45 protein-coding genes (1 of these 45 only partly in view) are annotated in these 57,671 nt (G+C 58.6%); 25 read left to right on the plus strand and 20 right to left on the minus strand.

The features are described 5' to 3' along the window. Positions 1 to 65, minus strand: the 5' end (the start) of a protein-coding gene (locus tag B7Y89_RS00530) for an OB-fold domain-containing protein (protein WP_292934732.1). It extends 313 nt beyond the left edge of the window; only the first 65 of its 378 coding nucleotides appear in the window; the start codon lies at positions 63 to 65; its stop codon lies off the left edge, out of view. Positions 66 to 215: 150 nt separating this feature from the next. On the opposite strand from B7Y89_RS00530, the gene gntA reads away from it, so the two are divergent. Beyond that, complete coding sequence (gene gntA / locus B7Y89_RS00535; protein WP_292934733.1) at positions 216 to 902, plus strand: guanitoxin biosynthesis heme-dependent pre-guanitoxin N-hydroxylase GntA; 687 nt, start codon at positions 216 to 218, stop codon at positions 900 to 902. Next, positions 899 to 1,486, plus strand: a complete 588-nt coding sequence (locus tag B7Y89_RS00540; RefSeq protein ID WP_292934735.1) for an urea carboxylase-associated family protein — start codon at positions 899 to 901, stop codon at positions 1,484 to 1,486. Before gntA ends, B7Y89_RS00540 begins: the two co-directional genes overlap by 4 nt. Here B7Y89_RS00540 and B7Y89_RS00545 read toward each other — a convergent pair whose 3' ends face one another. Both B7Y89_RS00545 and B7Y89_RS00550 read right to left on the minus strand, forming a co-directional pair. Further along, positions 1,487 to 1,867: a response regulator gene (locus B7Y89_RS00545; RefSeq protein WP_292934737.1), complete on the minus strand. Its 381-nt coding sequence runs from the start codon at positions 1,865 to 1,867 to the stop codon at positions 1,487 to 1,489. Between the two features lie 14 nt (positions 1,868 to 1,881). Beyond that, the gene (locus tag B7Y89_RS00550) at positions 1,882 to 3,009 is read right to left on the minus strand and encodes an ATP-binding protein (protein WP_292934739.1); all 1,128 of its coding nucleotides are present in this window, start codon (positions 3,007 to 3,009) and stop codon (positions 1,882 to 1,884) included. A 224-nt stretch (positions 3,010 to 3,233) separates the two neighbouring features. Here B7Y89_RS00550 and B7Y89_RS00555 point away from each other — a divergent pair, with 224 nt between their 5' ends. The 4 genes from B7Y89_RS00555 to B7Y89_RS00570 all read left to right on the plus strand — a co-directional run bounded on the left by B7Y89_RS00555 (position 3,234) and on the right by B7Y89_RS00570 (position 15,032). After that, on the plus strand, positions 3,234 to 3,509 hold the full coding sequence (locus tag B7Y89_RS00555) for a hypothetical protein (protein ID WP_292934741.1): 276 nt from the start codon (positions 3,234 to 3,236) through the stop codon (positions 3,507 to 3,509). A gap of 161 nt (positions 3,510 to 3,670) precedes the next feature. Then, entirely contained in the window at positions 3,671 to 5,437 is a 1,767-nt protein-coding gene (locus B7Y89_RS00560) for a ShlB/FhaC/HecB family hemolysin secretion/activation protein (protein WP_292934743.1), read from the plus strand. Continuing rightward, positions 5,437 to 11,925 carry a hypothetical protein gene (locus B7Y89_RS00565; RefSeq protein WP_292934745.1) on the plus strand — a complete coding sequence of 2,163 codons (6,489 nt, stop codon included), beginning with the start codon at positions 5,437 to 5,439 and terminating at the stop codon, positions 11,923 to 11,925. Before B7Y89_RS00560 ends, B7Y89_RS00565 begins: the two co-directional genes overlap by 1 nt. Then, positions 11,922 to 15,032 (plus strand): CHAT domain-containing tetratricopeptide repeat protein, encoded by a 3,111-nt coding sequence (locus B7Y89_RS00570; protein ID WP_292934746.1) that lies wholly within the window; start codon positions 11,922 to 11,924, stop codon positions 15,030 to 15,032. Before B7Y89_RS00565 ends, B7Y89_RS00570 begins: the two co-directional genes overlap by 4 nt. A gap of 23 nt (positions 15,033 to 15,055) precedes the next feature. On the opposite strand, the gene B7Y89_RS00575 is transcribed toward B7Y89_RS00570, so the two are convergent. Together B7Y89_RS00575 and B7Y89_RS00580 are read right to left on the minus strand one after the other, a co-directional pair. Then, positions 15,056 to 15,691: a spermidine synthase gene (locus B7Y89_RS00575; RefSeq protein WP_292934747.1), complete on the minus strand. Its 636-nt coding sequence runs from the start codon at positions 15,689 to 15,691 to the stop codon at positions 15,056 to 15,058. Between the two features lie 86 nt (positions 15,692 to 15,777). Then, complete coding sequence (locus tag B7Y89_RS00580) at positions 15,778 to 16,155, minus strand: DUF6481 family protein (protein ID WP_366415385.1); 378 nt, start codon at positions 16,153 to 16,155, stop codon at positions 15,778 to 15,780. A gap of 216 nt (positions 16,156 to 16,371) precedes the next feature. Between B7Y89_RS00580 and B7Y89_RS00585 the strand changes: the two genes are divergently transcribed. Then, complete coding sequence (locus tag B7Y89_RS00585) at positions 16,372 to 16,578, plus strand: hypothetical protein (protein ID WP_292934749.1); 207 nt, start codon at positions 16,372 to 16,374, stop codon at positions 16,576 to 16,578. A 94-nt stretch (positions 16,579 to 16,672) separates the two neighbouring features. On the opposite strand, the gene B7Y89_RS00590 is transcribed toward B7Y89_RS00585, so the two are convergent. Beyond that, positions 16,673 to 17,047, minus strand: coding sequence for a hypothetical protein (locus B7Y89_RS00590; protein WP_292934751.1), 375 nt, complete (start codon positions 17,045 to 17,047; stop codon positions 16,673 to 16,675). Between the two features lie 262 nt (positions 17,048 to 17,309). Here B7Y89_RS00590 and B7Y89_RS00595 point away from each other — a divergent pair, with 262 nt between their 5' ends. Both B7Y89_RS00595 and B7Y89_RS00600 read left to right on the plus strand, forming a co-directional pair. After that, positions 17,310 to 18,887, plus strand: a complete 1,578-nt coding sequence (locus tag B7Y89_RS00595; RefSeq protein ID WP_292934753.1) for a hypothetical protein — start codon at positions 17,310 to 17,312, stop codon at positions 18,885 to 18,887. Between the two features lie 95 nt (positions 18,888 to 18,982). Beyond that, the gene (locus B7Y89_RS00600; protein ID WP_292934755.1) at positions 18,983 to 21,646 is read left to right on the plus strand and encodes a TonB-dependent receptor; all 2,664 of its coding nucleotides are present in this window, start codon (positions 18,983 to 18,985) and stop codon (positions 21,644 to 21,646) included. A gap of 131 nt (positions 21,647 to 21,777) precedes the next feature. Here B7Y89_RS00600 and B7Y89_RS00605 read toward each other — a convergent pair whose 3' ends face one another. Continuing rightward, positions 21,778 to 22,452, minus strand: a complete 675-nt coding sequence (locus B7Y89_RS00605) for a response regulator transcription factor (RefSeq protein WP_292934756.1) — start codon at positions 22,450 to 22,452, stop codon at positions 21,778 to 21,780. Between the two features lie 112 nt (positions 22,453 to 22,564). Next, positions 22,565 to 23,734 (minus strand): 4-hydroxybenzoate 3-monooxygenase, encoded by a 1,170-nt coding sequence (gene pobA, locus B7Y89_RS00610; protein WP_292934758.1) that lies wholly within the window; start codon positions 23,732 to 23,734, stop codon positions 22,565 to 22,567. Between the two features lie 111 nt (positions 23,735 to 23,845). Here pobA and B7Y89_RS00615 point away from each other — a divergent pair, with 111 nt between their 5' ends. Together B7Y89_RS00615 and B7Y89_RS00620 are read left to right on the plus strand one after the other, a co-directional pair. Then, complete coding sequence (locus tag B7Y89_RS00615; RefSeq protein ID WP_292934760.1) at positions 23,846 to 24,691, plus strand: helix-turn-helix domain-containing protein; 846 nt, start codon at positions 23,846 to 23,848, stop codon at positions 24,689 to 24,691. Between the two features lie 176 nt (positions 24,692 to 24,867). Beyond that, positions 24,868 to 26,889, plus strand: a complete 2,022-nt coding sequence (locus B7Y89_RS00620) for an EAL domain-containing protein (RefSeq protein WP_292934762.1) — start codon at positions 24,868 to 24,870, stop codon at positions 26,887 to 26,889. Here the strand turns inward: B7Y89_RS00620 and B7Y89_RS00625 are convergent. Further along, positions 26,881 to 27,429: an rRNA large subunit pseudouridine synthase E gene (locus B7Y89_RS00625; protein WP_292934764.1), complete on the minus strand. Its 549-nt coding sequence runs from the start codon at positions 27,427 to 27,429 to the stop codon at positions 26,881 to 26,883. The genes B7Y89_RS00620 and B7Y89_RS00625 overlap by 9 nt on opposite strands. Positions 27,430 to 27,518: 89 nt before the next feature. Continuing rightward, positions 27,519 to 28,331, minus strand: a complete 813-nt coding sequence (locus tag B7Y89_RS00630) for a DUF6454 family protein (RefSeq protein WP_292934766.1) — start codon at positions 28,329 to 28,331, stop codon at positions 27,519 to 27,521. 272 nt (positions 28,332 to 28,603) lie between these two features. Between B7Y89_RS00630 and B7Y89_RS00635 the strand changes: the two genes are divergently transcribed. From B7Y89_RS00635 to B7Y89_RS00645, 3 genes are read left to right on the plus strand one after another with little or no spacing between them, the layout of a single operon-like run. Continuing rightward, positions 28,604 to 29,737: a cobalamin-independent methionine synthase II family protein gene (locus B7Y89_RS00635; RefSeq protein WP_292934768.1), complete on the plus strand. Its 1,134-nt coding sequence runs from the start codon at positions 28,604 to 28,606 to the stop codon at positions 29,735 to 29,737. Next, a complete protein-coding gene (locus B7Y89_RS00640; RefSeq protein ID WP_292934770.1) occupies positions 29,734 to 30,123 on the plus strand; it encodes a nuclear transport factor 2 family protein in 390 nt (129 codons plus the stop codon). The genes B7Y89_RS00635 and B7Y89_RS00640 overlap by 4 nt, the downstream gene beginning before the upstream one ends. Further along, complete coding sequence (locus B7Y89_RS00645) at positions 30,123 to 30,872, plus strand: IclR family transcriptional regulator (protein ID WP_292934772.1); 750 nt, start codon at positions 30,123 to 30,125, stop codon at positions 30,870 to 30,872. The genes B7Y89_RS00640 and B7Y89_RS00645 overlap by 1 nt, the downstream gene beginning before the upstream one ends. Here the strand turns inward: B7Y89_RS00645 and B7Y89_RS00650 are convergent. The 8 genes from B7Y89_RS00650 to B7Y89_RS00685 form a co-directional block, all read right to left on the minus strand. Next, positions 30,869 to 31,708: a beta-etherase gene (locus B7Y89_RS00650; protein WP_292934773.1), complete on the minus strand. Its 840-nt coding sequence runs from the start codon at positions 31,706 to 31,708 to the stop codon at positions 30,869 to 30,871. The two genes, B7Y89_RS00645 and B7Y89_RS00650, sit on opposite strands and share 4 nt — an antisense overlap. A gap of 175 nt (positions 31,709 to 31,883) precedes the next feature. Continuing rightward, positions 31,884 to 33,272, minus strand: a complete 1,389-nt coding sequence (locus B7Y89_RS00655; protein ID WP_292934775.1) for an aminomethyl transferase family protein — start codon at positions 33,270 to 33,272, stop codon at positions 31,884 to 31,886. A 334-nt stretch (positions 33,273 to 33,606) separates the two neighbouring features. Next, positions 33,607 to 33,876, minus strand: a complete 270-nt coding sequence (locus B7Y89_RS00660; protein ID WP_292934776.1) for an ATP synthase F1 subunit epsilon — start codon at positions 33,874 to 33,876, stop codon at positions 33,607 to 33,609. A 130-nt stretch (positions 33,877 to 34,006) separates the two neighbouring features. Further along, the gene (gene atpD / locus B7Y89_RS00665) at positions 34,007 to 35,452 is read right to left on the minus strand and encodes a F0F1 ATP synthase subunit beta (protein WP_292934777.1); all 1,446 of its coding nucleotides are present in this window, start codon (positions 35,450 to 35,452) and stop codon (positions 34,007 to 34,009) included. Between the two features lie 28 nt (positions 35,453 to 35,480). Further along, a complete protein-coding gene (locus B7Y89_RS00670; RefSeq protein WP_292934778.1) occupies positions 35,481 to 36,353 on the minus strand; it encodes a F0F1 ATP synthase subunit gamma in 873 nt (290 codons plus the stop codon). Positions 36,354 to 36,461: 108 nt separating this feature from the next. Continuing rightward, entirely contained in the window at positions 36,462 to 37,991 is a 1,530-nt protein-coding gene (atpA, locus tag B7Y89_RS00675; protein ID WP_292934780.1) for a F0F1 ATP synthase subunit alpha, read from the minus strand. 28 nt (positions 37,992 to 38,019) lie between these two features. Beyond that, complete coding sequence (locus tag B7Y89_RS00680; protein WP_292934782.1) at positions 38,020 to 38,574, minus strand: F0F1 ATP synthase subunit delta; 555 nt, start codon at positions 38,572 to 38,574, stop codon at positions 38,020 to 38,022. 167 nt (positions 38,575 to 38,741) lie between these two features. Continuing rightward, the gene (locus B7Y89_RS00685) at positions 38,742 to 40,397 is read right to left on the minus strand and encodes a serine protease (RefSeq protein WP_292934784.1); all 1,656 of its coding nucleotides are present in this window, start codon (positions 40,395 to 40,397) and stop codon (positions 38,742 to 38,744) included. A gap of 75 nt (positions 40,398 to 40,472) precedes the next feature. Between B7Y89_RS00685 and ada the strand changes: the two genes are divergently transcribed. After that, entirely contained in the window at positions 40,473 to 41,501 is a 1,029-nt protein-coding gene (ada, locus tag B7Y89_RS00690; protein WP_292935049.1) for a bifunctional DNA-binding transcriptional regulator/O6-methylguanine-DNA methyltransferase Ada, read from the plus strand. 7 nt (positions 41,502 to 41,508) lie between these two features. Here ada and B7Y89_RS00695 read toward each other — a convergent pair whose 3' ends face one another. Together B7Y89_RS00695 and B7Y89_RS00700 are read right to left on the minus strand one after the other, a co-directional pair. Next, positions 41,509 to 43,065 (minus strand): cryptochrome/photolyase family protein, encoded by a 1,557-nt coding sequence (locus tag B7Y89_RS00695; protein ID WP_292934786.1) that lies wholly within the window; start codon positions 43,063 to 43,065, stop codon positions 41,509 to 41,511. 176 nt (positions 43,066 to 43,241) lie between these two features. Further along, the gene (locus B7Y89_RS00700) at positions 43,242 to 45,407 is read right to left on the minus strand and encodes a primosomal protein N' (protein WP_292934787.1); all 2,166 of its coding nucleotides are present in this window, start codon (positions 45,405 to 45,407) and stop codon (positions 43,242 to 43,244) included. Between the two features lie 70 nt (positions 45,408 to 45,477). Between B7Y89_RS00700 and B7Y89_RS00705 the strand changes: the two genes are divergently transcribed. The 10 genes from B7Y89_RS00705 (at position 45,478) to B7Y89_RS00750 (ending at position 57,639) form a co-directional block, all read left to right on the plus strand. Beyond that, complete coding sequence (locus tag B7Y89_RS00705) at positions 45,478 to 46,161, plus strand: DUF4197 domain-containing protein (protein ID WP_292934789.1); 684 nt, start codon at positions 45,478 to 45,480, stop codon at positions 46,159 to 46,161. Between the two features lie 71 nt (positions 46,162 to 46,232). Next, the gene (gene fsa / locus B7Y89_RS00710) at positions 46,233 to 46,886 is read left to right on the plus strand and encodes a fructose-6-phosphate aldolase (RefSeq protein WP_292934791.1); all 654 of its coding nucleotides are present in this window, start codon (positions 46,233 to 46,235) and stop codon (positions 46,884 to 46,886) included. 30 nt (positions 46,887 to 46,916) lie between these two features. Further along, positions 46,917 to 48,731, plus strand: coding sequence for a cobaltochelatase subunit CobT (cobT, locus tag B7Y89_RS00715; RefSeq protein ID WP_292934793.1), 1,815 nt, complete (start codon positions 46,917 to 46,919; stop codon positions 48,729 to 48,731). Between the two features lie 42 nt (positions 48,732 to 48,773). After that, complete coding sequence (locus B7Y89_RS00720) at positions 48,774 to 49,445, plus strand: nitroreductase (RefSeq protein WP_366415394.1); 672 nt, start codon at positions 48,774 to 48,776, stop codon at positions 49,443 to 49,445. 208 nt (positions 49,446 to 49,653) lie between these two features. Beyond that, a complete protein-coding gene (locus tag B7Y89_RS00725; RefSeq protein ID WP_292934795.1) occupies positions 49,654 to 51,678 on the plus strand; it encodes an adenylate/guanylate cyclase domain-containing protein in 2,025 nt (674 codons plus the stop codon). Continuing rightward, positions 51,665 to 52,447, plus strand: coding sequence for a hypothetical protein (locus B7Y89_RS00730; protein WP_292934796.1), 783 nt, complete (start codon positions 51,665 to 51,667; stop codon positions 52,445 to 52,447). The genes B7Y89_RS00725 and B7Y89_RS00730 overlap by 14 nt, the downstream gene beginning before the upstream one ends. 4 nt (positions 52,448 to 52,451) lie before the next feature. Next, on the plus strand, positions 52,452 to 53,216 hold the full coding sequence (locus tag B7Y89_RS00735) for a hypothetical protein (RefSeq protein WP_292934798.1): 765 nt from the start codon (positions 52,452 to 52,454) through the stop codon (positions 53,214 to 53,216). A gap of 55 nt (positions 53,217 to 53,271) precedes the next feature. Then, entirely contained in the window at positions 53,272 to 54,810 is a 1,539-nt protein-coding gene (gene cysS, locus B7Y89_RS00740) for a cysteine--tRNA ligase (protein WP_292934800.1), read from the plus strand. 63 nt (positions 54,811 to 54,873) lie between these two features. Further along, a complete protein-coding gene (locus tag B7Y89_RS00745; protein ID WP_292934802.1) occupies positions 54,874 to 55,812 on the plus strand; it encodes a D-2-hydroxyacid dehydrogenase in 939 nt (312 codons plus the stop codon). 165 nt (positions 55,813 to 55,977) lie between these two features. Next, positions 55,978 to 57,639 carry an acetolactate synthase large subunit gene (locus B7Y89_RS00750; RefSeq protein WP_292934804.1) on the plus strand — a complete coding sequence of 554 codons (1,662 nt, stop codon included), beginning with the start codon at positions 55,978 to 55,980 and terminating at the stop codon, positions 57,637 to 57,639. Positions 57,640 to 57,671 lie beyond the last annotated feature (32 nt).

The raw sequence follows: 57,671 nt of genomic DNA on the forward strand, positions 1-57,671 counted from the left end.
TGCAACAAAAAGCGGCCTTCTGCGAGATGGCGAAAATAGGTCGAGGTTGGCGCTGCCTGCGTCAAAGCATTCTCCTGTGGTCCAAGCGTTTTGCGTCACTGGCTTGGTTAAGCGCACACATACTGCGTCCCAAGGCTGTGCCGCACAATAGCATTCTCACCTTCGGAACCGGCTGCAGCTTTGCTCGTTGCAAAGGGCCGAGAGGAAAGTTTGCGATGTTGGTTGATGAACGGGCGCAAGAGTGCGCCGAAGACGCGCTATTCGAGACAATTGCTGCGCCTGAGTTTCCCTGCGTCGGTGCCAAATCCGCCATGGCGCGCGGCACATTGAAAGTGCTGGCGTGCCACAGTCTTGACAGCAGTTGGGATGATTTGCGGATACATCAGGCGCTGCTTGATTGGGCGGCTGAATATCATTCGGATCCCGGCGGATTGCGCAGTTTGGCAATATCGTTTGCCGGTCCTGACGATCTGGACGAGATGCAGTTTGAAGATCTGATGTGGCAGCGCATCCAATCATGTGCCGATAAGGACGCGTGGCTTGGCCAGCCTTATGATCACCGCGTTAGCGCCGATCCGTCAGACCCGCACTTCTCGCTCAGCTTTGGCGGCGAGGCATTTTTTGTTGTCGGCCTGCATCCCCATGCCTCGCGTCCGGCCCGGCGGTTTCCCCGCCCGACTTTGGTGTTCAACCTGCACGACCAGTTTGAACGGCTACGGGAAGAGGGGCGTTATGACAAAATGCGGGCCCGTATTCTTGATCGCGATATTGCGCTGTCAGGGGACATCAACCCTATGCTCTCCCGCCACGGCGAAGCCAGTGAAGCGGCGCAATATAGCGGGCGGCTGGTCGATGATGATTGGCGCTGTCCCTTTAGCGACAAGCGCAGCCAAAGCGCATGAAGGTTTGTGAAATTTCCCCCCGCACCGGCACTGCATTCGGGCTTGTTGCCGGACAAATCCTGCGCGTTATTGATCCGCGCGGCGTGCAGGTAAGTGATCTTCTGGCGTTTGCGGCTGATGACGTTCGCGAGGTTATCTCGGCGGGGCGGACATTTGATTATGAAGAAACAATCCGCCTGACAACGGGCAATGTCTTGTGGTCGAACCGCTCTAATCCGCTGCTCGAAATTATCGAAGACACCGTAGGCCGCCACGATTTTCTGCTGACGCCGTGCAGTGAGGCGACGTTCCGGCACTTCTATCCGACCGAGCCAGTCCATCGCGGCTGCTTTGGCAATCTGGCCGAGGCGCTGGCGCCTTATGGGGTAGAGCCTGATGCAATTCCGGTGGCTTTCAACATCTTTATGAATGTCCCGGTGGACGGCAAAACCGGCAAAATCGAAGTCTTGCCACCGATCAGCCGCGCAGGCGATTATGTGCGGTTGCGGGCGCAGCGCGATTTGATCATCGGGCTGACGGCATGTTCGGCAGGAGCGTCAAACGGGGGTAGCTTCAAGCCGATTCATTATGTCATCGAAGATTGATTATCCTTCGCAGGGTGGCGCGTTTTCCGGGTGAATGCCCCACTGGCGGATTAGCCCCAGCACTTGCTCACAACGATAGGGCTTTTGCAAAAAATGCTCGCTGTCATTCAGTGATCGGGTGGTTTCGGAGTATCCGGTGGCGTAGATTACCCGAATCCGGGGCAGCATAGTCCCAGCCATTCGGCCCAGTTCCCAGCCATCAACCGATCCCGGCATTCTGACGTCTGTGAAAAGTACATCGAAAGTATTGCCGCCTTTTAACATTGCCAAGGCTTCTTCAGCGTTTGCCGCTTGTTCCACGGTATAACCTGCGTCGGAGAATTCATCCACCGCCAGTTCGCGCAACAGGCCTTCATCTTCAACAATCAATACGCGCGCCATTCTAACCCCCAATTTTATCCATCAGCGCTTTCGGCAAACAAAAGCCGCACGATCGTTCCGGTTCCCGGCCTTGACTCAAAAATCAACCGACCACCAGTCTGTGTCACAAAACCGTAGACTTGGCTGAGGCCAAGACCGGTCCCTGATCCTACAGGCTTGGTTGTAAAGAACGGCTCGGTTGCGCGGGCAAGCGTTTCATCCGCCATGCCGCAGCCGGTATCGCCAATGGATAGGGCAACTTCGCCATCAGCGCTTGCTTGGGTGGTTACCGTTAGGTCACCTACGCCGTTCATCGCATCACGCGCGTTCAGGGCGATATTCAAAATCGCACTTTCAAGTTGATTGCGGTCCAGTTCAACCGTCGGCAAATCTTCGGCTAAATCGACGTGCACTGCCACGTTTTCGCCCATCGTCCGTTCCAGCAACGCCATGATATCGCGGACTACGGCGTTCAGATCAACGGCATTGCGGGTGAGGGGTTGTTTGCGGGCAAAGGCGAGCAATTGGTTGGTCAAAGTCGCGGCGCGTTCGCTTGCCAAAAGCGCGTTGTTCAAGCTGCGGGTGACTTGCGGTTGTTCTGTTGTCACGCGCAGTGCGCGCTCAAGATTGCCGCTGATCACGGTCAGAAGATTGTTAAAGTCATGTGCGATCCCGGCAGACAATTGGCCAACAGCTTGGAGCTTCTGCGACTGGCGCAGCATCTCTTCAGCACGTTCGCGTTCAGCCACTTCGGCTTTCAACTGATCCAGTGCCAGTTGCAATTGCCGGGGCGAGGGCAATGCAACAAGCTTTGGCAACATTGGCCATAATACGATTGCAGTTACAATCGAAACAACCGCTGTGAGTGCCTTGACCGCGCCTTCCAAGCCATAAACTGGAACCCACAGCACCAGAATGCTAAGGACATGGGTTGTTCCGCAAGCGAGGATAAAGGTCGCAAACAGGCCCAGAATCCAGCCCGCTTCAACATCTTTGCGCCGCTTCAGAAACAGCCACAACGCCACCGGTATCGAGAAATAAGCGGCTGCAATGAACGCGTCGGCCAGAACGTGCGTCCAGATCAGGCGGGGGTCCCACAGCAAGCAATACCCGTGCGGGGCGAGCCCTTGTGCAAATAGATAGCGTTGCAACCATTCAAACATCAGATTGCCTCAATTTCCCGGCCTGTGAATGGGACCCTGCTGATGGGACTAAGGCCGGGTAACGGGTGGAAGCGAAAGCAATGTTAAGGAATAATGGCTAAGTTCATGATGTCCATGCCGAATTTTGCGTGGGCGTGACTGGCACAGCAAGAACCTCATACGGTGTAGCGTGGCCTTTGTATGACTAGCTGTGCCGCCTAACCCTCGCAAAGGGTGCGTAAAAAATGGAAATGCGATATGCTAAGCTGATGCGTGGAATGCCGGGTTCATCTTCGGACAATCCTCGGTTGCGAGAAATTGCGACGATCCTGCAACGCGCCTATGCTTTGTCGCCGATTGAACCGGCAGTTTCGCCCGCTGATATCCTGATGTCAGACATGTTGCTGGCGCTCGATAATCCTGAACTCTGTGATATTTTGAACGAGATAAAGGACTTACAGCTTGAGCAGTTGCAGCGGCTTGAGCGCTTGCTATCGCGCCATGCTGATAATGATACCTGACGCCGAGGCCTAAGCATCTGGTTTTGCGCCGATTTTCGGCGAGAATGTTTCAGGTTGTCATATTACCGACAGTGTTTGCACAATCCAATCGTTAACGCTAACGATGCAGCAATAATAAAAAACACGGGTCGCCTCGGGCATATTACTACAGGGGCGTCAGCATGAAATTCGGGGTTTCAAGTGGAGTCGCTTTACAGCGCTGCGCAGCGCGTTTTGCGGCGGCAGGCTTGGCCTTCGCGGCGCAACAGGCATGTGGCCAATCCGTCAATGCCCAAGCAGGCGTAGCAGCGCCAACGCGGGATGACATCAAAGGCGTGACGCGCCAGCAAACGCCGCCGCCATCGCGCCTTTCGGTCAACGGCGGAATCGAGCGTTCGCCATGTCCCCTAGCTGATCCGCAATATGCCGACATCAAGGTCAACATTACAGAAGTCGCCTTTGGTGGTTTGAAAGAAACCAGCGCTGAAGATCTGGCAGCTGTTTGGCAGCCCTATGCCGGAACGCAGCAGCCTATCTCTGTGCTTTGCGAAATCAGGGATGCTGCTGGCACCGAATTGCGCAAACGCGGTTACCTTGCCGCCGTTCAGGTGCCCACGCAAAAGATTGAAAACGGGCAAGTGCGGATGGAAGTCCTTTATGCCCGGATTGCTTCGGTGCGGGCGCGTGGTGAAACCCAAGGGGCGGAACGCAAGCTGGAGCAATACCTTGGTGCTTTAACCAAGGACGAGGTTTTCAACATCAATCGCGCCGAACGCTATCTGCTGCTGGCCCGCGATTTGCCCGGATACAACGTCCAACTCACTTTGCGCCCGGCAGGGACGGGGCCAGGTGATCTGATCGGTGAAGTCACCGTTCTGCGCCAACCTTATGCGGTTGATCTGACAATCCAGAACCTGGCGTCCGAGGCGACAGGCCGGTTTGGTGGCCAATTGCGCGCGCAGGCGTTTGGCCTCACCGGACTGGGCGATGTCACATCGCTTTCGTATTACGCAACGCAGGATTTCAACGAACAGCACATTGTTCAGGGCAGCCATGAATTTCGTCCCGGTAAGAACGGTCTGATCGTTGGCGGGCAATTGACATATGCCTGGACGAAGCCCGATGTTGCCGGCCTTCCTGCCGGTCGCAGCATCACGGCCCGCACCCTGTTTGCCAGCCTTTACGCCCGCTACCCGCTGCAACGGGCACAAGCGCGCAACGTCTGGCTTTCAGGCGGGCTTGATCTGATCAATCAAGACGTTGATCTGATCGGTCCGTTGACGCGTGATAAAGTGCGCGTGGCTTGGGCCCGGTTTGATTTTGACAGCATCGATGTCAGCGGTCCCCGTCCAGCGTGGCGCTATAGCAGTTCGCTGGAACTGCGGCAGGGTTTGGCCATCCTTGACGCAACGAATGGCTGTGTTGGCGCGGCTTGCGCGGCGATTGTGCCCACCAGCCGCTTTGACGGTTCGTCGTCTGCCACGGTTGTGCGGTGGCAGAGTGAATACGAACGCTCGTTTGGCAACGTCTCGTTCTTGCTGGCTCCGCGCGCGCAATATGCGTTCAAGCCTCTACTCAGCTTTGAAGAATTCTCCGCAGGCAACTTCACCATCGGGCGCGGTTATGATCCGGGGGAGTTGATTGGCGACAACGCCGTTGCGGGCACCGCGGAGTTGCGCGGGCCACGCCTTGCCCTGTCACGGGAAAAAGAACTGCGCATCCAGCCGTTTGCCTATTTTGATGCGGCATGGGTCTGGAACAAGGGTCTGGCCGGATCGCAACGCCTGACCTCGGTCGGCGGCGGTGTGCGCGCAGACATGGGCGCACGGTTCCGGCTTGAAGCCACCTTGGCCGTCCCGCTTGAAAAGGTCGGCTTGCAGACGCGCAAGTCCGATCCGCGTTTTCTGGTTACCCTAACCACGCGTCTCCTGCCGTGGAGTGCCTTCTGATGCGCCCGATCCCATCGCTTTCCCGCAAGCTCGTCTCGGCCTCAAGCGTTGCCATTGCCACAGCAATGCTGACGCACACCCCGCTTGCACAGGCGCAGTCGTTCCAGGGCACTGCAACCGTGGTTGGTGGTTCAGCCAACGTGTCTGTCACCGGAACGACGACCGATATTTCGGTGTTCAGCGACAGCGCCGTGCTTAATTGGGTTCCGTTTGATCAGGCGACAACCGGTGGGGCGATTGATTTTCAGCCTATTGGTACAACAGCCACTTTCATCGGGGCATCCGGACAAGGCGTGAATATTGCCGTCCTGAACCGCATCATACCCACCGGTTCAACCCGGCCCATCCAGTTCAACGGCACCGTCAATTCCGAAATCCAGATTTCAGGTCCACCACAGGCAGGCGGCAGAATCTTCTTTTACAGCCCGGGCGGGATTATTCTGGGCGGAACGGCTGCTTTCGATGTTGGCAGTCTGGCACTGACCACGCTGGATCTCAATTATGATACCGCGGGCAATTTTGATACTGCCGGTTCCTATGCATTCCAGCAGGCCAGTGTCGCCGACTCCAAAGTCAGGGTGCTAAATGGCGCACAAATCAGCACAACAACCTCGAACTCCTACGTTGCGCTCGTTGCGCCAAGCGTGACCAATGATGGCCTTATCACTGTTGATGGTTCGGCGGCCTTGGTGGCGGCCGATGCTGCCACAATCAACTTTGCGCCCAATGGCCTGTTCGACATTCAAGTAACCTCCGGCTCCAGTTCGACAGCGACGGTGGTTGCGAATGGCGGCACGATCACCGGTCCGGCTTCGATATCCGTGAATGATTTTCGCCGCGTCTATATGGTCGCTGTTGCCAAAAATGATGCGCTCACCATGGCCATTGGCAGTGGCAGCACGCTGGGCTTCGATATCGCGGGTGCAGCTGACGTTGTGGGCAATGCGATCGTCCTGTCGGCCGGGTTTGACGTGGTCGCCGGTGCTCCGGGCTTTACCCCTTCGGCTGGCGGCGGCAGCGGGCAAGTTTCGGTTACCGGCGGTGATGCCAATATCACCACCAGCTTCTTTGCGCAGGCAAACGGCGGGGTAAACCTTGGTTCAAGCCTTCCGGGCGGCCTCAATTTTGCATCTGACGTCGAGATTTATACGACTGGCGGTAGCTCCAGTCTATTTGCGAACGCTGGCGGAATTCTGAACGTCGTTGGCAATGTTTTGATGAATGGCGATGATCTTGTCAGCACGGGTGCGTCGCTTGGCAAGAACGTGTCAATCATTGCCAATGGCGGCGGCGTGGCCAATTTGAATGGCAATGTGATATTAAGTTCGCAGGGTTTTGGTGCAGATACCGCCCTCGCCGGAGGAAGTGGGGGAACCGGCACCGGCGGCTTGGCGCGCATTGAAGCAAGCAACGGCGGCCAGATCATAATTCTGGGTGACGTCTCGCTTAATGCAAGCGGCACCGGCGGCGGAGTTGAATCCAGTAGCGGTGCTGGCGGATTTGGCCTTGGCGGCAGCGCCAGCATTCTTGCAACCGGCACTGCCGGGTCGTTTGTTGATATAGCCGGTGGCGTTTCCTTGGCCGCAAATGGCTATGGTGGGGCCGGGTTGTCCTGTTCAACCTGTCTGCCTGCTGGCGGCAACGCTACGGGCGGCATTGTCACTGTCAGTGCATTGGGCGCACATGCGCTATCGATCAGCGGCTCTACACTGATCGATGCCTTTGGTAATGGTGGTGATGCATCGGATGGATTGGCTGGCAGCGGTACGGGCGGCGAGGTATCCATCTCGGCAACCAACGGCGCTGACCTCACATTTCATGGCTTTACCGTAAATGCGTCAGGCGTGGGTGGTGACGGCTCCGGCTTGGCGACTGCCGGAAATGGCCTTGGCGGAAGCATTGATCTGGCCAGCTTCGGGCTGGCGGGCGGCACCGCGACTTTCAACGGCAATGTTGCGCTGAGCGCCAATGGAAGCGGTGGAGCCGCTGCAGACCTTGGCGGTTTTGCAGCGATCGGGACCGGCGGGACCATCTATACCGGTGCGCGCGATGGCACGATACTTGGTGTGACCGGTGCGTTTGACGCAAGTGCAAGCGGCTTTGGCGGTTTTGGATCGTTCGGATCAACCGCAGGAACGGGCGGGCAGGTCACGCTTGATGCCCAATCTGGCGGTGCAGTGAGCCTTGCGTTGCCAGCACAATTAATCGCGACTGGCGTGGGTGGCTTCAACAGCGATCCGGGCGCATCGTATCTCAGCAGCGGCGGGCTGGCTGAAATCACCCTTAACAACGGTGCTATCCAACTGCTTGGTGGCGTTCTGATCAATGCTGGCGGGCAAGGCAACACCGTCATTGGCAATGGCCCTGCCGGAACAGGGCAAGGTGGCACGGCGAGAATCTTTGGCACCGGAACAAGCCTGTTAGACTCAACTGGCAATGTCGATCTCGTCGCCACGGGAATAGGCGGCTCAACGTCGGGCAACCCCTCTGCTATCGTTCAGGGGGGCAGCGGCACAGGCGGAACCGCATCAGTTGTGTTTACAGGCGGGCTGGCAACGGTTGAGGGCAATCTCCTTGTCGATGCATCCGGCATGGGCGGCTTTGGCAGCCTGATTGATGCAACAACCACAGGTGGAGCAGGCACGGGCGGCCTTGCGCAACTGGGTGCCGGTACGGCCTTGGCCGCTGGCGGGGGCAGTTCAATCGCGATCACTGGCCTTGCGTCAGTCAATGCAGACGGCACCGGCGGTGAAGGCTTTGCATCAGGCGCGGGCATTGGTGGCGAAGTGAACATCTCTGCTCACGTGGGCAGTCTTGCACTCGACAGTGCGCTGGTCACCTCGAGGGGGACTGGTGGCACTGGCACGGTTGGTGGATCCGGCGGCGCAGCGACAGGTGGTATCGTTAATATACTGGCGCAAAGTTCCAATGCGGGGCCAAGCGAAATAGTCGCCGTGGAAATGAACGTCACCGCATCTGCGTTCGGTGGCCATGTTGTCTACCCTAACGCAAACACGTCACCCGGCGGTGCAGGGGGGCAGGCACAGGGCGGATCAGTGCTGATTGCGGGCACGGCGGGCAATGGCATTGTCGATCTTGGCAGCGTCAGCGCAGCAGCCGATGCCGTTGGCGGCGATGGGGGTAACGGCAATCTCGGCGCTGGTGGTAATGGCGGAAACGCCTTTGCCGGTACGGTCCGCGTGGGCACAATCAGCGGGAACCCTACAGGGTCACTCAATACCGGATCGGCAACATTTGATTCCATCAGCGCAGTCGCGATTGCGTCCGGCGGCCAAGGTGGAACAGGCGACATTGCCGTTGCCGGGGCTGTCGGTGGCATCGGCGGCAATGCGGTGGGCGGCACGGCGTCGCTTGAGGTCAACGGCTCGCTGGTGGCCATTAACGGCCTTGGCGAATGGAGCACAGATGCCATCGGCGGTGATGGTGGGCTTGGTTTTACAACCGGTTCCGGCGGTAACGCTGTTATCGGCAGCGCCAATCCCGCCTTGCCTGCGGGCAGTTCCGCTTTGATCAAGGGTGACCTTGTTGCTTCGGACCTCATCTTCACGTCCACCGCGCTTGGCGGCACCGGTTCAGCCGCCGGGACGGCTACCAAAGCCGGTCAGGCAGCGGCATTCCTGGCCGAAGATAGCACGATCAGCGCAAACAGCATTAGTTTACGTTCATTGGCGGGTGTTGGCGCGTCGCCGAATATCGTTGATCCCATTTCGATGACGAACTCGACCGCGACGATTTCGGGGTTGTTTGAACAGATCACGTCGTCAAGCACCTCGCTGCGGCTTGACCAAGCATCAATAACGGCCGCCTTCGTCACGATGAATGCAGGCAATTGGCTGCTTGATCCATTGGCCCCGGCCACATTGGGGACGTTAACGGGCACAAGCGGCATCAATCTGGTTTCCGGGCTGGACTTGGTGGCGCATGCCAATCTGGCCACGCAAAGCTCCTTGATCCTCAACGCCTTTGGCAGGATCGATCTGGGTTCGCTTAGCGCCGGTGGTTTCGTCGAAGTGACCGCGGGCACGACTTTGGCCATCAATGACGCTTCATCGGGTGATTCCATTGAACTCACAGCGCCCGGCATTATCGAAGCAGGCAACCTCACCGCAGCAACTTCGGTTACAGCTGAAAGCTTTGGCAACATCGTTACCGGCAATATCGCTGCAGGTACAGGACTGCCAACCGGCGCGAATGGCGATTTGAACTCTGTCGGACTTCGCTCGGGCGGAAGCGTTTCTTCAGGTTCGATCTTTAGCGCTTCGAACCTCGGCATTCGTGCCGCCACGGCTATCACAACCGGGCAGGCAACAGCGTACGATATGCTGCTGCTTGGTGGGGGAAGCGTCTCTACAGGCGGGCTGAATGCCTCGAACCGCGTGCTGATCGCCAACGCATCGATGGAATCGTTCGGCCTGACCGCGGCTGGGTTCAACGCAAATCTGGTTTTCGCTGCTACGCCAGTTGCGCCAACATCCGGCCCGATTTCGATCAGCGGCCCCGTATCTTCCACAGCCTTTAATGCGGCAACCCAAGGGGCGTTCAACAGCGGTTCGATCACAGTTCTGCCATCGGCCACAGGCTCGGGGAACTTGCTGATAAATGCAGGCGGCACGTTGACGTCTGCCAACCTGCAAGCAGCCAACATGCTCCAGCTTATCGCAAACGGGGCGATTTCCAGCGGGTCATTGCGGTCAAACACACTTGGCGTGAAGGTTGCCTCGTTGGGCGGCAATGTCACAACCGGTGCAATCAGCGGGCGTGAAGATGTTTTGGTCAATGCAGCGCAAGCGCTCACTGTGAATGGGCCCATCAACGCGCGTGATGTGATCCTGCTATCAGGCAACAATATCGCCGCAGGCCCCATCACAGCAGGTGCCGTCCTACCGGCTGGTATTCCGCCCAGCGCCGTCTCTCCTGCATCAATCACGAATGCCACAGGCCGCGTCTTGATAGCCAGCAATACCATGACCAACGAGGCATTCCTGCTTTCGACGTCGACAGATTATTCGGCTCTGCTTGCCGCCATCCCGGCGCGTGTCGCTGGATCGGTCAATATTGGCGGAGCCGTTGCCGGACGCTTCGTATCGTTCAGCCAAGGCGCCATGACCGGCGGGTTCATGTCTGTCTTCGGTGTGCTTGAAGTGGAAGCAGGCGGGTTGGTGACGGCCAGCCAACGGTGGCAAGCCTCTGCGATGCAGATTGCGTCTGCCGACATCAGCATTATCGACAACGGAACACTGACCGATCCCTTCGGACGCCCCATTTTGTCAGGCCTTCGGACAACACCGACCGGAAGTGTCAGCCTTGTCTCCATCGGCACCGGGCCTGCGATTATAGGTGATGGCGTGACGGGGACGGGTTACGCCTTGTCTGCTGCGGAAATCGGGCTGATTTCAACCGGTGAACTCGCCATCGGAGCGGTCGATAATTCGGCCAACCCGGTTGATATGTTGATCGGAAACCTTGCGCTGACGGCTGGCGGGACCATTGGCGCCAGTAACCTCGCCGGCACAAACGGAAGCATCGCCTTTGGCACCGGCAATCGTCAAACACAGACGCCCGGCGGCGCAATCCGCATTGTCGGCAACGTAACAGGCACGGGTTTTGCCGGGACCAATGTCGTAGAATTCGCAACGGGCCGGTTCGAACTTGATGCGGCCACCGGTTCGCTCTCGCTTACGCAAACGGGAACGGCACTTGGCGGCATAATCGGGATTACGGCCAACAACATCCACGTTGCCAGCGGAACCATTCTTGATCGCTTGGCCGCCGATCCGTTTTATACAGGCCATGCCGCTGACCTGAACCGTCCAGCAACTGTTCAGCGTCCGGAAGGTGTGTTGCGCGCGCTTGGGCTTGATCTTTACCCGACCGGGACGCTCTACATCCAGAACACCGGGACAGCACTTGATCCTGCCGGGTTCTTTGCCGACTTCGATTTTACAGACCTGAATCCTCCGACCAATGCCTTGCCCGCAAGCATATCGGTTATCGTGAACGGCAAATGGCAAACCGCCGCCGGTATCGTAAGCGGCTTTGCCGCGCGCGATCTGGTTGTCGAAAATGCCGATACGCTGGAGTTTTACACGGCCACCAGTTCGGTCAATGCTTGCGCGCTTGACGCTACTTTCTGCGTTCTTGCACAAGAAGTAGACCCGATACCGGCCATCGCCAGCCAGATTGCGATCGTGTCGAACAACACGCTTGGCAGCACGCCTGAATTTACCGAAGCCGTCACGGCTGCCGATGATCCGATGAGCGAGAGTGAAGAAGAGGCTCAGAAGGAAGCGGAAGCCGCGTCAAAGGCCGAAAAGGCCAGCAGTCCAATCGCACCACCGCCGCAGATGATCGACAGCAAACCGTTGGAACCACAATCGCTGATCGAACAGCCTGTTGCAGGCAGCGGCAATCCATCGCTGATCGGATCTGTGGTGAATGAAAATAGTGCAGAAGGGGAAGCACAGTGATCTCGCAGAACCAGACCCCGACCTGCCGCAATAGACGCCGCGCTGGCCTGTTGGGTCAGGCCGCTTTGCTGCTTTCGCTGGCTGTGCCGGTACAGGCTGCGGAAAAAGCGGAACAGCCGTTGTCTGTGCGCAATTCTTTCCGGATTGGCACCAGCGGGGTTACGTGCACCGCGCAGAATGCTCCGCGTGATACGCGGCTTATCGGCATCTTTGATCGCGGATATCGGCTTAGCTGCCGCGATGCCGCAGGCGCGATCGGCACCATGATTGCGGTCCGCCGCGAAGTGGCGATTGCGTCCGAGCCTTCGGGCATTGTTGCCGCAGCGCTTGATTGCAGTGCCATCAGCGCGGTGGAAATTCCCGTAATCGGCAATGCCAATGCGGTGACGTGTCAGGATAAAACAGCTGGCATCGATTATAAGCGTTACGTCGTAAATCGCGGAAAAATAACCTATTTTGTTGAAGGCCTTGCCGGGTATGATCCTGCTTTGCGCCTCGCGCTTGCCAGCGCCATTACAGATACGCCCGTGCCTGGTGAAATCCGCGTTGCCACCACCGAAGTGAGCGATCCTGCGGCCTTTGCCCGTGTGCAGGCAGGCCAACTTGACCGGCTTGGCGCGCGCGATGAAGGGTATTTGCGCAACAATGGTGGCCGGTTTGCCGAATCTTCCGAGTTTTTTGAGACGTTGGCGGCACGAGATCGTTCATCGGGCGGGGTAGGATTGGCTGAAGCGCTTGCCAATCAGGGGCTGCAACAATCCAATCTTGGCAATTTCACAGCAGCAGATCGTTTGTTTGCGCAAGCCAGCGATGCCTCATCGCGCAGCGACGGCGTGACCCAGCGTTTGATCCGCAATTACCGTGCGATCAATCAACTGAACCAGCGCCGCCCGGTTGCCGCGTTGAAGGCGCTTGCCGCAGACGTGACCAACATCAGCGCCTCGTTTGATCGTGCAAGCTTATCAACCGGCATGATCAACACGCCGCTGGCAGAGGAAATCAACCGCGAAAGTCTGGCCGCGCGGCGTCTTGGCGCGGCCGATCCGGGCCTGTCTGATACCGAACGCGCTGAAATTCTTGATGCGCAGGCAGATGCCCTTCGCGCGACCGCAGCGCGGGTGCAGGGCAAGCTTGATGTCGCTATCGCGGGCTTTCAGGCCGCTGGCAGCAGGCTTGACGCCGTACGCGGCGGACGCGTTGCATCGGCTGGCTGGCTGCGGTCGGAAATCCAGATAGAACTGGCGTTGCTGGCCGAAGCGCAAGGCCGCGGTGCGGATGCGCGCACGGCGTTTGACCGGGCAATCCAGATCATCGCCATGGCTTTCCCGCAATCGCCCGCACTGCTTTCTGCCCAAGCGCGTAAGGCCGGGTGGTTGGGGCGCTCCGGTGATGAGGCAGGCGCACTCGCGCTCTATGCCAAAGTCGTCGAAGACAGCCAGTCTGTGCCAGACGCAGGAACCACACTGCGCGAATTGCTTGCGCCCTATTTCAGCCTGTTGGCCAAAAAGGGTGATGATGCAGCGTCAAAGGCTGTTTTCAATGCATCGCAAATTCTGCAACGGCCCGGTGTCGCCCAAACCCAAGCCGTGCTGGCGCGGCAATTGTCAGAAGGCAATGACGAGGCTGCATCGCTATTCCGTTTGTCTGTCACCCGCAGCCGCGAAATTGCCAGAATCGAAACAACGATCGCTTCGCTTGGCGCAGTGGAAGCGCCAACCCCGCAAGACTTGGCCGCACTTAAAACCGCGCAGGAGAGCCTTGCTTCCATGCAGGCCGATCAGACCGGCCTGGTCAGCAAATTGGCGGCTTATCCGCGCTATAACGTGCTCGCGCCCAAGAATGTCGACCTTGCTGAACTGCAAGGTGCGCTCAAAGCGGATGAGGCGTATTACAAGCTGATGATCGTGGGGGACCGCGTTTACAGCCTGTTCGCCACGTCGGTATCTGCGCAAGTTTTTGACACGACCCTGACGCCCGCCACTTTGACGAAATCGGTGCAGGAAATTCGCGATACTATCGTGAAGGTCGAAAACGGGCAGCAGGTCAATTATCCGTTCGATCTGGGCAAATCCCGCACGCTTTACAAGCTTCTGTTCAGTCCGGTTGAACAGCAATTGCCAAAAGTTAAGCATCTGATTTTTGAGCCGGATGGCGGCATGCTCCAATTGCCGCCCACCGTCCTTGTCACCTCGGACAAAGGTATTGCCGATTACGCTGAACGGATGGAAAGCCCCGATGGCGATCCGTTCGATTTCACCGGTATCGACTGGCTGGGCAGGGGCCGTGAAGTGTCGATTGCGGTCAGTTCGCGCGGCTTTCTGGATCTGCGCAAACTGGCAGCTTCTACTGCACCGCGCAATTATCTTGGGCTCGGCAAAAACGCGAAACCTGCCGCACGTCCGGTAGCGGCTGTTGCGGATGAATGCGATTGGCCGCTTGCCACGTGGCAGAACCCCATTTCGGCTGACGAATTGTTCTATGCCCAGCGCACGCTGAAGGTGGGCGGCAGCGCGGTGCTGACCGAAGCGGCGTTCAATGACAGTGCCTTGCTGTCATCGAACGATCTTGACCAATATCGGGTGCTGCATTTCGCCACGCACGGGCTGGTTACCGCCCCTCGCGCAGATTGCCCCGCCCGTCCGGCCTTGGTCACCAGCTTTGGCGATGTCGGCTCGGACGGCTTGCTCAGCTTCCGCGAAATCTTCGATTTGCGCTTGAATGCCGATCTCGTGATTTTGTCAGCTTGTGACACTGCCGGCATGGCCACAGTCGCTGCCAGCCGCGAAGCAGGGGTAACCTCTGGCGGGAACTATGCGCTGGATGGACTGGTGCGCGCGTTTGTCGGTGCGGGCGCTCGCACGGTCATCGCCAGCCACTGGCCGGTGCCCGATGATTTCGACGCAACCAAGCGCCTGATTGGCGGCGTCATCGGATCAAAGCCGGGACAGGAATTGGCGAACGCGCTATCATCGGCACAGACAAAGCTGATGGATGATCCCAACACGTCGCATCCGTTTTATTGGGCGGCGTTTATCGTGTTGGGTGATGGTGCGAAACCGCTTGTTGCGGGAAATGCGCTACCGGCGCCTGGTACTGCGACACGATAAGGCCGCAATAGGGAAGCCGGGGATCAGGGCTTTTGGGCGAACCAGATGATGTGTCGCCCGCCCTTTTCCCCGTTTGCGTCCAGATCGCGCTCGTCAATCACTTCGCGCACGATCACTTCGTCCACGTCAAAGCCTGTGTCGCGCAAACGCTTGGCAAAGATGTCGTCGTGCTCGGCGGACCAGATGGCAAGAATACCGCCGTGGCGCAGGGCTGCCATCGCAGCTTGCAGCCCGTCACGGTGATACAGTTCGTCATTCACCTCGCGCGTCAGGCCATCGGGGCCATTGTCCACGTCGAGCAGAATCGCGTCATAAGCCTCGCGCGCTGAATCGATCAACATGGCGACATCGCCATTGATCAACATCACCCGCGGATCATCAAGGCAGCCGTCGGTCAGCACGTGCATCGGACCGCGCGCCCATTCGATGATTTCGGGCACAATCTCGGCGACGGTAATCGAGGCGTCTGACGCAACACATCCCAAGGCGGCGCGCAGGGTGAAGCCCATGCCATAGCCGCCGATCAGCCATTCAGCGCTTTCGCGCTCACCCAGCCGTTCATGAGTCATCGTCGCCAGTGCTTCTTCCGAACCACTGGCGCGCGTACCCATCAACTCGGTATGCTCAAGCAGAATGGTGAACTCGTCACCACGCTTCATCAGACGGATTTCAACGCCATTGGGGATGTGCGCCGTGCCGATCCAGTCGTGCCCGGGCAGCGTCTCTAGGACCTCGATGTCCTATACTACTTCTTGCGTGCCTTGCGCGCGGCGTAACGCGCATCGCGGGCCGCCTTGCGCTCGGCCTCGGTCATTTCGGGCTTGATTGCAGCCAGCGCTGCTTCGGCCAGTTCCTGCTTACGGGCAAGTTCAGCCGCGCGCTTGGCTTCACGTTCAGCCTGCACGGCAGCGCGCTTGGCGGCTTGTGCGGCTTCGCGTTCAGCGGCCTTGGCAACTTGTTCAGCCAGCGCTTCGGGATCGAGGGCGGGCTTTGCCTGCAAACGGGCGAGCGCCTTGGCGCGCGCAGTTGCGGCGGCCGCGATCCGGTCGTTAAATCCTGGTTCCTTGTATCCTGCCATCAATCCGTACTCGAAAACCTTTAAGTTGAATGTCGCATCGGCCATGCAAATCATGCCGATTTTGCAAGATCTTGAAGGACAGAAGGGAAGGGGCCAATAGCCTCTGTTTCCGATATCACCAAGGTTGCAGGGCCGCCCCTAGCACGACAAGGCGTACCATTGCCAGAAAGGATACGCTTGGCGCTGACTTCTCTTGGATTGCGCCACTTATCCCCAGCGGTCCGGTGGACAAAATGCACCGGACGCCGCTAGCCGCCACGCATGGGTATTACCGCAACAATCATGAACACCGTCACCGGACGGCCTATTCAAAAGATGACATTTGGGCGCATGCCCAAGCCTTGGGCCAGCTTTAACCTGGAAACAGGGGAGTTGGTCACCGCCGAGCGTATCGACATCGGCAAACCTGCACCGGGCAAAGTGATTACGCCGGTGGACGTTTGGGTTACCGTTAAACCCAAAGACTGAAGCGCATTGAAACAGCCCGAAGATCGCCTTTTCGCGGCCATGCGGCCTTCTTGATGCAACCCCCGGCCCATATTGCAGGGCCGGGGTGTAACGCTCATTTCAGGGCGAGCATTTCATCGCTGCCGATGCGCGCAATGGCCAGATTGGCGGCGCGGCGCGAATCGACCCAGCGGCCATTGGCCAATTCCACGTCAAAGCGCTCGTCACTGCTGGCGGCAGCGCGATACAACCGTGCGGCCTCGTCCTTGCGACCGATCATCTTGTAGGCTGTGCCAAGGTTGATCAGCGCCAGCGGATCGCCCGCTTTGGCGAGGCCGTTACGCTCAATCCGTGCAATCGCGGCTTCGGGCCGGCCTGCCATCAATTCATGATAACCAACGTCGGTTGCGGGCATCGAAGGTGCCGGGACCGTGAGTGTCGCAGGGGCTTGCGCCATCAGCGCGCCGGCGAGGAAAAGGCTCATGCTCATGTGCAGCTCTCCGTTTCAATCTTTTGTCTGAAACAGAAACTATGTGATTCTCTGCCAAGTGCAACCAAACTGTAACATTGTCACAAATCTGCAATCATTAAACCGGCCCCTTTCCGCGACTTCTGCGGAATTCGTCACATCAAAGTCACGCCATGTGAAATATTCCTGTCACGAAACCGCAAACAGGCTGTCACTTTAGGTCCGTAGAGCACCCCTCGACCCGGCGGGAATAGATCCTGCCATTATCCATGGGGGATACCACGTGAAGAATTTCCACGGCCTTTTCCTGGTTGGTTGCAGCGCAATCGCGCTCGCCGGCTGCGGCCCTACCGACATTGCCTCGCCAGGCACTGGTGGCAACGTCACCATCAACCAGCCAACGCCTGCACCTACGCCAACACCAACGGCTACAGCTACGGCTACTCCAACGGTTACGGCTGCTGCCGGTTGCCCAACGATTTCAGACCCTCAGGGCCTGACGGACCAGCAGACGATTACCACGTCGCAAGGCTCATGGCGCATTTGCCGCCTGCCTTCGCGCATCAACGCATCGACGACCCTGCCAAAGGTTGCGGGCGTTCTCTACCAGATCAATGGTCGCGTTGATGTGGGCACGGACCTTGGTTTCAACTTCACGGCTGCTGAAACCGGCCCTGCGGCCAATCGTCCTGGCGTAACCCTGACGATTGAGCCCGGCGTGATCCTGTTCGGAAACACCGGCACGTCATGGCTTGCTGTCAACCGTGGCCACAAGATCAATGCTGTCGGCACCGTATCGGCTCCGATCATCTTTACCAGCCGCGATAACGTACTGGGCCTCAACACCGAAACGTCGCAAGGTCAATGGGGTGGCGTCGTGTTGATGGGTCGCGCGCCAATCACCGACTGCACCACCGGCACGCCTGGCGCGCTGTGCGAGCGTCAGACCGAAGGTTCGGCTGATCCTGCCATCTACGGCGGCGCCAGCCCTGCTGACAGCAGCGGCACGATGAAATATGTCCAGATCCGTTACTCGGGCTTCGTCCTTGGTTCGAACAGCGAACTTCAGGCGTTGACGCTCGAAGGTACCGGTTCGGCCACCCAGTTCGACTACATCCAGAGCTACAACAGCTCGGACGATGGCGCTGAATTCTTCGGCGGCACAGTCAACATGAAGCACTATATCTCGGTTGGTGCTGACGATGACAGCCTCGATATGGACACGGGCGTTCAGGCAAATCTGCAATACCTGTTGCTTATCCAGCGTGCGGGTGCGGGTGATGCGTTGATGGAGCTCGACAGCAACAACAACGAATCGCAAACCCCGCGTCAGGTTTCGCGCATCGCAAACTTCACTGCCATTCAGACAGCGACCAGCGGCAACAACGAAGCCAACAGCCAGGCATCGCTGTTCTTCCGCGGCAACTCGGACATCACGCTGGCAAACGGCGTTGTGAACACCCCTGTAAACCAGTGCATCCGCATGAACGGTTCGGGCGGCGCAAATGCTGCAACCCTGACCGCACGTTCGGTCGCAATGACCTGCTCGGGCACCGGCGATGATCGCTTCATCGGCAGTGGTTCATACACAGCGGCACAAGTTGCTGGTTTCTTCGGTTCGGGTGCAAACGGTAACAACGCCGGTCTCACCTCGACCCTGACGGGCTATGTCAACGGTGCGAACGAAAACGGCATCGCCGGTTTCGATCTTACCACGCTGTCATCGTTCTTCACCGCAACGACGTATATCGGTGCGGTCAAGGATAGTGCTGACACATGGTACGCCGGTTGGACCTGCAACAGCGGTGCCGCCAACTTTGGCAACACCAGCACGTCTTGCACACTGCTGCCCATCACCTGATCGGCCGCCTTTCGAGAGACAGGGGGGTGGCCGAAACCGGCTGCCCCCTTTCTCGCGATAAATGAAAATACATTTCCCCAGGGGGGACAAGGAACATGACCATGCTGCGGCTCACAACCTCGCTGCTGCTTACCACTGCGCTCTTTACGCCAGCATTCGCCTACGCGCAGGATGCGGTTCAGCCTGTGGACCCGGCTCCCGAAGCACCTGCAGAAACTCCGGTTGAGCAGGCACCGCAAGAAGAAGCTCCCGAGATTTCCATTCCCGGCGGCGAAATTGTTGTGACTGGCCAACGCGACCGCAATATTCAGCGCGCGGCGCCGCAAGTCGTCTCGATCCTTGGTTCGGCTGAAATCGCCAAGACCGGCGAAGGCAACATTGCCGGCGCACTCGGCCGCGTTACCGGCCTCAGCGTTGTCGGCAACGGCTATGTCTATGTGCGCGGCCTTGGTGATCGCTATTCGCTGGCGCTGCTCAACGGCTCACCGCTGCCAAGCCCCGAGCCGCTTAAGCGCGTGGTTCCGCTTGACCTGTTTCCTTCCAGCATCATCGCTTCGTCGCTGGTGCAGAAGTCTTATTCTGTGAACTATCCGGGCGAGTTTGGCGGCGGTGTGATTAACCTCACTACCAAGTCGACGCCCAACGAACCTTTCATCAGCTTCGGTGGCGGGCTTAGCTATGACAGCGAAACCACCAACCAGTTGGGCTATACCTATTACGGTTCCAGCACCGATTGGACCGGCTTTGACAATGGCCAGCGTGATTTGACAAGCGGCTTGAAGAACTTCTTCGCCAGCGGCGAACGCCTTAGCGCAGGCGTTCTCGATAACGTCGAACTGGCCAAGGGCATCGTGAACACGCGCAACGGTCTTACCCAGCGCATCCCGAACATGCCGGTGAACACCAACCTGTCGCTTTCCGCGGGCAAGTCGTTCGAACTGGGCGATACCACGCTGGGCGTTATCGCTACGGCCGGTTACAGCAACAAATGGGTCACGCGTGACGTTCTAAGCCAGACTTCGTTCGAAGCCGATCTGTCCGATTTGCAGTCAGATTTCCGCCGCGTCATCACCGATAACCGGATCGTTGCCAACGGCATGCTTGGTCTTGGCCTCGAATTTGGCCGTAACAAGATCCGCTGGACCAATCTGTATATCCGCGACACGCTGAAGCACACGCGCATCAGCCTTGGTCAGCGTAACCAGACCAATGCCGATTGGCAGCAGCAGGATACGGCCTGGTACGAACGGCAATTGATCGACACCCAATTTGTTGCCGAACTGAAGCCATTCGACGGCATTTCGGTTGATGTGCGCGGTGGTTATGCCAATTCACAACGCGAAGCCCCTTATGAACTGGGCTTTGAGTATGTCCGCACCAACGTTGCATCTGATCCGCTGGGCGAATTTTTCGTCAACAATCTTGATGGTAACGCAGGCCGTGCCAACCTCAGCTTTTCGGATCTGAACGAAAACCTGTGGTCGGGCGGGGTCGACGTTTCGTACAAGATCATGCCCAGCGTCACGGCGACGGTTGGTTATTCCTATGCCGATTTCAACCGTACCAGTTCACGTCGCGACTTTCAGTTCCGTGCCGTGGATTTGCCTGATGGCGTGAACCTGTTCCGCCCCGATTACCTGCTTAGCGGAGCCGTGATCGAAGCGTTTAATATCCAGCTTATCGATACCAACGAAGGCTTCCCTGCGTTTCGCGCAACGCTGCGCAATCACGCTGGATTTGCCAAAATCGATGCGCAAGTGACCAATGCCATACAGCTTGACGCCGGTGTGCGCTTTGAAAAGGGCAACATGGCCGTCATTCCGACGCAAGTGTTCAAAGATACGCCGATCACGACCGGCGGCACGCAGATCAACAATGACTACTGGCTGCCCGCAGCCACGGTCACATGGCAAATGCGTGATGATATGCAGATGCGCTTCAACGCATCCAAGACCATCGCCCGCCCGCAGTTCCGCGAGTTGATTTTCCAGTTCTACTTTGATCCTGACACCAACCGCACCTATCGCGGTAACCCCAACCTGCAAGACAGCAGGCTGACCAACGCCGAAGCGCGCTATGAGTGGTATTTTGATCGCGACCAGCGCTTCTCGTTGTCGGGCTTTTTCAAGCGGATTGATAATCCGATTGAAACATTCGTGACGTCGGAAAGCGACAACTTCATCACCAGCTTTGCCAACGCGCCAACGGCTGACCTTTATGGTGCTGAAGTCGAACTGCAGAAGTACTTCGAGCTGGCTGATTGGGGTGGCATGTGGGAGGCACGGCGCATCGCGCTCAACGTCAACTACACGTACACCAAGTCAAAGCTTAAGGTGAAGGAAGGCGATACCACATCGTACTTCCAGGCAGCATCAACCCGCGCTCTGGATTATTTCCAGAATGGCGTGCCGCTCACTGGCCAGTCCGAACACATCGCCAACGTCCAGTTTGGTCTGGAAGACACCGATGGTCTGTCGCAGCAAACCCTGTTGCTCAGCTATGCCAGCAAGCGCGTGTTCAGCCGTGGCTTGCTAAACACCGGGCAGCCCGATGTCATTCAAGACCCAGGTCTGCGCATCGACTTCGTAGCTCGCCAAGGCTTCAAACTGTTCAAGCGCGAACTGGAAATGAAGTTCGAAGCGCGCAACCTCACCGGTCGCCGCAACATCGAATTCCAGCAGGCCGGTGCCAATCGCGTGGATGTGAACTCCTATGATGTGGGTCGCACGATCTCGCTCTCGGCCACGATGAAGTTCTAAGCACTTACACAATCAACCACCCTACGGAGGCGGCTCTTGCAAAAGGGCCGCCCCTCTTTTTTGTTGGGCGCAAGAAAAGCCCCGCCGGGACGTGTCCGGGCGGGGCAGATAGTCCTGGTCGATGTTATAGTCTAAGGCCGGTCTAGGACATATCCCAGTGATCGTACCGTGCGCAGCGGGGTTCCTGCGCCAACATCACGCAAGGCGCGGCGCAAGCGGCTTACCCAGGCATCAACCGTGCGCTCGTCAATCGGCTGGTCATGTTTGCCGAGGGCCGCGATCAGTTGTTGGCGGCTGAACACGTGGCCCGGTTGCTCCATCAAGTAGCGCAGCAGGCGCAACTCGTTCGGCATCAGGATCAACGCCTTTTCCCGCCAGCGTGCTTGCAATGCGGCAAGGTCAAGCGTCAGATCACCCAACTTTAGCGTGCGGGCAGGGACATCGTGGTCTGGTAACTGCACCGAAAGCACCCGATCCAGCAGCGCGGCACGATCAATCGGTCCCATGATATAATCATCGGCACCGGCGCGCAGTGCACGGCGCTTGGCTTCGGCATCGTCATCTTCAAGGATCATCGTGATATGCGCGTTCTGGCCAAGGCCGTCCGCTGCACGGAACCTGCGGCACAATTCAAGGCCCGACATCTCGGGCAGGACCCAGTCAATAAACGCCCACGGCTGACCTTCCATCAAGGGCAGCGGCGCTTCAAACTTCCAGCGGTGGAACACCACGCGCAAATCCGAATGGGCAAATGCCTCACGCCCCCCGGCCAACTCCTCGGTCAACAAGATGTCGATAAGCCGCATACAAAAAAGCCCCTGTCCTACAGGGGCTTTCTGTCGCGGCTATGTGACGGGCACATGACGATGTTACAACCTTAGAGCTTCGTCCCGCGTTTTGGCAGGTGGAACGCTCCTATTATACCGGCAAACCCACATAATTCTCAGCAATGCTCGTCTGCGCGGCGATACTGCTTGAGATATAATCCAATTCTGCCACCTGCATCGCACGTTCAAACGGCCCGTCTTCGGGGAAGCGGTGCATCAGCTTGGTCAGCGTCCATGAAAATCGTTCAGATTTCCACACCCGGGCAAGGGCTTTGGCGGAATAGGCGATCACCGCATCATTGTCGGCCCGCTTGAAGTACGCCGATAGCGCTTCGGCCGCATAATGCACGTCACTGGCGGCAAGGTTCAGGCCTTTGGCTCCGGTTGGCGGCACGATATGCGCAGAATCTCCGCATAGCATCAGGCTGCCGTGCCGCATCGGTTCAAACACGTATGACCTTAAAGGCGCTATCGATTTCTCGATCGAGGGGCCGCGCGTCATCGCTGCAGCTGCTTCTGGCCCCAATCGCACCGCCAATTCGTCCCAGATGCGCTCGTCGCTCCAGTCTTCGACTTTTTCGGTCAGGGCTACGTCCACGTAGTAGCGGCTGCGCGTATGGCTGCGCATCGAAGCCAGCGCAAAGCCGCGTTCATGGTTGGCATAGATCAGTTCATGGTTGCATGGCGGGACGTCGGCGAGGATGCCCAGCCAACCAAAGGGATAGACCCGTTCATATTCGCGCGCCACGCTTGCCGGAATGGCCCGCCGCGACGGCCCGTGGAAGCCATCGCACCCGATCACAAACCGGGCATCGACCCGCTGCGGGACGCCATCCAGGGTATAAGTGATATAGGGAGTATCGCTCTCAATATTGAACAGCGCGACATCTTCAGCGCCATAGATCACGGGGAGGCCGCGCTCCGGCGCTGCATCCATCAAGTCCTTCGTAATCTCGGTCTGGCCATAGACGACCACGGTCTTGCCCGTCAGGTTCGCCACATCGATGCGGATCAGACGTTCACCATCGGCAAGGTTAAAGCCTTCCTCAACCAGCCCCTCGGCCTTTAGCCGCGCATCCAGGCCCAGCCGCGCCATCAGATCAACCGTGATCTGTTCAAGTACGCCTGCGCGAATGCGGCCAAGGATGTAATCAGGCTGCTGGCGTTCCACCACCACGCAATCGATGCCTTCAGCTTTCAACAAGTGGCCAAGCAGCAATCCTGCAGGCCCGGCGCCAATAATGGCGACTTGTGTCTTCATCGTCCGTCTCCCACGCGCCAACGGTTGATTTTGGCACTATGGACTGAAGTTGACAGAACTGGCGCAAAAGCGGAATGCAGCCACAGGACAAACATCTGGTACTTTCGGGACATGCTCACCTCTATCCCCACCTATGCGCTTTACGGCGAAGGGGTTGTTCCGGCTCCCGGCGGTTTCGCGCATATCGAAACGATTGCTGAACGCAGTGCTTTGCATGATTGGGAAATCGGCGTGCACCGTCACGATCACTTCGTACAAGTCCTGCTGGTAGAGGAAGGACATGCCGACGTCACATTAGAGGGCGTTTCGGAGAGCCTTTCAGGGCCGGGTAGGGTGATCGTACCTGCCGCTGCTGTCCACGGCTTCCGGTTCCGTGAAGACACGCGCGGATTTGTCCTCACCTTATCGACAGACTTTTCCACAAGGAGCACTGGCCCCGCGGATCCGCTTCTCACCGTCCTGTCACGCGGCGGTCTTGCACTTTTGCCGCCACAGGCAACCGCCCGCGCATTTTGGCTCGCCCGCGAAATGCTCGATTTGCAGCAACAGTGGCAACAGCAAGACCCGCTATTCCTCGCGCTGGCCGAGGCGCTCATCCGCACGTTGGTGGTGCAAGATTTGGCAACAACCCCCGATCCACGCGCAGATCGCCGCCTCGACCGCTTCCGGCGACTGGTCGAACTCCATTATCGCCAGCACCTCAGCCTCGATTTCTATGCCGCTGATCTGGGCATGACACGCCGCACCCTTACGCGGCTTACAACCGCGCAGCTTGGCTGCACCCCGCTTGAAGTCATCCACCGGCGCCTGGCGCTCGAAGCGCATCGTTTGCTGCGATTCACCAATGCCACGGCTACGCAAGTTGCCGCCGAACTGGGATTTGACGATCCGTCCTATTTCTCACGCTTCTATCAGCGGATGACGGGACGCAGACCTGCAGCAGAGCGGCGGAATTAGATTTTTTCGCGGTGTTTACCGAATCTTAAAACCTATTAAATTATTAATAACAATCAATTTTTACGAAAAAATCGTGGGCATTACGTAGCGCCACTCTCATGTGATCTTCAATCGCTTGCACCCATGCTCATGCAGTCTTGGGAGTATTCAATCCAGCTATGAAAGGAGGAACGACCTTGCCCAGCGTCGCTGCTCTTTTCAGCTTGGACCTTGATGATCCCGATCTGGCACGCGCGCAATTCCGGTCGTTTTCCCGGCAGATGCCGCTGCTCTACGTTATCCTCGTATTTAACGCTGCGGCGCTCATGGTCGATTTTTTCCGGCCGGATTACATCATCAAAACTCTGATCGTGCCGTTGATCATCTGCACCATCGCGCTTGTTCGTGCCCATTGGTGGTGGCGGCAGGACGGTGCAGAGATCTTGTCCGACAGCGAAATCGCCATGTACATCAAGCGGACATGCTCGCTCGCCGTAGTCATGACGTTTGCTTTCGAAGTCTGGTGCTTCTGGATCTATGATCTTGGCGATGCCTATGCCCGCGGACACCTCACATTTTTCCTTGGCTTAACCCAGGTTAGCACCGTTTTTTGCCTGATGACGATGCGCGCTGCTGCCATGCGCGTGGCCGTGGTCAGCACGTTCTCGTTCGTCCTGTATTTTATGTGGGCGGATAGCGGGCAAATGCTGGTCGAAGCGGTCGTACTGATGTTTGTTGGCGTTGGCATGATGGTGGTGACGTATCGCTTCAACCTTGATTTCGCCAACCTCATACGCTCGCAACGCAATTTGCGCATGCGCCAGACGGAAACTGAAAAGCTTAGCGAAGAGAACCGCCGCATTGCGTTTACCGATGCGCTCAGCGGGTTGCCAAACCGGCGAAAATTGCTTTCGTGTCTTGGTCGTCTGGAAAAGACGAGCGAAGCCCAAACGGACGCGCTTGCCATCGTGTTTATCGATCTGGATGGCTTCAAGGACATCAACGATGCCCACGGCCACCATGCCGGCGACACACTGATCAAAAGCATAAGTGCCCGATTGACCAAAATCTGCCCTGATCAGGCTTTGCTTGCCCGTGTCGGTGGCGATGAATTTGCCATTCTGATTGATGGCCCGGACGCCACTGCCGAGGCCAAGCGACTGGCCGAACGCATCGGGGAAGAAATTGCTCTGCCGGTTCTGGTTGATCGCCATGTTTTGCAAGTGGGCGCGAGCATTGGCATTGCCAGCAATTCGGATGGCCCGGTTGAGGCCAACGAGCTTTTGCGCCGCGCCGATACCGCGATGTATCACATCAAAACGCGCGGCAAGGGCGAGATTGCCATTTACGATACCGCCTTTGACGAAGGCCGTATACGTCGCTTGGCGATTGGTCGTGAAATCGGCAACGGCCTGGCCAATGACGAATTTGAAGTGTTTTATCAGCCCGTCATCAGCGCTCGCACCGGGGAAATCACCTCGGCAGAGGCCCTGATCCGCTGGCCGCGCCGCCCCGACGGTCCGCTTGATCCGCAAGAGTTTATCGATATCGCCGAAGGCACCGGACAGATCCATCCATTGGGCCTGTTCGTGCTGGAACGTGCTTGCCGCGATCTGAAACCGTTTGCCCATCTGAAACTCAGCGTCAACGTGTCACCAGCGCAGTTCCGTGATCCGGGGTTCGAGCGCCAGGTTGCCCACGTGCTTGAACAAACCCGGTTTGAACCCGCGCGCCTTCAACTGGAGATCACCGAAGGCTATCTTCTCGCCCAGCCGGAACGCGCCATCCGTGCAATCGAACGCTTCAAGGCGATGGGCATGTCCATCGCGCTGGATGATTTCGGCACCGGCTTCACCAGCATTCACTATTTGCAGTCCTATGGCTTCAGCCACATCAAAATCGACAAATCGCTGCTGTCCGGTTTGCAGCCCGGCAGCAAAGCGTCACTGCTTGTAACCGGCACGATTTACCTAGCCTCGGGCCTTGATATGCGGGTGATTGCCGAAGGTGTTGAAACCGAAGAACAAGCCGATATCCTGCGCGCGGCGGGGTGCCACAAATTGCAAGGGTACTTGTTCGGTCGCCCGATGCCGATAGAAGAGTTTCGCGCCAGAGTGGAAGCGCAAGCCACCGACGCTTCCCAAACCGATGATCAGGTTCCAGGCTGGGCCGCAACCAAGGTACTTGCCCTTACAAATCTCTATCGCCAATCAGCTTGATGGTACTTCGCGCCACTCCCCTTGCGCCAATCCATCCAATGTCCAATCGCCCACGCTCCACCGGACCAGTCGCAAAGTGGGATGGCCAACCGCAGCTGTCATCCGCCGGACTTGCCGGTTGCGGCCTTCGCCAATCGTAAGCTTGATCCAGCAATCGGGCACCGTCTTGCGAAAACGCACGGGCGGATCACGCGGCCAGAGCGCCGGATCATCAATGCGTTCGGCCCCCGCAGGCAGGGTCAACCCATCCTTCAGCCTTACGCCCATGCGCAATGCTTCCAGCGCGCCCTCGTCAGGCTCGCCCTCCACTTGCACCAGATAGGTCTTGGGCGTCTTGAAGCGGGGATCGGCAATCCGCGCCTGCAACCGGCCATCGTCGGTCAGAACCAGCAAACCCTCGCTATCGGTATCCAGACGCCCTGCTGCATAGACCCCGGGCACTTTGATGAAATCTGCCAAAGTAGGGCGCGGTGGCCCCTCGCGTTCATCGGTAAACTGGCACAGCACGCCATAGGGCTTGTTGAACAGGATCGTTGTCATAGTCTGGCCCAATCTTCGGCAGCCGGGTCTGGCTATCTGGCAATCGAACCAACACACGAACCCATGGCTTGTGGCAAGCCCTGTCTGGATCAGCTATCCAGCCTGAAGTGGAAGAGGCGGCTTGGGCCATCTTCTGGCACGACAAACAGGTCGCGTCCGTCAATTGCCATGCCTTCGCCAGTGTAGGGTCCGCCACGGCCAAACGGCCTGACGGGGCCAACAGCGCCTGTTTGCAAGGTGCGCTTCAGCTTCATCGAAGGCCATTCGATCCAGTCAACCGCGCCGCGCAGCCACGTAAGATTGCCGCCGGCCACCAAATGGCCGTCGACAAACTTGATGTCCTGATAATGCGTCTGTGAAGGGTTTGGCACGATCCGTTCGGGCTTGTCGCCGTTTTGATCGAAGACATAGAACAGCTTGCTGTCCCAATTGCCCGCAACCAGTTTGCCATCAGCCACGGCCACACAGCCCAGATGATCAGCAACGTGAATTTTGCGGCGCACTTGCAATGTGGCTGTGTCAATTTCCAGGAGGACGGCGCTGCTGTCGGGCTTCATCTCTGCCACCGGCACCCAGATCGACCCATCAGCAATCGAAATTCCGCCCGGATGGTAGCGCGCGCCGTCGGTCAATTCCAACCGCCTGCGCAGCTTGCCACTTTTCCGGTCAAATTCGTGAATATAGCCTTGGCGGCTTTCATTATCGACAGAAGTAACCCAGATTGTCTGGCCCTTGATTTCGAGGCCCTGGACGTGAAACAATTCACCATCAAGCGCCAGAGCACCCAACAGTTGGGCGTTCTCAATCTCCCCGGTGAACTGGTTGGGGGCAGCGGCCAGCGATAGACTTGAAGCGACCAGACCAAGTGTGGTCAATCCAGCAAGAATTACTTTGAAGATCATCTGATCTGTCCTTTGGGCGGACCTTGCGTGCCCGGCTCCCAATGACAAGATCATGCGTCAGAACTGTTGCATAGGTAGAAAAAGATTGCGTCTTTTCAGCGTAATACTTGTCTGAAATATGTAACTTGGCGGCGGATGATCTTTCGGTCCTGCACAGGCGCGATGCGTCTGCGCGCTTCTTTCGAAATCGGCAGGGTTCGGATTAGGCTTGTTTCAGCGGCTTAATGCGCTATGAATTTTTCACAGATATGAATTGGGAAGGGGCCTGAACAATGGCAAAGATCAAGACCACTCACGTCGGCAGCCTGCCACGCGGCGATGAACTCACACCCCTTCTGCTCGCCCGTGACAAGGGGGAGCCTTACGACGCCGAGGCTTTCGATACCGCCGTATCAGCCGCCGTCGATGAGGCCGTCCGCCATCAGGTTGAAGCGGGCGTTTCTGTGGTGTCAGACGGTGAACTCGGCAAAGTCGGCTACTCGACGTACATGATCGAACGCCTGTCCGGTTTCGGTGGGCACATTGACCGTAAGCCCGCCGCAGATCTGGCCGAAGTGCCCGACCTTGCCAAAAAGCTGTCAGCGATCATGGGCAGTCAGGAATTCGTCCGCGCATCGTGCATCGGACCTGTTCGCAAGGTCACGCTGCAACCGCTGCATGATGATATCCGCCGCTTCAAATCCGCGCTCGCCAAGCATGCTGCGCCCGATACGCAAGCCTTCATGAACGCGGCATCGCCGGGACTTATCACCGCGTTTCAGGTTAACCGGCACTATCCCAGCCACGAAGCCTATCTCGCCGATCTCGCCGATGCGATGCGCGAAGAGTATGAGACTATCGTCAACGAAGGCTTCCTGCTCCAGCTTGATTGCCCCGACCTCGCGATGAGCCGCCACACCGGCTATCAGGATATGGACGAGGCCGATTTCATCAAGATCGCTGCGGCCAATGTCGAAGCGCTTAATGCTGCCACTGCCAACATTCCGCCCGAAAAGATGCGCATGCACATCTGCTGGGGTAACTATGAAGGCCCTCACGATCATGACATTCCATTGGAACGCGTCGTCGATATCGTGATCGGTGCGCGCCCTGCCACGATCCTGTTCGAGGCCGCAAACCCGCGCCATGAGCATGAATGGAAGGTATGGAAGGACGCCAAGTTGCCCGATCACAAGATCCTTGCGCCCGGCCTGATCGACACGTGTTCAAATTATATCGAGCATCCTGAACTGGTTGCACAACGTATTGAACGCTTTGCCGATTTCGTCGGAGCTGATCGCGTTGTTGCCAGCACCGATTGCGGCTTCGGTACATTCGCAGGCTATGGCAAGCTTGATCCGATCGTCACATGGCGCAAGCTCAAATCCTTGCGCGAAGGTGCCGATATTGCGGCAGCGCGCCTGTGAAAAACAAGGACCGCCGTGCCGCTGAGGCTGACTGCGCCCGGCTGATCGCGCTTTATGCCAATCTCAACGATGAAGCGCGTTGGGACGAGGTTGCCGCGCTCTATGCCGAGGATGGCGTGATGGTCCGGCCTACCGCGCCCAATGCGCCAGTTGCCGGGCGCGAGGCCATCCTTGAAGCCTTCAAGGCCCGTCCACCGCGCACCACACGGCACGTTTGCTCGAACGTGGTGATCGATGTGGAAAGCGACACCACGGCGCGTGGCACCAGTGCGATGCTGTTGTTCACAGGTGAAGGGGCACCGCTCGTTGGGTCCTTCCACGATCGCTTCATCCTCACTGACGATGGCTGGCGCTTTGCCGAGCGGCGTGGCAGCCTGATCTTCTGATGAACGCGCCCACCGCCACAAATCCTGTCAAGTCGGCCATGCGAACGCTCGATGTGATTGAATATGTCGTGGCCAATCGCCGGGGTGCTGTGGCGCAGGAGATCGCAAGTGCTCTGGCCATCCCGGTGAGCAGTCTGTCTTACCTTCTGGGCACATTGGTTGAGCGGGAATACTTGGCTCGCGCAGGTCGACGTTATCTGCCGGGACCGGGTCTTGAACGCCTCCGTGCACCGCAATCAGCAATCACGCTCGAAGATCGTGTTAGTCCTCTGGTCCGTGCTCTGCGGGCAGAACTAAACGAAACGTCCTCGTTCATGGTCCGTCGCGGCTGGGAAGTGGAAGCAATGGTGACAGAGGCCAGCGATCATGCGCTGCGCTATGCTGTCGATCCTGGCACGCGGCGGCCCTTGCACGCGCTGGCAGCGGGCAAAATCCTGCTGGCGTGGATGGCACCCGATGAACAGTTGCGTTACTTCGCCGAAGTCCTCCGCGAGCGCCTGACCAGCGCCACGCGCATCGATGAGGCGCAGTTGCGCGCTGATTTCACGCAAATCCGTGCCGAGGGCATCTGCGTTGCGCGTGAGGAAGCAACCGTGGGAATTTGCGGCGTCGCAGCGCCGGTCTGGATCGATGGAGAGCTAGGCGGCGCGCTGAGCGTAGCCGTACCTGCTGTGCGCTTCGAAGCCGAAATGGAAGAGCGGATCCGCGCATTGCTGATCCGCTCTGCCGCTGCCATTCAGGGTGATTAGCGCTTCATGCCTTCCGTAATCCGCTGGGTTTCAGCGCGGGTCGAATCCGGGCCGGTGTTGCGCTTGTAGATGCCGCCCTGGCCGGCAGCGCGGTTGAACAGGTCCGGGTCACCTTCTCGTTGCTCAAGTCCGAACAGCGGGAACAGGCCGGGGTGACGGCCAAGGCCATCGTACAGATCAAGGCAACGCTCGATCCAGTCACGTAGCGGGTCATCGTTGGCCAAAACCGGCGTCTTGCACACCGATGCGGTAAAAAGAATGCCGCCCATGATGCGATAGTCCGCATAGTTGGGCGTTGCTCCACCCAGCCATTGATGCTGCGCAAGCGCTGCGCGCAATGGTTCCAGTGCTGCCGAAATCTTTGGCAGGCGCTCTTCACGGCCTGCCTGAACATCCTCAAGCTTGCGGCCCAGCATCTTTTCGCGGCTATGCGTTACGTATTCGTGGTCCTGCGGCAAGGACAAATCGCGGTAGTCCTGACAGAAGCAGAACATCCAAGGGCCGACCGCCGCGTTCCAGAACCAGTTGTCGAGCGCCTTGACCGTAGCCGCCACGCTTTCATGCGGGATCAGGGCCGGACGATCAGGATATTTGGTATCAAGGTATTCGACGATTCCCCAGCTATCGAGCACGAATTCGCCATCATCGACGATGGCGGGCAGGCGTTCGGTGTTGCCGCCCGTACGTTCAAAAATGCCAGTGAACCCGCCGGGTACGACATCCAGCTCAAAGCCTTTGTGCTTCAGGGCATATTTGGTTGCCCAAACGAATGGGCTGATCGTCGCCCCTGTGGAAAGGGCGAGGTCGTAGAAGGTGATGGTGTTGTTCTGGGCCATGGCATCCTCGTCTTTTTGTTGATCGGCAATGTGCCATAATTTGTTAGTAACACAAACTAAATTTACAATCCTGAGCCTGTCAAATGCCGCAGATTACATCTGCCAAAACGCAAAGAGCGCTGGCCTCTCGTCGGGAGAAGGACAGCGCTCTCGCATTCAGGTTTGCACCCGAAGCTTACTTCTTTGTGCGCCAGCCTTCGGCATAATTATCACGCGCGGCTGCCACATAAGGCACTGGCGAAACGACGGCCTTGATTTCGGTCTGGACGTGGGTTTCCACGGTGGGCTTGGTGGTGCCGCCATTGGGCTCGCCCCACAGCAGGCTGACTTCGGTACCGGGCGTTTCGAAGCTAGGCTCCATCATTGCCAGCGTCAGGAACTTGCCCTCGTTGGCGGTGTAGCCGATCCAGGTGGAGAGGCCGACCATTTTGCCATCGACAAGGACCTGATCGAACGGGTGCATTGAGTACACGGCGCTCGGGTATTCCATGAACTTCGCGCGGTCACCTTGCGAAAGCGCCGAGGACTGCACGCGCATCACGTCTTCGTTGTCTAGCGCGAGCGTCACCTTGGTGCGGTGCTTGCCTTCGGCTGCCATCTTTTCAAGTGCGGCGCGGCCAATGAAGTCATGGTCGAACTTCACGAACGGTCCGTAACCCAGATCCCACGGCGTGGTGTAATAGCCCTCGATGGTTTCGGGCACATAGCTGCCACCGACCGAGCACTTGGCTTCATAAGAATTGGCGGTGAGCCAAGCGCGATAAGGCGCAAGCGCTTCGCCGGTGTAGATCGCGGGGAAGGGCGAGGGGATCCAGCCCGATTCCAGAGTGTTGGACGAATAAGCGCGGCCACCGACCAGCGCCATCTGGAAGTGCTTGCCGGCCTCGACCAGCGCGGCGTGAACCGCACCATAATCTTCCCAAGGCCCCATCAATTCGAAGCCAGGCTGTCCGGCCATGCCGTGACGCAGCGCGCGCACTTCCTTGCCGCCGATGGTCATCCGGCACATGTGGAAGAACTTGAGTTCGGGGGCTGGCTTGCCGGTCGCCTTCTCGATGATTTTCATCGCGTTGGGGCCTTGCACCTGGAAGCGGTACGAGTTGCGCTTGCCGTCGCTGCGCATTGCCCAACGCTCATCCCGCTCGACTGTGACATTCCAGTTGCCGCTGGCGGCGTGGTATTCGACCCATTCAATCGTTGGTGCGCGGCCGACGAGGTTGAAGTGGTTTTCGTCGAGGTAAAACAGGATCACGTCGCCAATTACATAACCATCGGGGGTAACCGGCACGAATTGCTTGGCGCGGTCCGGCTGGAAGTTCTTGAAGCTGTTGATGCCCAGATGCTCAAGCATCGCGAAGGCATCGGGGCCTTTTACGGCCAGATCGACCATGTGATATGACTGGTTGTAAAGCACGGCGGTGTGGCCCCACGCCCACTGCTCTGCGCGCCAGTTGGAGAATTCGGACGGAACGCCGGGATAGACGTTCGGGCCGACTTGCTGGTTACGGACAAAATGGACGAGGTCGCCAGCGTTCTGGATGACCTGTTGAAGGGTTTGGGACATTGTTCGACTCTCCCGATGTGTTTTCGCGATGTTAAAATGGCTTTGGCATATTTTCGCATGGATGAAAAGTTCGTATTGGTGAATTTAACGAAAAAGTATGTGTTGCATACGGCCTTGGCTGTCTAGTGCGCAGCCAAGTGAAAGATAGAAAGTAAGTGGTTTGCCGCAGATCATGTTAAGCAAACCGATCGCGGGGGCCGTGTGCGACTTCGCCGCTGAGGCCGATATCTCTGCGCGCCCTGCTTCCTTTGCGTCTCTGCGCGAAACACTCTTCAACACAAACGAAAAAAGCCGACCCTTGCGGGCCGGCCATTTTAAAAAAATGTAAGGCCGTTTAGCCTTCGACGTGCTCGGCCAGAACAGTGAGGCCATTTACGCCGACTTCGGCAAAGCCGCCTTGGACCTTGATCTCTTCCGGCGTTGAACCGGCCGACTTGTAGACCTTGATCGAGCCGTCCTTGACCGTGGACATGAACGGCGCGTGGCCTTCCAGTACGCCGAATTCACCGTCGGTGCCGGGAACAACGACCATGTGGACCTCTTCCGAACGGACGAGGCGAGCAGGCGTGACGAGTTCGAAGTGCAGCATGTCATTTCCTCGCATGCTCTCTCCCCTTCAGGGGAGAGATACGAAGGCTTGCGAGCTTGCTCGCTAGCCGTAGTTGAGAGGGGGACGACGGTGCCTTCCCCTCTCCCAACCCTCTCCCCTGAAGGAGAGAGGGCTAAGAAGAAGCTTAAGCGTCTTCAGCCAGCTTCTTGGCCTTTTCGACCGCTTCGTCGATGCCGCCGACCATGTAGAACGCGGCTTCTGGAAGGTGGTCGTATTCGCCGTCTACCACAGCCTTGAACGAACGCACGGTGTCTTCGACCTGCACGAACTTGCCGCTGATGCCGGTGAACACTTCGGCCACGTGGAACGGCTGCGAAAGGAAGCGCTGGATCTTGCGGGCGCGGGCGACGGTGAGCTTATCTTCTTCCGAAAGCTCGTCCATGCCAAGGATCGCGATGATGTCTTGCAGCGACTTGTACTTCTGCAGCGTTTCCTGAACGCGGCGGGCGGTCTGGTAGTGCTCTTCACCGACAACCGCTGGCGTCAGCACGCGGCTGGTGGAGTCGAGCGGGTCAACTGCCGGATAGATGCCGAGTTCCGAAATTGCGCGGTTCAGCGTGGTCGTTGCGTCCAAGTGGGCGAACGATGCGGCTGGCGCAGGGTCGGTAAGATCGTCGGCAGGAACGTAAATGGCCTGAACCGAGGTGATCGAACCCTTGGTGGTCGAGGTGATGCGTTCCTGCAGCTGGCCCATGTCGGTTGCCAGTGTTGGCTGATAGCCCACAGCCGAAGGAATACGGCCGAGCAGTGCCGACACTTCCGAACCTGCCTGGGTGAAGCGGAAGATGTTGTCGACGAAGAACAGAACGTCTTGGCCTTCTTCGTCGCGGAAGTATTCTGCCATGGTCAGGCCCGACAGAGCAACGCGGGCGCGGGCGCCTGGAGGCTCGTTCATCTGGCCGAACACGAGCGCAACCTTCGAACCTTCTGGCGTTGGGTTGCCGTCAGCATCCTTGGCGATGACGCCCGCGTCGAGGAATTCGTGGTACAGATCGTTACCTTCGCGGGTGCGTTCACCCACTCCTGCAAAGACCGAAACGCCGCCGTGACCCTTGGCGATGTTGTTGATCAGTTCCTGAATGAGAACCGTCTTGCCAACGCCTGCGCCGCCGAACAGACCGATCTTGCCGCCGCGCGCATAAGGCGCGAGCAAGTCGATGACCTTAATGCCGGTCACAAGGATCGCGGCTTCGGTCGACTGGTCGATGAATTCAGGAGCCTTGGCGTGGATCGGTGCAGTCTTGGCCGCGCCAACCGGACCACGTTCGTCAATCGGTTCACCGATCACGTTCATGATGCGGCCCAGCGTCATCGGGCCAACCGGCACCGAGATCTGCGCGCCGGTATCGCGCACCGACTGGCCGCGGGTCAAACCGTCGGTCGAGTCCATTGCGATGGTGCGCACGGTGTTTTCACCGAGATGCTGCGCAACTTCGAGAACAAGGCGGTTGCCGTTGTTGTCGGTTTCAAGCGCCGAGAGGATCGAAGGCAGTTCGCCGTCGAAGGTCACGTCGACGACGGCGCCGATGACCTGGCTGATCTTGCCAGTAGAGGTGAGCACGGTGGCCATGGTTGTTTCCTTGCCTTCTATGTCGTCGTTAAAGCGCTTCAGCGCCCGCGATGATTTCGATGAGTTCGGTTGTAATCGCGGCCTGACGGCTGCGGTTGTATTGGATCGTCAGCTTCTGGATCAGATCGCCTGCGTTGCGCGTGGCGTTGTCCATCGCGGTCATCGAAGCGCCTTGTTCGGATGCTTCCCGTTCAAGCAGCGCACCGAACACCTTGGTGGTGACGTAACGTGGCAGCAGCTCTTCGAGGATTTCTTCCTCGCTTGGCTCATACTCGACCACGGCACCGGCTTCGCTGGTGGCGGCAGGGGCAGGGACCGGAATCAACTGGGTGGTGACAGGGTCTTGCGCCAAGGCCGACTTGAACACCGGAGCGATCAGGTGCGCAACATCGAACTTGCCTGCTTCGAACATGGCGATCACTTCACGGGCGATGGCGCTGGCTTCATCGAAGCCGGGCGTGCGCACGGTGCTGGTGTCAAAGTTCTCGGCGATGGCATTGGGGTAATCGCGCTTGATCGGCGCGCGGCCCTTTTTGCCGACGAGGTAGAACGTGACCGTCTTGCCTGCCGCTTCAAGCGCGCGGGCCTGAAGCTTGGCTTCCTTGACGATGTTCGAGTTCAAGCCGCCGCACAGGCCCTTGTCGGTGTTGACGACAACGAGCAGGTGCCGTTTGTCCGAACCTGTGCCGCGCATCAGCAGCGGGCCATTGTCCTGGCCAGCTACCTTGGATGCGAGACTACCCATAACTTCGGCCAGGCGGCTGGCATAAGGACGCGCAGCTTCAGCCGCAGCCTGTGCCTTGCGCAGCTTTGCCGCAGCAACCATCTGCTTGGCCTTGGTGATCTTCTGGGTCGACTTGACCGAGTTGATGCGGCCCTTGAGTTCCTTGAGTGATGCCACTCTCGTTTCCTCTAATTCGTCACCCCGGACTTGATCCGGGGTCCCGCTGTTGCCACCGCCGCCGAAGCGGGACCCCGGATCAAGTCCGGGGTGACGGTGGCGGCTGCTTTAGGCGAACTGCTTACCGAAAGCGGTCAGCGCCTCGACTACCTTGGCCTTGGTATCGTTGCCCAAGTCCTTGGTGTCGCGGATTTCTGCCAGCAGATCAGCCTTCTGCGTGCGCAGGTAGCTGAGCAGTTCGGCTTCGTATTCGCCAACGCGGTTGACCGGGATGCTGTCGAGGTAGCCGTTGGTGCCTGCGAAGATCACCACAGTCTGCTCTTCAAAGCCGAGCGGCGAGAACTGTGGCTGCTTGAGCAGCTCGGTCAAGCGCGAACCACGGTTCAGAAGCTTTTGTGTTGAAGCATCAAGATCTGAGCCGAACTGGGCGAAGGCCGCCATTTCGCGGTACTGCGCCAGTTCCAGCTTGATCGAGCCGGCGACCTTCTTCATCGCCTTGGTCTGTGCGGCCGAGCCCACGCGCGACACCGAAAGGCCGACGTTGATGGCTGGACGGATGCCCTGATAGAACAGGCCGGTTTCGAGGAAGATCTGGCCGTCGGTGATCGAGATCACGTTGGTCGGAATGTAGGCCGAAACGTCGCCAGCCTGCGTTTCGATGATCGGCAAAGCTGTGAGCGAACCACCACCCAGCGAATCGTTCATCTTTGCAGCGCGCTCAAGCAAGCGGCTGTGGAGATAGAACACGTCGCCCGGATAAGCTTCGCGGCCTGGAGGACGACGCAGCAGAAGCGACATCTGGCGATAAGCCACAGCCTGCTTGGAAAGATCGTCATAGACGATGACGGCGTGCATGCCGTTGTCGCGGAAGAATTCGCCCATCGTCACGCCGGTGTATGGCGCGAGATACTGAAGCGGCGCGGGTTCCGAAGCGGTAGCGGCCACGACGATGGAATATTCCATCGCGCCGTTTTCTTCAAGCTGGCGTACGATCTGGGCAACCGTCGAACGCTTCTGGCCGATGGCAACATAGATGCAATACAGCTTCTTGTTTTCATCGGTGCCCGCGTTCGGACCCTTCTGGTTGATGAAGGTGTCAATCGCGACGGCGGTCTTGCCGGTCTGACGGTCACCGATGATCAGTTCGCGCTGGCCACGGCCAACCGGGACGAGCGCGTCAATGGCCTTGAGGCCGGTCTGCACAGGTTCGGATACCGACTGGCGCGGGATGATGCCCGGAGCCTTGACTTCCACGCGCTTGCGCTCGGTGTATTCGATCGGGCCTTTGCCATCGATCGGATTGCCGAGGCCATCGACGACGCGGCCCAGAAGGCCCTTGCCGACGGGAACGTCAACGATGGTTCCGGTGCGCTTTACAACGTCACCTTCCTTGATTTCGGCGTCCGAGCCGAAGATCACGACACCGACGTTATCGGCTTCGAGGTTGAGGGCCATGCCCTTAACGCCGTTCGAGAATTCGACCATCTCGCCGGCCTGGACCTTGTCCAGACCATGAATACGGGCGATGCCGTCGCCGACCGACAGCACTGAGCCGACTTCCGAGACCTGGGCCTCGGTGCCGAAGCTGGCGATCTGGTCCTTGATGACCTTCGAGATTTCAGCGGCGCGGATTTCCATTTTCAGCCTTTCGTAGAGCCTTGTGGCTTCAAGCCTTCATCGCCTGGGCGAGGGAATTGAGACGGGTGCGGATCGAACTGTCGATCATCTGGCTGCCGATTTTCACGACGAGTCCACCGAGAATTTCGGGATCGACATTGGTCTTGAGTTTGATGTCCTTGCCTTCGCGAACCTTGAGCTTTTCAGTCAGGGCCGCAAGCTGGGCATCATCGAGCGGGTGAGCGCTGGTCACTTCGGCGGTTGCTTCGCCGCGATGGGCAGCAGCAATCTGTGCAAAAGCGCGGATCACGTCAGGCAATGCCGAAAGGCGGCGATTGCCAGCGAGAACGCCGAGAAAATTCTTGGTCAGTGCCGAGAGGCCAAGCAGGCCGGCAACGCCGTTGACTGCAGCCGCAGCAGCTTCACGGCTGACTTGCGGGTTATGGATAAGACCGGTCAGATCAGCCGATTCGCGCAGGGCAGCACCGACGTTTTCCAAATCGCCTTCAACAGTGGCAACTAGGCCCTGTTCATTTGCCAGATCGAACAACGCCGAAGCGTAACGCCCTGACAAGCTGGCTGTAATGCCGCCGGAAATTTCCACGCGCCGAAGTTCCTTCATCCAAGGATAAGCCGATGCAGACCAATGCCGTGTGACGAACACCCGGTGGCCTGCAGACGAGGCGCGCCTAGCAACGTCGGGCGCTTATGACAAGATGCGACGTTAGGAGATGTGCATAGGTATGAGACGCTTTTGTGCAACAAACCGGTTTAAGGCGACGGTTGGCAGTTGTACCGCATGCGCTCATTCGGTTCTGGCGGTAGCAAAGCCTTGATGGTTTGCTGGCTTTCGCCAAAGCGCCGCGCGGCATCTTCGCCCGCACCACAAGCTGGCGCATTCAGTTTTGCGCGTTCTTCACGGGCCTTGGTCATCACATCCAGGCCCAGAAGAAATCTTTCGACAGTGTAAGTGCGGGTGGCTGGATCATAGGTATTCAGCGAAATTGCATCGTCAACATTGGGTACAAGGATTCGCGACCAGCCATCCTGCGCAAGGCCGTATTGGGATTTGCCGTTGACGCAGCCGTCGTCGGTCCAATCAAGCGGCACATCTGTGATGTCCGATACGGTCACGCGGCTGCGTTGGGGATCAAGCACACAGATCAAACGGCCTGCATCAGCAGTGCTTTGTGTGGGCGATGTATTGCTGGATGGGTCGGGGGCAGGTTGCTCCAGCATTTCGCGCGCGCGCTTGTCGATCGAGGATAACGACGGGCGCAGAAACCACGTTATCACTGCGGCCAGCAGCAGTCCGACCGCGATGGCGATGTGTTTGCGCTGGAACCTGCCGCGCCGGTTTGAAGCCTGCATCATGGCCCATCCGCCAGCGCCGAGCGCCGCTACAAGTAGCAGCGCCGCCAGGGCCAGGCCATTGTCGCGTTCCGCAAGGATCTGCATTTCGGCATCATGATAGGCCTTGTCCATCGCGCGCTGGCGGGATTCGGCCTTGGCTTTGGTGCTGGCTTCCTGTCGCGCCTGATCGCCCGCTGCCCGTTCGGCCTCGGCGCGGTCAAGGTCGGCGATGGAGCGGCAGGGCAGCCCGCTGGTATGGGCATCGACATTGGCGCGGCGCAAAAAGGCAGATAGCTCGCGCATCGAGATGGCGAAGTAGAAGGCCGAATCGGTGCCGTTGTCGCTGATCGTGCCAAACGAGTTGACCCCGAGAACACGACCGCAATTATCCAGTAGTGGCCCGCCTGAATTGCCAGATCCCAGCGGCGCGGTGTGCAACAGTGTATCGAACGAACGCGAAGACCTGCCGCCTGAGAGATAGCCACGGGTTTTGACGGGCGCTTGTGGCTTTACCAGATCGCCCATCGACAAGCCCTGGGCCAAATCCACATTGCCGGGATAGCCGACGGCATAAACCTCTGCGCCGTCCTCTGGAACGCCAGGGAAAAGCGTGATCGGGGTGAGCGTTCCGCCGCCTTCGATGCGGAGCAGCGCAAGGTCATTGGCGGGGGAATAGGCCACAAGTTTTGCAGGATAGCCATTGCGGCCCTCTGCCGGAACGACGCCTGCGATCAGCGCATCGTCGCCGCGCAATTGTTCGACCACGTGGGCATTGGTCACGATCAGGTTGGGTGTCACGGCGAAGCCGGTGCCGTGAGTGATCAGGTTGGCGCGGTCGCCATCGCTTTCGATGATGACCACGCGCACGACCGAGCGGCTTGCGGCAGATATGTCTGCAGGATCAGCATGGGCTGCAAAAGTACCCAGCATGGCAAAAAGCAGCGACAGGCAGACGGTTACAAGTTTGGCGACACGCATGCCGCGCTTCTTGCGCTGTTTGCGTTTGATCGCAAGGTGCGGGACGCATTGGTGCACCACGATGTGCGACAAACCGCGGATCAGGCGATGGCCCACGTGTTTGCCAATCGGTGCCTTTGCCGAACGGCAATGGACAGCTATCGTCTAAAGCAGAGCGGTGGAGATGGGCGTATGATAGCCGACGAAGAGGCATGGAACGTCGTAATGGGGCGTGATCGGGCATTTGACGGGCGTTTTGTCACCGGCGTTCTCAGCACCGGCATTTATTGCCGCCCATCATGTGCTGCAAAGCATCCCCGGCGGGCGAACGTGCAATTCTTTGCTAATGGCGCAGCAGCGCAAGCGGCGGGGCTTCGGGCTTGCCGGCGCTGCCTGCCCGATGATGTGGCCCGTGATGAGCGGGCGGTCATCGAGGCGATTGCCGCGATCAAGGCAGGCGAATCAGCGGGGTTGGCAAAGCTTGCTACAGCCAACGGCTATTCGCCTTCGCATTTCCAGCGGGTGTTCGTCAGACATACGGGGCTATCGCCTGCTGCCTATGCGCGGGCGCTGCGGCAGGAACGGTTGGCCGATAGATTATCCGGGGCAGAGCGCGTGGCAGATGCGATTTATGACGCCGGTTTTTCCGGCCCGTCGCGGTTCTATTCCAGTGCGCAAGAGCGGTTGGGCATGAGTGTATCGGCTTGGCGCAATGGCGGTCGGGGGGTGACCATTCAATGGGCTGTCGTTGCGACATCGCTGGGACCAATGCTGGTTGCGGCAACTGATCGCGGGGTTTGCCGGTTGTCCTTCAACGAAGACAAATCTGCTTTGGAAACTCGGTTTCCCCACGCAGAGCTTATGCAGGGCGGGGCCGGGTTCGGTGCGTTATTGTCCGACGTTGTCGCGGCAGTCGAAACGCCCGGCGATCACTCGTACATCCCGCTCGACGTCAAGGGTACGGCTTTTCAAGAGGCGGTTTGGCAAGCCTTGCGGCGCATTCCTCCGGGCGAAACGCGCTCCTATGCGCAGATCGCAGCAGAGGTGGGCAAGCCGGGGGCGGTACGGGCCGCAGGATCAGCCAATGGCGCAAACAATGTGGCGGTGTTGATCCCGTGCCACCGTGTGATCCGTTCGGATGGATCGTTGGGCGGCTATGCCTATGGGCTTGAGATCAAGCAGCGGTTGCTGGAGCAGGAGCGCCGCGCGAGCACCGAATAGCAGGCGTTCAATTTCGCGCCCAACCCGGTTTCGCTGGCTCCAGTGTCTCAAGAAAGGCATCGGCGCTCGCGATATATTCCGCACGCTTGTCCTCGGCCATCCGCCGCCATGTGGCATAAGGTTGCGCAAGGCGGTGATAGCCTGCCAGAGCCTTCTCATTGCGCGCAAGAAAGTGCCAGTACAGCGCGTTGAACGGGCAAGCATCTTCGCCCACCTTTTTCTTCACGCTGTAGGCACATTTGCCGCAGTAATCGCTCATTCGGTCAATGTAGGCACCGCTGGCGGCATAGGGTTTTGAGGCAAGGCGGCCTTTGTCAGCGTGGAGCACCATGCCCGCAACATTGGGCAGTTCAACCCATTCGAACGCATCGGCATAGACCGCGAGATACCAATCGGCGACATCCTGCGGCTTCAATCCTGCCAATAGCGCGAAGTTGCCCAGCACCATCAGGCGCTGGATGTGATGGGCATAGGCATTTTCCTGCGTGTTGCGCACGCAATCAGCCAGACAGCGCATCTTGGTATCGCCGGTCCAGTAGAAATCGGGCAGGGGGCGTGAGGCAGTAAGGCCGTTGGCATCGGCAAGGCCCGGCATTTCCAGCCAATACATGCCCCTTATATATTCGCGCCAGCCGATGATCTGGCGGATGAAGCCTTCCACCGCTTCAAGCGGCGCGCGGCCCTCGCGCCATTCGGCTTCGGCGCGGCGACAAAGGTCCAGCGGATCGAGCAGGCCGATGTTGATTGCAGGCGAAAGCGCCGCGTGGAACAGGAAATCCTGCCCCGCCACCATTGCGTCCTGATACTTTCCGAACATCGGCAGGCGCTCTTTGAGAAAAACATCGCGCGCAAATTCGGCATCGGCGCGGGTGACGGGCCAGGCGAACTTTTCCAGCGAACCGAAATGTCCGGCAAAACGGCTTTCCACCAGCGCAAACACTTCACGCGTGATCGCATCGGGTTTGAAAGGTGGAAGTTGGGGCTGCACCAGCCCCTTTTCAGGGCCGCCGCGATTTTCGGCGTCGTAGTTCCATTTGCCGCCGACAGGCTTGTCACCTTCCATCAGCAGCCCGGTTTTGCGGCGCATATCGCGATAGAAATATTCCATCCGCAGTTCCCGCCGCCCAGCGGCCCACTCGTAAAAGGCGGTCAGCGGATTGATGAAGCGTGTATCGGAAAGAATCCGCGTGCGGACGGGCAATCGATCCCGCCACTGCTCCATCGCCTCTTTCACGCGCCATTCGCCCGGTTCGGTCACCTGCACACCGCGCGGAGAATGACGCTCGATCGCGCGCAGGACTTCGCCGGTAAAGCTCCCCGTGTTGGCAGGATCATCAAGGCGGACGTAATCGACCGTCCATCCAGCGCTGCGCAGTTCTTCGGCAAAGTGGCGCATGGCCGAAAGGATCAGCGCGATCTTGGCCTTGTGATGGCGCACATAGGTCGTCTCTTCGGCCACCTCCATCATCAGGATTACGGTGTCATCGGTCTTGCGGTCGGCAAGGCTGGAGATATCAGGCGAAAGCTGATCACCAAGGATCGGGACGAGAACAGGACCGGTCATGACTTGGGCATTGGCTGAGCGGTGGATTGGTTCAACCTGCCCGTTCGTGCTTGCTGGTGCGTCCAAATCATTTTGTCCATCTAAGTTCGTCATTGCGAGCGTAGCAAAGCAATCCAGAGGTTTTGCGCTGACGCTCTGGATTACTTCGCTACGCTCGCAATGACGAGGTGGGGGGCTCAGACAAAACTGTAAGGATCAATGTCCACCGCCACGCGCACACCGGGAGGAAAGCGCAACTGATCGAGCCATTCGCGGATCACGCGTTGAAGTTCGGTGGATCGACGTGCGTTGATCAGCAGGCGATAGCGGTAGCGCCCGCGCAGCAGCGATAGCGGGGCAGGTGCAGGGCCAAGGATCATCACATCTGCCAGATTAGGGGCACTGCCGCCAATACCGCGAGCGGCATCACGTGCTTCGGCCTCGTCCTCACTGCTCACGATGATCGCGGCCCAGCGCCCGAACGGTGGTGCGCCGGCATCGCGGCGGGCTTCTGTTTCGGCGGCATAAAAGGCATCGCGGTCACCACTGGCCAATGCCTCGATCACGGGTGCTTCGGGGTGGCGGGTCTGGATCAGGACTTCGCCCGGTTTTTCACCACGCCCGGCGCGTCCGGCAACTTGTGCCACTTGCTGATAGGTTCGTTCAGCCGCGCGCAAATCGCCGCCTTCAAGGCCCATATCGGCATCGATCACGCCAACCAGCGTGAGTTCGGGGAAATGGTAGCCCTTGGTCACCAATTGTGTGCCCACGATCACGTCAATCGCCTTGGCGCTGGCCATCTCGACGAATTCAGCGGCCTTGGCCGGGCTGGTCAGCGTGTCTGATGTGACTAGCGCCACGCGTGCCTCGGGCAGGATTGCGGCAACTTCATCGGCGATTCGCTCAACGCCCGGGCCACAGGCGACAAGGCAATCGGGCTCATGGCATTCAGGACAGGCATCGGGCGTTGGCACTTCATGGCCGCAGTGGTGGCAAGCAAGGCGGCGTGACAGGCGATGTTCGACCAGCCAGGCCGAACAGTTCGGGCACTGGAAACGATAGCCGCAGGTCCGGCACAGCGTCAGCGGGGCATAGCCGCGCCGGTTCAGGAACAGCAGCGATTGTTCGCCCTTTTCCAGCCGGTCCTTGAGTGCTTTGACCAATGGCGGCGCGATCCAATGGCCGCGTTCGGGCTGCTCGATCCGCAAATCGACCACCTGAATATCGGGCATCGTCGCGCCACCAAACCGGCTGGGCAGAATGACGCGTTCATAACGCCCGCTCTCGGCCATTTGCAGGCTTTCCAGCGCCGGGGTGGCGCTGGCAAGGATTACCGGCACGCTTTCAAATCTGGCGCGCATGACGGCTACGTCACGCGCATTGTAGCGCACGCCATCGTCCTGCTTGAACGATACCTCATGCGCTTCATCGACAATGATCAGGCCGAGGTTGGCAAACGGCAGAAACAGCGCAGATCGCGCACCGACAATCACTTGTGCGCTGCCCATCGCCACAGCCCGCCATGCCCGCCGCCGCTCGGAGGATTTGAGCGAAGAGTGCCATGTCACAGGCGTCACGCCAAACCGCGCTTCGAAGCGCTTTAGAAACGTCTCAGTCAGGGCAATTTCGGGCAGAAGGACCAGCACTTGCCGCCCATCTTCAAGCGCAGCGGCTACGCCTTCGAAATACGTCTCTGTCTTGCCCGATCCGGTTACCCCGTCCAGCAAATAGGGCTGGAATTCATGGGCATGAACCGACGCCACAAATTTGGCAGCGACTTCCGTCTGGTCATCCGACAAATCTGGCGCGGAAAATGCAGGGTCGGCGGGAGGATAGGGGCGATCCGAATCAACCACGACCGGCTCCAGCAGCCCTGCGGTGACCATTCCGCGCAAAACCGCATCGGAAACGCCCGCCAATTCGGCCAGTTCGCGGATCGTGGCTTGTTGGCCGTCCAATGCCTCGATTGCCTTGGCGCGTTGCGGCGTCAGGCGCTCGGCCTCTTTGTCGGTCAGGCGGTATTCGGTTACGGTGCTGCCCCCACGCAGCGCGCCGGTGCTGGAAAGTGCCATGCGTGCAACAGATGCAAGCGAGGCAAGATAATAGTCCGCCGTCCATTCGATCAGGCGGCGCAAGGGCGCGGGCAAGGGGGGCACCGGCAGGACTGAAAGTAGCGGACGCAGCTTGTTGGCCGGAACTTCGGCCCCCGGAAGTCGTTCAGGCTCCCACACCACCGCGATGACTTGCCTTGGCCCCAAAGGCGCAAGGACCACGCTCCCGGCCTCAACGGTCATGCCTTCGGGCACTCGATAGTCGAGCGGACCAAGCGCAGAATTGAAGACAAGGCATCGGACGCGGTTCATAATAGACGTCCTATATGGGGGCGCGATGCGAGGGGCAAAGCCTGCCGTGGACGCAATAGAGGAGAAAACGATGTCGCAGCTTCCGCAAACGCAAAACCGCCGTGCTGTGCTGGGTGGCCTATCATCAATTGCTGCGCTGTCTTTGGCAGGTTGCGCCACTTTTCCTGCATTCACGCTTGAAGATGCCGTCCGCCGGCTGTTGTTCCTGTCGACCGACCGGGCATTTTCACGATTGCTCCAGCCGGGCGGGTTCTGGGACAGTCAAGTGGCGCGGCTGGCCTTGCCGGATGTGATTGGCAATCGTGGCGGAATCATGCAGCGCATTCTCACCGGCCCGATCTTTCGCGACCGGTTGCAACGTGCCTTCAACGATATGGCCTATGACGCGGCTGAGCGGGCCGCGCCTGCCGTGACAGATGCCGTCCGCACGATCGGCATTCGCAATGCCATGGCCTTGCTGCGCGGCAGCGATCCCATGGCGGCGACCAATTTCCTGCACCAGGAAATGGGCACAAGCCTGATCGAGATCATGGTCCCCGAATTCGGCGATGCCCTTCGCGTCAGCCGTGAACCGCTGGTTGGCGAAGTGCTCTCTGCAATGACCGGCGTTGACGTTGGCGGGATTGCCAATTCGCTGGCGTTTGAAGCCGACAATGCCATCTTCCGCGCCATTGGCCGCGAGGAAGCGGCGATCCGCGCTGATCCGCGTTCAACCAACGATCCGGTGTTGATGGGTGCTTTTGGTATCAAGTGATGGACTGACAGCAGGCCTTCTCTTGCCTATAGGCGGGGGGAATCATTCTCTCCGCCTGGAAGGTCTGCCCCATGAAGTTTTTTGTCGATACCGCTGACACTGCCGAAATCGCGGACCTTGCCGCTACCGGCCTGCTGGATGGCGTCACCACCAACCCCACGCTGATCGCCAAGGCGGGCAAGGACTTTATCGAAGTGACGCGCGAAATCTGTGCGCTGGTCGATGGCCCGGTTTCTGCCGAAGTTGTCGCGCTGGATCACGCCACGATGATGCGTGAAGCCGAAGTGCTGCGCAAAATCGCAGACAACGTTTGCATCAAGGTGCCACTTACCATTGACGGTCTCAAAACCTGCAAGGCCCTGACCAGCGAAGGCACGCAAGTGAACGTCACGCTATGCTTCTCGGCCAATCAGGCACTTTTGGCGGCAAAGGCGGGCGCGACATTTATCTCGCCATTCGTGGGTCGCCACGATGACAATGGCTTTGATGGCATGGACCTGATCCGCGACATTCGTCTGATCTATGATAACTATGCGTTCGAAACGCAGATCCTTGTCGCCTCGATCCGCCACGGTATTCATGTGCTCGAAAGTGCGCGGATCGGTGCGGACGTGATCACCGCGCCGCCAGCCGTGATCAAGGGCCTGTTCAAACATGTCCTTACGGACAAGGGTATCGAAGGGTTCCTTGCCGATTGGGCAAAGACCGGCCAAAGCATCGTCTGATTTGCACACCTAAGTACGAGCACCCCCGTTTTGGCTGACGATTCCCCACTTGACCGTTTCCGCTCGGTGCTGACCGGCACCGCCCGCGCCATCTCGCTCGACCCGGAGGTTGAGGTGGCGTGGACTGCGGATGCGCCGGTGCAGTCGGGCAGTTCGATGCGGGTGCCCATGCCCGGCCGCGCTTTGCCAGCAGATCAAGTGGCACAGGCGCGCGGCCATGCCGATTCGATGGCGCTGCGGTTGCGGCACCACAATGCAGCACTACATGGCCGGCATGCCCCGACTGAAGCCTTGGCCCGCGCCTGTTACGATGCGGTTGAGCAAGTCCGGTACGAGGCGCTGGGGGCTAATTCTTTTGCGGGTATACGCGGCAATCTGGATGCAGCGCTGACCATGCGCATGGCATCGGACCCGATTGCCCGCGCCACAAAGCCTGAAGAAGTGCCGCTGCCATCAGCCTTGGCATTGCTGCTGCGCGAAAAGCTGACCGGCCAGACCGCGCCATCCAGCACCGATGTTGGCATGGCGATGGTGCGCAGCTGGATCGAAAGCAAGACAAGCGACGATTTCGAAAGCCTTGCCCTGTCGCTCGACGATCAGCGCGCGTTCCAGCAATTGACGCTCGACATGCTCCAGCATCTGGAACTCACGCAATCGGCCAGTGAGCAGAACGAGGAATCCGAGGAAGACGAAGGCGAGGAACAGGAGGACGACGGCGAGGAGCAGCCTGATACGTCCGATGATCAGCAGCAAGAGCCGTCCGAAGTTGCTGGCGACACCAGCGAGGGCGACGAGGATTCGGAAACCGAGCAGGAAATCGACCAAAGCGATGACGCTGCCGATGCCGATATGGCTGATGATGGCGAGGAAGGCATGTTGCCCACCCGCCCGAACCGGCCATGGACCGACTTGCCCGAAAACTTCGATTACAAATCATACACCACACAATACGACGAAGTGATCGCCGCCAGCGATTTGTGTGACGAGGAAGAGCTGACGCGCCTGCGCGCTTACCTTGATATGCAGCTTAAAGGCTTGCAGGGTGTGGTCACGCGGCTGGCCAACCGGTTGCAGCGCCGGTTGATGGCGCAGCAGAACCGGTCATGGGATTTCGATCAGGAAGAGGGCCTGCTTGATGCAGCGCGGTTGGCCCGTGTCGTCATCTCGCCCGGCCATTCGCTGTCTTACAAGATCGAGCGCGACGTCGAGTTCAAGGACACGATCGTTACGCTACTGATCGACAATTCCGGTTCGATGCGGGGCCGCCCAATCTCTATCGCGGCGATCAGTGCTGACATTTTGGCGCGCACGCTGGAGCGCTGCGGCGTCAAGACCGAAGTTCTGGGCTTCACCACTCGCGCATGGAAGGGCGGACAAAGCCGTGAGGCATGGCTGTCGGGCGGTAAGCCGGGACAACCGGGCCGTCTCAATGACTTGCGCCACATTGTTTACAAAAAGGCTGATGAGCCTTGGCGCCGCGCGCGTAAGAACCTTGGCCTGATGATGCGCGAAGGTTTGCTGAAAGAGAACATTGACGGCGAAGCGTTGCTTTGGGCGCACAGCCGTCTTCTCGCGCGTTCTGAAGACCGTCGTATCCTCATGGTCATTTCCGATGGCGCTCCTGTGGATGATTCAACGCTTTCGGTAAACAATGCAGGCTATCTTGAGCAGCATTTGCGCAAAGTCATTCAGTGGATCGAAAAGCAATCGCCGGTTCAACTCGTCGCCATCGGCATCGGCCATGACGTGACGCGTTACTATCGGCGCGCGGTGACGATCATGGACGCCGAGCAGCTTGGCGGCACAATCATCGAACAATTGGCCGATCTTTTCGAGGACGAGTAACCGGTCTTGACCGCGCGTGGTTAGGCGGGCAGTTAAACCGGCATGAACAACATGTCAGTCAGCGAAGCCGTCCTTTCCCGTCGTTCGATCAGGGTGTTCAAACCAGACGCTGTGCCATTGGAAGTGCTGCACCGCGTGATGGACAAGGCCCGCTGGGCGCCGTCAGGTTGCAATTTCCAGCCGTGGGAAGCCACGATCCTGACAGGCGCACCGCTGGTCGAATTGCAACAGAAAATGCTGGCATCGCCAATGCAGGACCCGATTGAATATTCGTGGTCTGACCCCGAAGTCATTCCTGAATGCAAGGCGCGCCTGCAACAAGTGGGCGCTTCGATGTATCAGGCAATGGGTATTGGCCGGGCCGATGGGGATGCGCGCGCCGATTTCGTCCGCAACAATGTGATGTCGTTTGGCGCTCCTGCTGTGCTGCTGTGTTATTTTGACCGGCGCATGGGATCGCCGCAATGGTCGGACGTCGGCATGTGGTTGCAAACCATCATGCTGCTTTTGCGCGAAGAAGGGCTGGATTCCTGCCCGCAGGAATTCCTTGCGATGTACGCCAGGCTTATCAAAGAGTTCATTGGCGTTTCGGATGAATCGCACATCTTCTTTTGCGGTGTGGCCATCGGCTACCGGGTTGGAGATGCCGCGGTGAACGGTTTTGAGCGTGAGCGTGAACCGGTTGAAAGCAAGGTCCGCTTCCTCGGCTTTTAAACTGCGCCCCAGACAGCATTGGCACAGGGCTGCAAATACGCTTATACTGATCCAACAGTCATAAAATTTTCGGGCATCGCAAATAAGATAAGGCATCAGGCGGGGCAGTTGTCCCGGCTTGGAGAATGCTATTGCGATGCCGGAAGGCGGCGAACTGGCAAGCGCTTTTGACGTTCGGGGGGACTGAATAATGCCGGATAGAGGTGCTGTGAAAAACAGCCCGAGCGAAATGGGCAACACCGCGCGCCGCAGCCTCAGTCAACTGGGCTGGCAGCGCATCGCGGTGGCGGTAATCTTGCTGGCGCTTGCGCTTTACCTGGCCTTCAATTCGTGGCGCTTGCCTTTGCTGCATGATGCCGAAGCGGCATTGTATGATATCCGCGCCGTCAATTTTTCGCCGCGTACCGATACCGACAAGCGCGTTACCTTGGTGGTCTATACCGCCGATACCAACCGCGCGACGGGGCAGATCTCGCCGGTTGACCGCACAATCCTGGCCAAAGCGCTCACACAGATTGACCAGTTGGGCGCAAAAGGCATCGGCATCGACGTTCTGTTTGACAGTCCGCAAGATGATGACCCCGTTCTTCGTGCAGCGCTCAAAGGCATGCGGACGCCGGTTCATCTGGCCTTTGCCGATAACCGCACCAACCCCGAGGCGATCACCTACGAACAAGAGCAGGACTTGCGTGCCTTCATGGCAAGCGTTCAAACCGATGTGGTCAAACCCACCTCGATCCTGCTGGAAACCGATGCCGATGGCGTTGCGCGCTATTGGCCCAAACAGTATTCCGGCTTGCCCCCGTTGCTTTCGCTCGCGCTGACCAATGGCGGCCCCGACGCCGATGCGCGGTTTGCAAAGTATACGGGGCCAATCCGCTATCGCGTGCCGACCGCGACAGACCGGCCGGTTTTTGACAAGATCCCGATTGATCTTCTGGCCGATCCTGAAACCGCACCTTTGGTGGCAGATGCCATTAAAGGGCGCTACATTCTGATCGGCGGCGATTTTTCGGACTTTGACCAATTCGACACGCCGTTCACCCGCACCGGTAACCCTGTGACGGGCGAAACGCGGATGATCGGCGTAGAAGTTCACGCATCAATGCTTGCGCAATTGCTCGACAAGGCTTGGAAAGCGCCCCCTGCCTTGTGGTTCAAAGTGCTGGCGGCGGTTGTGGCTGTGGGCTTGGGCGTCATCACGGCGCTGGTGCAAACCCGCACGTGGGTTCAGGCAATTGCCGTCATTGCGCAGTTTGCCCTTTTCCTCATCGTGCCGTTCCTTCTTGAACGCGCAGGGTTTGATACGTTGAACCTTCCCGCTACCGGCTGGATTGTAGGTTGGTTGATTGCCTTTACCGCGGTCAGTTCTAGCGTCCGTGCAGTAAACGCGGCGCAGCGCGAATTTGCCCAAGGTGCGCTTGGCAAATACCTGCCGCGCTCGGTCGCCAATGAAATCATGCGCAATCCCGAGCGGCTGTTATTGCACGGAGAAAAGCGCGAAATCTTCTGCCTGTTCAGCGATCTGGAAGGCTTTACCAAGCTGACCCACGCCGTAGAACCGGAAATGATCGCGCGGTTGCTCAACGATTATCTGGACCGCCTCAGCGCGGTTGTGCTGGAATATGGCGGCACCCTGGACAAGTTTGTGGGCGATGCGGTTGTGGCCTTCTGGGGCGCCCCGATTGCCTATCCCGATGACGGCGAACGCGCGGTCAAAGCCGCTTACGCAATGTATCTGGCGGGCGAGGAGTTCCGCAAAGCAGCGCCCGAAGGCGTGCCCAAGATTGGCCGGACCCGCGTCGGCGTCCATTATGGCGATGCGGTGGTGGGCAACTTTGGCGGCGAAGGGCGCATTCAATACACCGCGCTGGGCGATGCCATGAACACCGCAGCCCGGCTTGAAGGCGCAAACAAACCGCTCGATACCAAAGTGCTGGTCAGCCGCGAGGCGGCAGAGCGGTCAGGCCTCGATTGGTTCCGCCCGATGGGTTCTGTTACCTTGCGCGGGCGTAACACCCCGGTCGAGATTTTTGAGCCGGTGCCCGACATGCCCGAGGAACAGCGCCAATCGGCAAAAGACCTCGTCAGCGCGCATTCAGCAGGCAAAGCAGATCGTGTGCAGACACTCACAGCAACAATCGCCGAATCGGTTAGCAGTGATGACGCGATGATTAACCTGATCGAGAGACTGCGGAATACGCATAAGGGAGAAAGTTATGTTCTTGGTTGATGCACCCTTCACGCGCGGACTGGCCCGCAAGGCCGTTCTGGCTGGTGCTGCGGCCATGGCTGGCCTGATGCTGGCAGGTACAGCAGCGGCGCAATCGATCGTCGTCCGCTCGACCGGGCCTTCGGCAGCAACATATTCGCAAGGCAAAAAGCTGCCTGCAAATTCCTCGGTCACACTGCGCGTCGGGGATCATGTCACGGTGCTTGATAAATCGGGTACGAGGGTGCTTTCTGGCCCGGGCACATTCGCGCTTAATGGCGCTGTCAATCGCGATGCAGCAGGCGGCACAGCACTTGCCGCCATGATGACCCGCGGCGGCGGAGCACGGACCCGGACCGGAGCGGTGCGCGGTGCAAATGGCGCTCCTGCGGCGATTGCGCCCACCGGCCCCGAAAACGTCTGGTACATCGACGTGAGCAAGGGCGGCACATATTGCATCGCCGATCCGGCAACGCTGGTCATGTGGCGGCCTGCCAAAACAGAGGAAGGCACGGGCAAGTTGCTGTCGCAAGATGGCAGTACCGCTGAGGTCACTTGGCGGGCAGGAAGCGCGCTGAAAGTCTGGCCATCTGCCACCGTTCCCGTCATCGATGGCCAAAGCTATACCTTCAGCAACGCTGTCGGCGCTCCTGTTAAAATCCGTACGATGCTATTGGCAACGGTGCCAACTGACGAGGTCGAAATTGCCGCTGCCATGGCCGAAAAGGGTTGCAACGCGCAGCTTGATCTTCTTGCAGGCCTGGCCGCTTCTGCACCGGCAGGAGGATAAGACTATGGACCGCACAATCGGGCGCAAGTTGGCGAAAACCATGGCATTGGCGCTTGGCCTTGCGGTTTCAGGGCATGCTATGGCTCAAGCGGTTGTCGTGCGGTCTACCGGGCCTTCTGCGGTAAACTATCCCAAGGGCAAGCGGCTATCGGCGGTTGAGCAGGTGACGCTCAAAGCAGGCGATGTGGTCACAGTGCTCGACAAAGCGGGTACGCGCGTGTTGCGCGGCGCGGGCACGTTCTCGCTGACGGTGGCGGTCAATCGTGATCGCGGGACGGCAGCGCTGCTGGCGCGTTCGCTCAGCAACCCGGCGTCTGTGCGCGCAGGGGCGGTGCGCGGCGCTGGTGATTCCACGGGCGAAAACGTCATGCCCGTCAGCATCTGGCTGGCCGATGCCGAACAAGGCGGCAATGTCTGTGTGCCGCGTGGAAGCGACCTTTATTTGTGGCGCAGCAACAGCGCCAAACGCAGCTTTTCCTGGCTGACCGAGGCAACCGGCGGCGAAATGGTGCGCATGCAATGGCCGCCCAAAACGGTTGGCATCGCTTGGCCCAAAACGATGCTGGCCCCCCAGGAAGGCCGTACTTATCGTATTTATGATGAAACAACGCCTGACGCTGTGACCGAATTCCAGATCATCATGCTGGAGCCGGATATGGTCCCGGCTGACGCCGCCTCGCTGGGTACGCTGCTGCTCGACAACGGCTGCAAGGCGCAGTTTGATTGGCTGGCGGCTTCGTTGGAAGAGGATGAACCTGCCGCGCCGTAATTCGCGCAACCGAAGTTCTTGACCAAGCGCGTGCGGGCGGGGCAATGGCATCGTCATGTCTGAAGCACCCGCTCCTGTCGCCACGCCTTTGCGCCTGTTCAACAGCCTGACGCGCCAGTTGGAGCCGTTCGAGCCGGTTCACGCAGGCGAAGCGCGGGTCTATTCCTGCGGGCCGACGGTCTACAATTACCCGCACATCGGCAACATGCGGGCCTATGTCTTTGCCGATGTGCTGGGGCGCACGCTTTCGTTCAAGGGTTACAAGCTCACCCACGTCATCAACATCACCGATGTCGGCCACCTGACCGATGATGCCGATGCGGGTGAGGACAAGATGGAAAAGATAGCAAAGGCACAGGCCCAATCCATCTGGGACATAGCTGAACATTACAAGCAAGCCTATTGGGCCGATGTCCGCGCGCTGAACATCCGCCAGCCCGCGCAGTGGACAGTGGCCACCGATTACGTCCCGCAGATGATCGCCTTTGCCCAGACCATCGCCGAAAAGCACTGCTACGAACTCGATAGCGGCCTTTATTTCGATGTTGCTTCTGTCGCCGACTACGGCCGTCTGGCGCGTGCGCAAACCGATGATGGCGAGGGCCGCATCGAGGCGGTTGAGGGCAAGCGCAACTCCGCTGACTTTGCGATCTGGCGCAAGACCCCGGCGGGTGAAAAGCGCCAGATGGAATGGGATTCGCCGTGGGGTAAGGGCGCTCCGGGCTGGCATCTGGAATGCTCGGTCATGTCGGGCGAAGTGCTCGGCTTCCCGTTCGATATCCACACCGGCGGGATCGATCACCGCGAAATCCATCACCCCAATGAAATCGCCCAGAATCAGGCGTTCTGCTGTACCAATGGGTTGGACGTGCCCGCAAATTCGGGCGCCAAGATCTGGATGCACAACAATTTCCTCGTCGAACGCTCGGGCAAGATGAGCAAATCGTCAGGCGAGTTCCTGCGCCTGCAATTGCTCATCGACAAAGGCTACCACCCGCTGGCCTACCGTATGATGTGCCTGCAGGCGCATTATCGCAGCGAGTTGGAGTTTTCGTGGGACGGGCTGGGCGCTGCGCTGACGCGGCTGAAGCGTATGTTGCTGACGATCTCAAACCTCAAGGCCCGTCATGCTGAACTTGTTTCAGCATCCATGTCTGAACAAGCCCCATGGGTTCGTGACGAGGGATGGACCCTGAAACACGTTCAGGGCGACGGCTTGGAGATGTTCCGCGACCTGACTTCGAATTTTGCCGAAGCGATTTCCAACGACCTCAATACCTCGGTGGCGCTGACGCTGCTGGAAGATGTGCTTGCCAAAAAGAAGGTAGACCCGGCCAGGAAGCTGCAGGTTGTTCAAGCGATGGATGCTGTACTGGGTCTCGGGCTGCTCACGCTGGAACGCTCCGATCTGCGCATCCGGCCAAAGGGCGTGGACCTGAACGAATCGGAAATCGAAGCTACCCTCATTGCCCGCAAAGAAGCCCGCGCTGCCAAGGACTTTGCCAGGTCTGACGCACTGCGGGATGAACTGGCTGCTAAGGGCGTTGACGTAATGGACGGCGATCCTCTCGGCTGGGAATGGAAGCTCGTGTAACGCGCTTTCATCTCTGCGAATTTTGATTAGGCTAACTTCAATGATCAGGAGAGAGCCAAGTCAATGACCATCCTCGTCATGAACGCGATGGTCGCGCCTTTGGTGGAAAGCCATTTGCCGGATTGGGTTGAGCCGCGCTTCTTTCACTCGACCGAGGAATTGCTCGACTTTGCTCCGCAGGCTGAAATCGGTTGGTTTGATTTACACCAACGCGATCAAATGGCTGAGGCGATTGGAAAGGCTAAGCAGCTGAAATGGCTGAACTCGATTTACGCCGGGGTCGATTTCTTCCCGCTTGATCTGCTGCGGACACGCGGTGTGGTGTTGACGAACGGCGTTGGCATCAATGCGATTACCATTGCTGAATATGTCGTGATGGCGATGCTCACTGTAGCGAAGGGTTATCGTGAGGTCGTCCGTGCGCAGGACCGGCATGAATGGCTTTTGGATTCACCGGGCAAAGTCGAACTTAGCGGCAGTCGTGCGTTGATCCTGGGCTATGGCGCAATCGGCCAGTTGGTTGAGCGCAGATTGGCCGGGTTCGACGTTGAAGTGGTCAAAGTCCGCCGGTCGGGCGGCGATGGGGTCTTGCGGCCAGATCAATGGCGCGAACAGCTTGGCACATTTGACTGGGTGATCCTTGCCGTGCCCGCAACGCCTGAAACCGATCACATGATCTGCGCGGCGGAACTGGCTGCGATGAAGCCTGATGCCACGCTTATCAACATCGCGCGTGGATCAGTGATCGATCAGGATGCTTTGGTTCAGGCGCTGAAAGCCGGACGTCCCGGGCAGGCGTTCCTTGATGTGACCACGCCGGAACCGTTGCCTGCCAATCATCCGCTGTGGTCACTGCCCAATGCACACATCACCATGCACTTATCAGGGCGCGCACAGACCAAGATGTTCCAGCGTTCGGCTACCCGTTTCCTTGAAAACCTTGGTCGCTTCCATCGTGGCGAACGACTGGAGCCGCAAGTTGACCTTTCTTTGGGCTATTGAACGCGCCGGGTGACACTGACCGCGTGGTTTGTTAGGTCATGTTCCAAGGGGTAGGTGCAGGGCCGCTAACGGCTCGTACGCGTGACACGCCTTTGGGGTCGCATCCGATTTTGGAGAGGGGGCGCAGCTTGGCGTGCGTCCTTAAACACATGGAGCGACCCAGCAATGTCCGACGGTATTGGCCAAAAAGCATCAGACCTGTTCATCCAATGCCTTGAGGAAGAGGGCTGCGAATACATCTTCGGCGTTCCGGGTGAAGAAAACCTTGATTTCCTTGATTCGCTTTCGCGGTCGACCAAGATCAAGCTGATCCTGACACGGCATGAACAGGGCGCGGGCTTCATGGCCGCAACATATGGTCGCCACACCGGCAAGACGGGCGTCTGCATCGCCACGCTTGGGCCCGGAGCAACCAATTTCGTGACGGCAGCAGCCTATGCCACGTTGGGTGGCATGCCGATGCTCATGATTACCGGCCAGAAGCCGATAAAGAAATCGAAGCAGGGCCGCTTCCAGATTCTCGATGTCGTCTCGATGATGGCCCCGATCACCAAATTCACGCACCAGATGCAGTCGTCAGACAACATCCCCAGCCGCGTGCGCGAAGCTTATCGTCTCGCCGAGGAAGAAAAGCCCGGCGCAACTCATATCGAATTGCCTGAAGACATTGCCGATGAACAGACCGATTCCACACCATTGAAGCGCAGTCTGGTCCGTCGCCCCAATGCCGATGCCAAGTCTGTCGCGCAAGCGGTTCATGCGCTGCAAAATGCCAAGGCTCCGGTCTTGGTGATTGGTGCAGGCGCAAATCGCAAAATGACCGGTAAAATGCTTGCCGAATTTGTCGAGAAAACCGGCATTCCGTTTCTCACCACCCAGCTTGGTAAGGGCGTGATCGATGAGCGCCACCCGAACTTCCTGGGCTGCGCCGCACTTTCTGCAGGCGACTTTGTCCACCGAGCGGTGGAAGACGCTGATCTTATCGTCAACGTCGGCCATGACGTTATCGAAAAACCGCCGTTCTTCATGCGCGAAGGCGGCACCCCGGTCATCCACGTTTCCACCAAGACCGCCGAGGTCGATCCGGTTTACTTCCCCAGCATCGAAGTGATCGGCGATATCGCCAATGCGATTTGGCAAATGAAAGAAGCGATCGAGCCCAATCCGGCGTGGAATTTCGATCACATGCTGGCTTATCGCGCAGCTGAAGTTGCGCATACCGCATCGCTGTCTGCCGATACGCGGTTCCCGATTTTTCCGCCGCATCTGGTAAGCGAGGTCCGCGATGCCCTGCCCGAAGATGCGATCATTTGTCTGGATAACGGCGTTTACAAAATCTGGTTCGCACGCGGGTACACGGCTTATCAACCAAACACCGTGCTGCTTGACAACGCCCTGGCCACAATGGGGGCGGGGCTGCCGTCTGCGATGATGAGCGCGATGATCTATCCTGAGCGCAAAGTCATGGCGATATGCGGCGATGGCGGGTTCATGATGAACAGCCAGGAAATGGAAACCGCGGTTCGTTTGAAGCTTAACCTTACCGTTCTGATCCTCAACGACAATTCCTATGGCATGATCCGTTGGAAGCAGGCCAACATGGGTTTTGAAGATTTCGGGCTGACCTATGGCAACCCCGATTTCGTCAAATATGCCGAAAGCTATGGCGCCAACGGTTATCGTGTGGAAAGCGCTGCGCACCTGAAGGAATTGCTGGCGCACTGCAACTCTACGCCCGGGGTGCATCTGATTGAATGTCCGGTCGATTATTCGGAGAACGACCAGATCCTGAACAAGGACATCAAAGAACTGTCAAAAGCGCTTTAGGCGTAGACATCGTCATTGCGAGGAGCGCAGCG

The organism is Novosphingobium sp. 32-60-15 (genome assembly GCF_002280675.1).
In the GTDB taxonomy this organism is placed as follows: domain Bacteria; phylum Pseudomonadota; class Alphaproteobacteria; order Sphingomonadales; family Sphingomonadaceae; genus Novosphingobium.

Excerpts from the sequence above, each read along its gene's own strand:
- gntA (WP_292934733.1), top strand. The coding sequence starts at position 216 with ATGTTGGTTGATGAACGGGCGCAAGAGTGCGCCGAAGACGCGCTATTC.
- B7Y89_RS00540 (WP_292934735.1), top strand. The coding sequence starts at position 899 with ATGAAGGTTTGTGAAATTTCCCCCCGCACCGGCACTGCATTCGGGCTT.
- B7Y89_RS00545 (WP_292934737.1), bottom strand. The coding sequence starts at position 1,867 with ATGGCGCGCGTATTGATTGTTGAAGATGAAGGCCTGTTGCGCGAACTG.
- B7Y89_RS00550 (WP_292934739.1), bottom strand. The coding sequence starts at position 3,009 with ATGTTTGAATGGTTGCAACGCTATCTATTTGCACAAGGGCTCGCCCCG.
- B7Y89_RS00555 (WP_292934741.1), top strand. The coding sequence starts at position 3,234 with ATGGAAATGCGATATGCTAAGCTGATGCGTGGAATGCCGGGTTCATCT.
- B7Y89_RS00560 (WP_292934743.1), top strand. The coding sequence starts at position 3,671 with ATGAAATTCGGGGTTTCAAGTGGAGTCGCTTTACAGCGCTGCGCAGCG.
- B7Y89_RS00565 (WP_292934745.1), top strand. The coding sequence starts at position 5,437 with ATGCGCCCGATCCCATCGCTTTCCCGCAAGCTCGTCTCGGCCTCAAGC.
- B7Y89_RS00575 (WP_292934747.1), bottom strand. The coding sequence starts at position 15,691 with ATGAAGCGTGGTGACGAGTTCACCATTCTGCTTGAGCATACCGAGTTG.
- B7Y89_RS00580 (WP_366415385.1), bottom strand. The coding sequence starts at position 16,155 with ATGGCCGATGCGACATTCAACTTAAAGGTTTTCGAGTACGGATTGATG.
- B7Y89_RS00585 (WP_292934749.1), top strand. The coding sequence starts at position 16,372 with ATGGGTATTACCGCAACAATCATGAACACCGTCACCGGACGGCCTATT.
- B7Y89_RS00590 (WP_292934751.1), bottom strand. The coding sequence starts at position 17,047 with ATGAGCATGAGCCTTTTCCTCGCCGGCGCGCTGATGGCGCAAGCCCCT.
- B7Y89_RS00600 (WP_292934755.1), top strand. The coding sequence starts at position 18,983 with ATGACCATGCTGCGGCTCACAACCTCGCTGCTGCTTACCACTGCGCTC.
- B7Y89_RS00605 (WP_292934756.1), bottom strand. The coding sequence starts at position 22,452 with ATGCGGCTTATCGACATCTTGTTGACCGAGGAGTTGGCCGGGGGGCGT.
- pobA (WP_292934758.1), bottom strand. The coding sequence starts at position 23,734 with ATGAAGACACAAGTCGCCATTATTGGCGCCGGGCCTGCAGGATTGCTG.
- B7Y89_RS00615 (WP_292934760.1), top strand. The coding sequence starts at position 23,846 with ATGCTCACCTCTATCCCCACCTATGCGCTTTACGGCGAAGGGGTTGTT.
- B7Y89_RS00625 (WP_292934764.1), bottom strand. The coding sequence starts at position 27,429 with ATGACAACGATCCTGTTCAACAAGCCCTATGGCGTGCTGTGCCAGTTT.
- B7Y89_RS00630 (WP_292934766.1), bottom strand. The coding sequence starts at position 28,331 with ATGATCTTCAAAGTAATTCTTGCTGGATTGACCACACTTGGTCTGGTC.
- B7Y89_RS00635 (WP_292934768.1), top strand. The coding sequence starts at position 28,604 with ATGGCAAAGATCAAGACCACTCACGTCGGCAGCCTGCCACGCGGCGAT.
- B7Y89_RS00645 (WP_292934772.1), top strand. The coding sequence starts at position 30,123 with ATGAACGCGCCCACCGCCACAAATCCTGTCAAGTCGGCCATGCGAACG.
- B7Y89_RS00650 (WP_292934773.1), bottom strand. The coding sequence starts at position 31,708 with ATGGCCCAGAACAACACCATCACCTTCTACGACCTCGCCCTTTCCACA.
- B7Y89_RS00655 (WP_292934775.1), bottom strand. The coding sequence starts at position 33,272 with ATGTCCCAAACCCTTCAACAGGTCATCCAGAACGCTGGCGACCTCGTC.
- B7Y89_RS00660 (WP_292934776.1), bottom strand. The coding sequence starts at position 33,876 with ATGCGAGGAAATGACATGCTGCACTTCGAACTCGTCACGCCTGCTCGC.
- atpD (WP_292934777.1), bottom strand. The coding sequence starts at position 35,452 with ATGGCCACCGTGCTCACCTCTACTGGCAAGATCAGCCAGGTCATCGGC.
- atpA (WP_292934780.1), bottom strand. The coding sequence starts at position 37,991 with ATGGAAATCCGCGCCGCTGAAATCTCGAAGGTCATCAAGGACCAGATC.
- ada (WP_292935049.1), top strand. The coding sequence starts at position 40,473 with ATGATAGCCGACGAAGAGGCATGGAACGTCGTAATGGGGCGTGATCGG.
- B7Y89_RS00695 (WP_292934786.1), bottom strand. The coding sequence starts at position 43,065 with ATGACCGGTCCTGTTCTCGTCCCGATCCTTGGTGATCAGCTTTCGCCT.
- B7Y89_RS00700 (WP_292934787.1), bottom strand. The coding sequence starts at position 45,407 with ATGAACCGCGTCCGATGCCTTGTCTTCAATTCTGCGCTTGGTCCGCTC.
- B7Y89_RS00705 (WP_292934789.1), top strand. The coding sequence starts at position 45,478 with ATGTCGCAGCTTCCGCAAACGCAAAACCGCCGTGCTGTGCTGGGTGGC.
- fsa (WP_292934791.1), top strand. The coding sequence starts at position 46,233 with ATGAAGTTTTTTGTCGATACCGCTGACACTGCCGAAATCGCGGACCTT.
- B7Y89_RS00720 (WP_366415394.1), top strand. The coding sequence starts at position 48,774 with ATGAACAACATGTCAGTCAGCGAAGCCGTCCTTTCCCGTCGTTCGATC.
- B7Y89_RS00730 (WP_292934796.1), top strand. The coding sequence starts at position 51,665 with ATGTTCTTGGTTGATGCACCCTTCACGCGCGGACTGGCCCGCAAGGCC.
- B7Y89_RS00735 (WP_292934798.1), top strand. The coding sequence starts at position 52,452 with ATGGACCGCACAATCGGGCGCAAGTTGGCGAAAACCATGGCATTGGCG.
- cysS (WP_292934800.1), top strand. The coding sequence starts at position 53,272 with ATGTCTGAAGCACCCGCTCCTGTCGCCACGCCTTTGCGCCTGTTCAAC.
- B7Y89_RS00745 (WP_292934802.1), top strand. The coding sequence starts at position 54,874 with ATGACCATCCTCGTCATGAACGCGATGGTCGCGCCTTTGGTGGAAAGC.
- B7Y89_RS00750 (WP_292934804.1), top strand. The coding sequence starts at position 55,978 with ATGTCCGACGGTATTGGCCAAAAAGCATCAGACCTGTTCATCCAATGC.